Source organism: Caballeronia sp. GAFFF1, assembly GCF_023630705.1.
Taxonomy (GTDB): Bacteria; Pseudomonadota; Gammaproteobacteria; order Burkholderiales; family Burkholderiaceae; genus Caballeronia.
This window is the reverse complement of record NZ_JALQEM010000037.1, coordinates 230,687-276,214: the sequence shown is the minus strand read 5'-3', so window position 1 is coordinate 276,214 and position 45,528 is coordinate 230,687. Positions and strand designations below refer to the sequence as shown.

General features: G+C 58.4%; 39 protein-coding genes and 1 pseudogene (1 of these 40 running past the window's edge). 26 read left to right on the top strand and 14 right to left on the bottom strand.

What is annotated here, in order from left to right:
• A partial coding sequence (gene tnpC / locus NCR37_RS23400; RefSeq protein ID WP_250475183.1) for an IS66 family transposase occupies positions 1 to 1,169 on the top strand: 1,169 nt, incomplete at its 5' end.
• Positions 1,170 to 1,180: 11 nt separating this feature from the next.
• On the opposite strand, the gene NCR37_RS23395 is transcribed toward tnpC, so the two are convergent.
• From NCR37_RS23395 to dapA, 3 genes are all read right to left on the bottom strand, one after another.
• Entirely contained in the window at positions 1,181 to 2,071 is an 891-nt protein-coding gene (locus tag NCR37_RS23395; RefSeq protein ID WP_250475182.1) for a LysR family transcriptional regulator, read from the bottom strand.
• A gap of 144 nt (positions 2,072 to 2,215) precedes the next feature.
• A complete protein-coding gene (locus NCR37_RS23390) occupies positions 2,216 to 3,112 on the bottom strand; it encodes a dihydrodipicolinate synthase family protein (RefSeq protein ID WP_284506987.1) in 897 nt (298 codons plus the stop codon).
• Positions 3,113 to 3,290: 178 nt separating this feature from the next.
• A complete protein-coding gene (gene dapA / locus NCR37_RS23385) occupies positions 3,291 to 4,199 on the bottom strand; it encodes a 4-hydroxy-tetrahydrodipicolinate synthase (RefSeq protein WP_250475180.1) in 909 nt (302 codons plus the stop codon).
• 348 nt (positions 4,200 to 4,547) lie between these two features.
• Between dapA and NCR37_RS23380 the strand changes: the two genes are divergently transcribed.
• The 7 genes from NCR37_RS23380 to NCR37_RS23350 all read left to right on the top strand — a co-directional run bounded on the left by NCR37_RS23380 (position 4,548) and on the right by NCR37_RS23350 (position 12,397).
• On the top strand, positions 4,548 to 5,600 hold the full coding sequence (locus NCR37_RS23380) for a homoserine dehydrogenase (protein WP_250475179.1): 1,053 nt from the start codon (positions 4,548 to 4,550) through the stop codon (positions 5,598 to 5,600).
• Positions 5,597 to 7,012, top strand: coding sequence for an aldehyde dehydrogenase family protein (locus NCR37_RS23375; protein WP_250475178.1), 1,416 nt, complete (start codon positions 5,597 to 5,599; stop codon positions 7,010 to 7,012). Before NCR37_RS23380 ends, NCR37_RS23375 begins: the two co-directional genes overlap by 4 nt.
• 320 nt (positions 7,013 to 7,332) lie before the next feature.
• The gene (locus NCR37_RS23370) at positions 7,333 to 7,776 is read left to right on the top strand and encodes an Lrp/AsnC family transcriptional regulator (RefSeq protein WP_250475177.1); all 444 of its coding nucleotides are present in this window, start codon (positions 7,333 to 7,335) and stop codon (positions 7,774 to 7,776) included.
• A 474-nt stretch (positions 7,777 to 8,250) separates the two neighbouring features.
• Positions 8,251 to 9,717: an aspartate ammonia-lyase gene (aspA, locus tag NCR37_RS23365; protein WP_250475176.1), complete on the top strand. Its 1,467-nt coding sequence runs from the start codon at positions 8,251 to 8,253 to the stop codon at positions 9,715 to 9,717.
• A gap of 480 nt (positions 9,718 to 10,197) precedes the next feature.
• A complete protein-coding gene (locus NCR37_RS23360; RefSeq protein ID WP_502800577.1) occupies positions 10,198 to 11,673 on the top strand; it encodes an ISNCY family transposase in 1,476 nt (491 codons plus the stop codon).
• Between the two features lie 170 nt (positions 11,674 to 11,843).
• Positions 11,844 to 12,101 carry a type II toxin-antitoxin system ParD family antitoxin gene (locus tag NCR37_RS23355; RefSeq protein WP_250475175.1) on the top strand — a complete coding sequence of 86 codons (258 nt, stop codon included), beginning with the start codon at positions 11,844 to 11,846 and terminating at the stop codon, positions 12,099 to 12,101.
• Positions 12,098 to 12,397, top strand: a complete 300-nt coding sequence (locus tag NCR37_RS23350; RefSeq protein WP_250475174.1) for a type II toxin-antitoxin system RelE/ParE family toxin — start codon at positions 12,098 to 12,100, stop codon at positions 12,395 to 12,397. Before NCR37_RS23355 ends, NCR37_RS23350 begins: the two co-directional genes overlap by 4 nt.
• Positions 12,398 to 12,950: 553 nt before the next feature.
• Here the strand turns inward: NCR37_RS23350 and NCR37_RS23345 are convergent.
• The 5 genes and pseudogenes from NCR37_RS23345 to kce form a co-directional block, all read right to left on the bottom strand.
• The gene (locus NCR37_RS23345) at positions 12,951 to 13,244 is read right to left on the bottom strand and encodes a type II toxin-antitoxin system RelE/ParE family toxin (RefSeq protein WP_250475173.1); all 294 of its coding nucleotides are present in this window, start codon (positions 13,242 to 13,244) and stop codon (positions 12,951 to 12,953) included.
• A complete protein-coding gene (gene relB, locus NCR37_RS23340) occupies positions 13,241 to 13,462 on the bottom strand; it encodes a type II toxin-antitoxin system RelB family antitoxin (protein ID WP_250475172.1) in 222 nt (73 codons plus the stop codon). Before relB ends, NCR37_RS23345 begins: the two co-directional genes overlap by 4 nt.
• Positions 13,463 to 13,769: 307 nt before the next feature.
• A complete protein-coding gene (locus tag NCR37_RS23335) occupies positions 13,770 to 15,350 on the bottom strand; it encodes an isocitrate lyase (protein ID WP_250475171.1) in 1,581 nt (526 codons plus the stop codon).
• A gap of 833 nt (positions 15,351 to 16,183) precedes the next feature.
• Positions 16,184 to 16,923: pseudogene (locus NCR37_RS23330) on the bottom strand (beta-ketoacyl-ACP reductase).
• A 103-nt stretch (positions 16,924 to 17,026) separates the two neighbouring features.
• Positions 17,027 to 17,965 (bottom strand): 3,5-dioxohexanoate:acetyl-CoA acetone transferase, encoded by a 939-nt coding sequence (gene kce / locus NCR37_RS23325; protein ID WP_250475170.1) that lies wholly within the window; start codon positions 17,963 to 17,965, stop codon positions 17,027 to 17,029.
• 166 nt (positions 17,966 to 18,131) lie between these two features.
• Here kce and NCR37_RS23320 point away from each other — a divergent pair, with 166 nt between their 5' ends.
• The gene (locus tag NCR37_RS23320) at positions 18,132 to 19,169 is read left to right on the top strand and encodes an AraC family transcriptional regulator (protein ID WP_250475169.1); all 1,038 of its coding nucleotides are present in this window, start codon (positions 18,132 to 18,134) and stop codon (positions 19,167 to 19,169) included.
• Positions 19,170 to 19,311: 142 nt separating this feature from the next.
• Here the strand turns inward: NCR37_RS23320 and NCR37_RS23315 are convergent, their stop codons facing one another.
• Both NCR37_RS23315 and NCR37_RS23310 read right to left on the bottom strand, forming a co-directional pair.
• Positions 19,312 to 20,277 (bottom strand): 3-hydroxyacyl-CoA dehydrogenase, encoded by a 966-nt coding sequence (locus tag NCR37_RS23315; RefSeq protein WP_250475168.1) that lies wholly within the window; start codon positions 20,275 to 20,277, stop codon positions 19,312 to 19,314.
• A gap of 731 nt (positions 20,278 to 21,008) precedes the next feature.
• Positions 21,009 to 21,758 (bottom strand): TetR/AcrR family transcriptional regulator, encoded by a 750-nt coding sequence (locus NCR37_RS23310; RefSeq protein ID WP_250475167.1) that lies wholly within the window; start codon positions 21,756 to 21,758, stop codon positions 21,009 to 21,011.
• Positions 21,759 to 22,158: 400 nt separating this feature from the next.
• On the opposite strand from NCR37_RS23310, the gene NCR37_RS23305 reads away from it, so the two are divergent.
• From NCR37_RS23305 to NCR37_RS23270, 8 genes are all read left to right on the top strand, one after another.
• Positions 22,159 to 23,640, top strand: a complete 1,482-nt coding sequence (locus tag NCR37_RS23305; protein ID WP_250475166.1) for a sugar ABC transporter ATP-binding protein — start codon at positions 22,159 to 22,161, stop codon at positions 23,638 to 23,640.
• 127 nt (positions 23,641 to 23,767) lie between these two features.
• Complete coding sequence (locus tag NCR37_RS23300) at positions 23,768 to 24,718, top strand: ABC transporter permease (RefSeq protein ID WP_250475165.1); 951 nt, start codon at positions 23,768 to 23,770, stop codon at positions 24,716 to 24,718.
• Positions 24,719 to 24,828: 110 nt separating this feature from the next.
• Positions 24,829 to 26,016 carry a sugar ABC transporter substrate-binding protein gene (locus NCR37_RS23295; protein WP_250475164.1) on the top strand — a complete coding sequence of 396 codons (1,188 nt, stop codon included), beginning with the start codon at positions 24,829 to 24,831 and terminating at the stop codon, positions 26,014 to 26,016.
• Between the two features lie 196 nt (positions 26,017 to 26,212).
• Positions 26,213 to 27,556 carry an amidohydrolase family protein gene (locus tag NCR37_RS23290; RefSeq protein ID WP_250475163.1) on the top strand — a complete coding sequence of 448 codons (1,344 nt, stop codon included), beginning with the start codon at positions 26,213 to 26,215 and terminating at the stop codon, positions 27,554 to 27,556.
• 604 nt (positions 27,557 to 28,160) lie between these two features.
• Positions 28,161 to 29,327 carry an alpha/beta hydrolase family protein gene (locus NCR37_RS23285; RefSeq protein ID WP_250475162.1) on the top strand — a complete coding sequence of 389 codons (1,167 nt, stop codon included), beginning with the start codon at positions 28,161 to 28,163 and terminating at the stop codon, positions 29,325 to 29,327.
• A 388-nt stretch (positions 29,328 to 29,715) separates the two neighbouring features.
• Positions 29,716 to 30,759 (top strand): SMP-30/gluconolactonase/LRE family protein, encoded by a 1,044-nt coding sequence (locus NCR37_RS23280; protein WP_250475161.1) that lies wholly within the window; start codon positions 29,716 to 29,718, stop codon positions 30,757 to 30,759.
• Positions 30,760 to 31,106: 347 nt separating this feature from the next.
• Entirely contained in the window at positions 31,107 to 32,243 is a 1,137-nt protein-coding gene (locus NCR37_RS23275; protein WP_250475160.1) for a porin, read from the top strand.
• Positions 32,244 to 32,439: 196 nt separating this feature from the next.
• Positions 32,440 to 32,745, top strand: coding sequence for a putative quinol monooxygenase (locus tag NCR37_RS23270; RefSeq protein ID WP_250475159.1), 306 nt, complete (start codon positions 32,440 to 32,442; stop codon positions 32,743 to 32,745).
• A gap of 96 nt (positions 32,746 to 32,841) precedes the next feature.
• On the opposite strand, the gene fabF is transcribed toward NCR37_RS23270, so the two are convergent.
• A complete protein-coding gene (gene fabF, locus NCR37_RS23265; protein WP_250475158.1) occupies positions 32,842 to 34,107 on the bottom strand; it encodes a beta-ketoacyl-ACP synthase II in 1,266 nt (421 codons plus the stop codon).
• Positions 34,108 to 34,197: 90 nt separating this feature from the next.
• On the opposite strand from fabF, the gene NCR37_RS23260 reads away from it, so the two are divergent.
• The 4 genes from NCR37_RS23260 (at position 34,198) to NCR37_RS23245 (ending at position 38,291) form a co-directional block, all read left to right on the top strand.
• Complete coding sequence (locus NCR37_RS23260) at positions 34,198 to 35,319, top strand: AraC family transcriptional regulator (protein ID WP_250475157.1); 1,122 nt, start codon at positions 34,198 to 34,200, stop codon at positions 35,317 to 35,319.
• Between the two features lie 238 nt (positions 35,320 to 35,557).
• Entirely contained in the window at positions 35,558 to 35,890 is a 333-nt protein-coding gene (locus tag NCR37_RS23255; RefSeq protein WP_250475156.1) for a hypothetical protein, read from the top strand.
• Positions 35,891 to 35,999: 109 nt separating this feature from the next.
• Positions 36,000 to 37,802 (top strand): methyl-accepting chemotaxis protein, encoded by a 1,803-nt coding sequence (locus NCR37_RS23250; RefSeq protein WP_250475155.1) that lies wholly within the window; start codon positions 36,000 to 36,002, stop codon positions 37,800 to 37,802.
• Positions 37,803 to 37,979: 177 nt separating this feature from the next.
• A complete protein-coding gene (locus NCR37_RS23245; RefSeq protein ID WP_250475154.1) occupies positions 37,980 to 38,291 on the top strand; it encodes a hypothetical protein in 312 nt (103 codons plus the stop codon).
• Between the two features lie 161 nt (positions 38,292 to 38,452).
• Here NCR37_RS23245 and NCR37_RS23240 read toward each other — a convergent pair whose 3' ends face one another.
• The gene (locus NCR37_RS23240; protein ID WP_250475153.1) at positions 38,453 to 39,052 is read right to left on the bottom strand and encodes an H-NS histone family protein; all 600 of its coding nucleotides are present in this window, start codon (positions 39,050 to 39,052) and stop codon (positions 38,453 to 38,455) included.
• 201 nt (positions 39,053 to 39,253) lie between these two features.
• Here NCR37_RS23240 and NCR37_RS23235 point away from each other — a divergent pair, with 201 nt between their 5' ends.
• The 3 genes from NCR37_RS23235 (at position 39,254) to NCR37_RS23225 (ending at position 41,789) form a co-directional block, all read left to right on the top strand.
• Positions 39,254 to 40,213, top strand: a complete 960-nt coding sequence (locus NCR37_RS23235) for a chemotaxis protein (RefSeq protein ID WP_250475152.1) — start codon at positions 39,254 to 39,256, stop codon at positions 40,211 to 40,213.
• A complete protein-coding gene (locus tag NCR37_RS23230) occupies positions 40,210 to 40,524 on the top strand; it encodes a hypothetical protein (protein ID WP_250475151.1) in 315 nt (104 codons plus the stop codon). The genes NCR37_RS23235 and NCR37_RS23230 overlap by 4 nt, the downstream gene beginning before the upstream one ends.
• A gap of 530 nt (positions 40,525 to 41,054) precedes the next feature.
• A complete protein-coding gene (locus NCR37_RS23225) occupies positions 41,055 to 41,789 on the top strand; it encodes a Crp/Fnr family transcriptional regulator (RefSeq protein ID WP_250475150.1) in 735 nt (244 codons plus the stop codon).
• Between the two features lie 71 nt (positions 41,790 to 41,860).
• Here NCR37_RS23225 and NCR37_RS23220 read toward each other — a convergent pair whose 3' ends face one another.
• Together NCR37_RS23220 and NCR37_RS23215 are read right to left on the bottom strand one after the other, a co-directional pair.
• Positions 41,861 to 42,364, bottom strand: a complete 504-nt coding sequence (locus NCR37_RS23220) for a hypothetical protein (RefSeq protein ID WP_250475149.1) — start codon at positions 42,362 to 42,364, stop codon at positions 41,861 to 41,863.
• Positions 42,365 to 42,526: 162 nt separating this feature from the next.
• The gene (locus NCR37_RS23215) at positions 42,527 to 44,215 is read right to left on the bottom strand and encodes a methyl-accepting chemotaxis protein (protein ID WP_250475148.1); all 1,689 of its coding nucleotides are present in this window, start codon (positions 44,213 to 44,215) and stop codon (positions 42,527 to 42,529) included.
• A 452-nt stretch (positions 44,216 to 44,667) separates the two neighbouring features.
• On the opposite strand from NCR37_RS23215, the gene NCR37_RS23210 reads away from it, so the two are divergent.
• Both NCR37_RS23210 and NCR37_RS23205 read left to right on the top strand, forming a co-directional pair.
• On the top strand, positions 44,668 to 45,126 hold the full coding sequence (locus tag NCR37_RS23210) for a nucleoside 2-deoxyribosyltransferase (RefSeq protein WP_502800576.1): 459 nt from the start codon (positions 44,668 to 44,670) through the stop codon (positions 45,124 to 45,126).
• Between the two features lie 33 nt (positions 45,127 to 45,159).
• Positions 45,160 to 45,528 carry the start of a tyrosine-type recombinase/integrase gene (locus tag NCR37_RS23205; protein WP_250475147.1) on the top strand. Its footprint extends 564 nt past the window's final position, so 369 of the gene's 933 nt are visible here — the first part of the coding sequence; its start codon is at positions 45,160 to 45,162; the stop codon falls past the right edge of the window.

Sequence of the window (45,528 nt, the reverse complement as noted above, 5' to 3'; positions counted from 1 at the left end):
GAATCTTCGCTCGGCTTCACGTGGAAAGTCTGCTCGCTTTGCCGTGGAACGGCTGCTCGGTTTGCGTGGAATACGCAGTGGAGCGGCACATTCGCGGCAAATGGGTATGTCGTAACTGTGAGACGCTCATCCAGGCACCCGTACCCTCGCACGTCATCGATAAGGGCATCCCAACCACCGGACTTCTGGCATCGGTCCTCGTCAACAAATTTGCAGATCACCTGCCCCTATATCGCCAGGAGCAGATCTTTGCGCGTGCGGGCCTGGCGATACCGAGATCTACGCTAGGCGCGTGGGTGGGCATCTGCGGCGCGCAGTTGCAGCCATTGGTCGATGCCCTCCATCGAGAGATCTTGAAGGAAGGCGTGTTGCACGCGGACGAGACCCCGGTGCAAATGCTTAGCCCCGGTAAGGGGAAGACGCATCGGGCTTATTTGTGGGCGTATACGCCTACGCAGTTCAGCAACCTTCGCGCGGTGGTGTACGACTTCGCCGGCAGCCGAGCCGGCGAGCATGCCCGCACCTTCTTGACCGGCTGGCACGGCAAGCTGGTATGTGACGACTACGGCGGTTACAAGGCCTCGTTCCTTCAGGGCGTCACCGAGATTGGCTGCGCAGCTCACGCGAGGCGCAAATTCTTCGAGCTGCACGCCAATCACAGCAGCCAGCTCGCTGGGCAAGCGCTACCATTCTTCACTGAGCTCTATGCCATCGAGCGGGATGCCGCGAATCTCGATGCTGATGCCCGCCACCGGCTTCGGCAGAGCCGGGCCAAGCCAGTAAGCGACGCGCTTTACGAGTGGTTGGCTACGCAGCGCAAACTCGTATCCGACGGCTCCGCCATTGCTAAGGCTTTGGATTACAGCCTAAAGCGCTGGCAAGCGCTCACGCGTTATCTCGAAGACGGGCATGTACCAATCGACAACAATTGGGCTGAAAATCAGATACGTCCATGGGCCATCGGCAGGTCCAACTGGTTGTTCGCAGGGTCGCTGCGCGCTGGCCAACGCGCCGCTGCGATCATGAGCCTCCTCCGATCGGCGCAACTCAACGGGCACGAACCTCATGCATACCTCAAGGACATCCTGACCCGCCTGCCGGCCCACAAAGCAAGCGACATCGCAACCTTGCTGCCGCATAACTGGCAGCCTCTCGCGCCCGTCGAGTAATCCATCGTTCGTCAAGACGGGTTCGCTGGCCGCTTACGGATAAGACTGTTCTCGACGATCTCAGTCGAGAGCAGGTAATAGCCGGAGCCATCCTCGGCGAAGCCCATCGGGGCTGCCAACATACCGCTTTCAATTTCGGCTCGTACGAGTTGCCACGGCCCGATTGCTGCTCCAACGCCGGCCGCCGCAGCCTGTAGACTAAAATAGAAGTGTTCGAACGTCTTCGATGTGCACCCTGTCAAGGAAGCACCTGTCAGCTCGCTCCATGTCTGCCAAGCGTCCAGACGCGTCTTTGTGTGGAGGAGCACCGCGGACTCCCGGATGCTTACGCGGGTCCCTGAAATCTCGAAGAATTCGTCGACCAGGTCCGCTCGGCAGACAGGCCCCACCCTCTCTGGAAAGAGGAAAGTTGCCTGTGCTTCCGCGGGCCACAACACGTCGTTTCTTCGTATCGCCATGTCGATCCCGCTCCCGAGAGCAGCTCCGGATGCGGCGACTAGTCGCAGATCGAGGTGCGGGAAAGCCCCCTGTATCCCGGGCAAGTTCGGGATTAGCCAGCGCATCAACAGCGTCGGCTCGCAAGAAAGAGTGAGGGAGGACCGCCCTGCATGTTCGCGAAGGTCACGGCACGCGGAGCCAATCAAGTCAAAACCTTGGCGAACGGCGTAGAACAGTTTCTTCCCTTCGGGCGTGAGGAAGACACCTCTGTTGCGCCGCTCGAACAAACTTACGCCAAGCTCCACCTCGAGAAGGCGAATCGCACGACTAACGGCTCCATGCGTTAGATGAAGTGATAGAGCGGCGCGACTAAAGCTTTCTTCGCGGGCGGCCGCTTCGAAACATCGAAGGGCTTGAAGCGAAGGTACGATCCGCGGTGTATGTTGGAAGGGGGCTTCGTTCAACTTGATAGTGGTCGGAGTCGTCGAAGGCTTGGTTTAATGTTCCCATTAAGGCGAATTGCCGAGCGGCATAGTTCTCCTTGAGCGAGTCGGCTTATTGGCTTGCCCGTGAATCGGATGACATTTTCCCCTCAACCTTGCGAGGTGTTATTCTCGCAACTCCAGTTGTCGAAGTATTTCACGAAGCTCCCTAGCAGCGCCTGTGTCCAGGCCACGCATTGGTAGCGGGAGATTGGGCTCGGAAGCCAACCCCAGTAACACAGCCGCAGTTGCAACGACTCTGATGCTGCCGTTGAATCGTCGAAACATTTCCCACAATGGCTCAAGTCGCGCGGAAAGCTGAGAAGCTAACTCGGAATTACCCGAGAGCGCAGCGCTAGTAAGCGACATACAAGTCTTGGGGAACAGTCCGGCCAAGACGGAATACCATCCATCGCATCCGGCGTTCAACCCTGCAGCCGCGTGAGCGTCTCCACTCACCCCAATGCTCACGCTCTGGGGAATTCGTTCTCGCAGGGCATAGACACGGTCCTTTGCGTCAGCAGGGTTGCCGGGAACACCTGGGATCTTAATAGAAAGCACACGTGGTAGTTGCGCAATGCGACCATGCAGTTCGTCGCTGAAGCTGAAGTTTGTTGTCCCTGGATTGTCGTAAACGCATAGCGGCACGGAAAGCGATCGTGTCACCGCCTCATACAAGCCGTAGACCTCATCATCTGTGAGCTTCTGATATGAGACCGGCGCCAGGAGAACACCGCCCGCGCCGGCCCGCTGAGCGTCTTCCGCTAGCTGTATGACATCTCGTGTACGCAGCGCACCGATTCCAACGATGACCGGGATGCCCTCGGCATTCTGGACGGCAATCTCCGCTACTCGCGCTCGTTCAGCCCGAGTCAGATAGGCGTAACTTCCTGTCGATCCCAGCGCGCCGATGCAGTTTACCCGTGCAGCCGCGAGCCGTCGTACCAGCCGGACGAATGCCGCCTCGTCGATGCTGTCTTCGTTCATAGGAGTCAACGGAAAGGCAGCTAGACCACGAAACATAACTTCTCCTCTTCATGCCAGCATAGCGCCTCACAGCGATACTGACGTTGTATCTTCGCCGCCGTCTCTTGAATCGCTGCGTCAGCCGGCAGACCGGCGGTGTCGCCGTCAAATGGAGAAACGCGACAGGAGAGAAAGCCGAAAGTCGCGGAAAAGCTTTCGCTACGGCAACGTCGAATCAGTCGGCCAATAAGCCGGCTTCCTCGAGGGCATAGCGCAAGCCATCACGGTTCTGCTCCTCTAGCGCGGTGAGTGGAAGGCGAATCCCGCCTTGAATATGACCAAGAGCCTGCAGTGCCCACTTAACCGGGATCGGATTTGCCTCGCAGAAAAGTTGCTTGTGCAACGACAAAAGCTTGAGATGGATGGCGCGGGCTTTGACGGTATCTCCTTGCAAGGCGGCTTGACAGAGTTCACTCATGGCCTTAGGAGCGACGTTTGCAGTGACCGAGATGTTGCCGTGACCACCAAGCAACATAAGCGCAACGGCTGTGGCGTCGTCCCCGCTGAAAACCGAGAAGTGAGCTGGGGCGTACTTGATGAGGTGCGCGGCGCGCTCCAAATTTCCCGTGGCCTCCTTAACGCCGATGATCCCGGGCACTTCTGCTAGACGCAGGATCGTTTCATTGCTCATGTCCGCAACGGTCCGCCCAGGCACGTTGTACAGGATCATTGGGAGGTCGACGGCCTCTGCAATCGTGCGGAAATGGCGATACATGCCTTCTTGTGTTGGCTTGTTGTAGTAAGGCACTACTTGCAGCGTCGCATCCGCCCCGACAGACTTTGAGAGAGCTGAGAGTTCAATTGCTTCTGCGGTCGAATTCGCGCCGGCACCTGCGATGATTGGAATCCGTTTCGCGGCATGCTCCACCGCGACTCTGACCATCATCACGTGCTCATCGACCGAAAGCGTCGCCGACTCCCCGCTTGTGCCCACGACGACCAGCCCATTGGATCCTTCGCGAACGTGCCAGTCAATCAACCTCCGAAACGCAGGCAGATCCAGACTACCGTCGCCCAGCATCGGTGTGACGATCGCGGGGATGCTTCCATGTATCCGCTGGGAGACTTTGGGTTTGTGTGTCATGTCTACTCGTTGTCCCTTTCCAATTTCTGAAATCGCATGGCTACGGCTTCACCGACGCGCCGAAACGGTGACCTTGAACAAGAACTGAATTGGCCAAATGGCGCTCCCGGCCGCAATGCAGAGCTGGCGCGCTGCGACTTGATCGTCGCACCGGGCAGATGTTGACGGGCGCCCGCCAGCCCTTTGTGTCAAGACTTTAGGCCACTTCCCAAGATCCGTCCCAGAGTTCGTCAAAAGACTGGAGCCATTGAGCAAAACGCTCGCAATTTCGATCAGATTGCAACATACAAGCAGGCTGCATCCTTCGCTAACATCAACCGTAGATTCGATAACAGCGAGGAGCTAGACGTGAGTGAGTACAAGGTTGCGCTTATTGGTTTTGGAGGAGTCAATCGTGCGCTGGCACAGCTTGCGGCAGAGAACAACCCCCGGTGGAGGCGCGATCTGGGCTTCGAATTACGCATTGTGGGTGTCAGCGACCTCTATCTTGGCTCCGTCATTTCTCAAGCCGGATTGAACCTGGACGAGCTTTGTGCGATCCCTGCTGAGAGCGGGGCGCTTGCTCGGGTACCGGGCGGGTCGTCGAAGCCATTTACCGAGGAGGTCATTACCCAGAGCGGTGCGGACATCGTTGCTGAAGCGACGTTCACCAATCCCGTCGACGGCCAGCCTGCAACGTCCTACTGTGAGCTTGCGCTAAACGCCGGCATCAGCGTAGTAACCACCAATAAGGGTCCCGTTGCGTTCCACGCACCGCGGCTGCGTAGTCGTGCGGCGGAGCGAGGAGTCGAGTTCGAGTTCGAAGGCGCAGTGATGAGTGGCACGCCGGTTATTCGACTCGCGAAAGAGGCGCTGGCCGGCGCTGAAATCCTCGGGTTTGAGGGAATACTTAATGGCACCTCGAACTTCGTCCTTTCGGGCATGGAGATGGGTCTTAGCTTCGATGAAGCGGTGAAGAAGGCGCAACAGCTTGGCTACGCTGAAGCCGACCCGACCGCTGATGTTGAAGGACATGACGTACGACTGAAAGTCGTTATTCTGGCAAACGAACTCCTGGGTGCGAGCCTCAGACCGGCTGACGTGGCCTGCAAGGGCATCACCGGTCTGACCCAGCAATCTATCGACGATGCCACTGTAAACAATGCGCGTTGGAAATTAATCGGAAGCGCCATGAAGTCTCCTGACGGGGTCGTCACCGCAAAGGTCGAACCGCTGCTGGTCCCGCAGAGCAATGCCCTTGCAAGCGTCGGCGACGCGGTTAACGCGATCACCTTTAAGACCCGCATGCTGGGGGACGTCACAGTGCGCGGCCCTGGCGCAGGGCGCGTAGAGACCGCCTACGCTTTGTTGGCCGACATTATCAGCATCCATCGCAAAAAGTTGGCAGGGGAACAGAAATGACCAGCCTCAGATTCCAACCGTCAAGCACGCCAGATTTCATTTCAGTGACCAGTCCGTTTGACGGCGCGGAGGTTGGCACTGTAGTCAACCTCCCGCCTGAAGCCGCCCCAATTCTCGTTCAAACGGCCAAGGAGGGCGCGGAAATGTCACGCGGTCTTCCGCGACATGAGCGAGCTCGGATACTTGAGGCGTGCGCAGGGCTGGTGGAAGGCGATAGAGACGCTTTCGCCACACTGATCGTAGCGGAGTCCGGAAAGACGCTAAGGCAGGCACAAAAGGAAGTGCTGCGGTGTGTGAACACCCTGAAGTTGTCGGCGGATGAAGCGCGTCGCAACGCTGGGGAGGTCATCCCGTTCAGCTCGTACGTCGGCTCTGAGAACCGACAGGGGTGGTTCACGCGTGAACCGCTGGGCATCATCGTCGCAATCACGCCATACAACGACCCGCTGAACTTAGTGGCGCACAAACTGGGGCCGGCAATCGCAGGTGGGAACGCCGTTATCTTGAAGCCCTCAGAGTTGGCTCCGCTGTCAGCGATAAAGCTGGTCAACTATCTTACCGCGGCCGGGATGCCGTCGAACGTCGTTACCGTGGCAACTGGCGGGGCAGCGCTGGCCGAAGCACTCGTCTCGGCTCGCGAAGTGCGAATGATATCTTTCACTGGGGGCTTCGTGACCGGTGAAAAGATCGCGAGGTCGGCAGGACTAAAGAAGCTAGCGATGGACCTTGGCGGAAATGCCCCGGTCATTGTCATGCCAGACTGCGATCTTGAAGATGCGATCGAATCCTGCGTCTCTGGTGCTTACTGGGCTGCCGGGCAGAACTGCATTGGTACGCAACGCATATTGGTCCACGAAGACGTTTATGAAAGCTTTAAGACGGGCTTTGTCTCGGGAACGAGGGCTCTAAAAGTAGGCGATCCCTCGCAACTGTCAACAGACGTTGGGCCGATGATCACGATGCGGTCGGCCGAGAAGGTGAGGAGCATCGTCGTTGATGCGCTAGAGCGGGGCGCTAAGCTCTTGGCCGGCAATGAACTCAAGGGCTCGCTCTATTCGCCGACAGTGCTTGAGGATGTGAGCTTCGAATGTGATCTCTGGAATCAAGAGATATTCGCGCCAGTTGTTGTTCTTCAAAAGGTCACTTCGTTGAATGAGGCCTTGGTTTTGGCCAACGATCCTGACTACATGCTTCACGCCGGAGTCTTCACCAATGACCTGCAAGTCGCCCTCAAGGCTGCGGCGTCTCTAGACGCAGGGGGAGTCATGATCAACGACTCATCGGACTACCGCTTCGATGCCATGCCTTTCGGCGGGTTTAAGTACGGCAGCTTGGGGCGGGAGGGTGTCCGGTTTGCCTACGAGGACATGACCCAGCCGAAGGTCGTCTGCATCCGTAAGGTAACGGCGTAGACGCTTGTACCGTGGAGCAATCGGCAGCCTCCTGCGTCCTGGGGGCTGCTGCTCTGTTGACCTGCGTTCCCCCAGCGCGCGGAGAAATTCGACGTGCGTACGTTGCTTACGGCATCGCTTTGGCACCGGCAGTAGCCCGCAACTCCCACCGGAACGGTCAGTACCACGCCGTGGCTTGTGCTGCGGGTTCGCAGGCAAAAACGGGGAAATGGTTCCAACGTCTCGCGGATACTATATTACACTATCGAAGCAATATACTATCCAATGGTCCCTTGCGCAGGCCGATAACGGCAGGAGCTTAGAGGGGCGCAGGAGCTCCAATGAAACGCGTACTGGACAGAATCGACGAAAAAATCATCGTGCAGCTCACGACGAATGCACGATCGTCGCACAACGAAATCGCGCATTCGGTGAACCTATCAAGGAACGCTGTGCGCCTGCGGATCGAAAGGCTCGAGCGCGACGGATTCATCGGGGGGTACACGTTGAAGCGCCCTGTTTACGAACGCGACGAGGACGTCGTCCGGGCTCTGATATTCGTCTACCGAAAGGATCGAATGCACAGTGTCGATGTACTACAGAAAGTCCGCTCCGTGCCCGAAATAGTCGCTTGCGATGTTATGAGCGGAGAAATGGATTTGGTGCTTCACATTGAGGCATCGAGCGCGTCGCGGGTTCATAGGATATGGCATGACGTTTCGGCGCTGCCTGAAGTTTTGAACACCGTGACCTCGTTCGTTCTCACTCGGGCAAAGGCGTCTTAGAGAAGCAAAAAGGACTTGAATCTACGGGTAGCCGCACAGTTATATGAAGCGGCAATCCGGTTTGGTCGGCCATTCGCAGCTTGCCGATTCAATCGGTGCTAGTGCGCCAGGCTATTATCTGCGCTCATTCGAAACGCGCTTGGGCACTAAAGCGGAGGTTGGCCGTTCGAAACGCAGCACCTGCCGGACGTTGATTCAATGCTGTTTCCTATGCGGTCTCTCCCGGACGGAGCACCTGATAATGATCCGGCAATCAGCGCCTCCCATCTTTAGTCATGACGAGCAAGCTGGTAATGAACGAAAGTCACGTTGCAGCGTGTAAAGATGACGAGGCAACTACCATCAGTACATGCCATTCAGCGAAAACAAACGCCGTTGTCCGCCCCCACATCTCGATATGACTTGTAGCTATGCGGACAGGAAAAAGTGCTGTTTTCTTATGCTGTTGAATTGGCGCGCGTATGAGAGGAATGAATGAAAAGCGCAGGATTTCGGTTCGAGCATGATCTCCTCGGAACGCGGAACGTACCGTGCGAGGTGTATTACGGCGTTCACACATTGCGAGCAAAAGAGAATTTCCAGATCTCTGGAGTGACGGTATCCGCGTTTCCTGAGCTTATAGTCGCGCTTGCATCAGTTAAGCAAGCGGCTGCCGAAGCAAACGCCGAACTTGGACTACTCCAACCTGCGCTCAGGAACGCCATCGTCTCTGCCTGCGTGGAGGTCCGCGAAGGCCGGCTGCATGAGCATTTCGTAGTCGACGTTGTTCAGGGGGGGGCCGGCACCTCCACCAACATGAACGCGAATGAGGTCATCTGCAATCGAGCGCTTGAACTGATGGGGTTCGCTAAGGGCGACTATGAGCACCTGCATCCGAACGAGCATGTCAACATGGCGCAAAGCACGAATGACGTTTATCCAACAGCACTGCGAATTGCAACATATTTCGCTATCGAGCACCTTGTGGAAGCTATGACATCGCTACGGACGGCATTCGCCCGCAAGGCAGTGGAGTTCTCGGGCTTTCTTAAGGTCGGCAGGACGCAGCTTCAAGACGCGGTGCCTATGACTCTTGGTCAAGAATTCTCTACTTACGCTGTTATGGTGGACGAAGACATCGCGCGGCTTCGAGAAGCCTCCTCGCTCATAACAGAGATAAACTTGGGTGCAACTGCTATTGGAACAGGAATCACGGCCCATCCATGTTACGCAGCAAAAGCAGTGCAGGCGCTGGCGCGCATAACCGGCGTTCCATTAGTGGCCGCGCCGAATTTGGTTGAGGCGACCCAAGATTGTGGGGCGTTCGTGCAGATATCGGGCATACTCAAACGCATAGCGGTCAAACTCTCAAAAACCTGTAACGACTTGCGGTTGCTGTCGAGCGGCCCGCGTGCAGGTCTGAACGAGATCAACCTTCCCGCAATGCAAGCTGGTTCGTCTATTATGCCGGGGAAGGTAAATCCAGTCATCCCAGAGGTGGTCAATCAAGTAGCATTTGAAGTATTTGGAAACGACATGACGGTGACGTTTGCGGCAGAAGCTGGGCAGCTTCAGCTTAATGCTTTCGAGCCGATTATCGCAAGCGCACTTTTCCGGAGCTTCAAGCATCTGACGGCGGCCTGCACAACGCTTGCCAATAAATGCATCAATGGAATAACAGCGAATGCTGACCATCTTCGGGAAACGATGGACAGGTCGCTCGCTCTCGCGACTGCACTCAACCCATATATCGGTTACAAGAACGCGACGTCCGTTGCAGCGGAGGCACACGCCAAAAATCTGAGCATCCGAGATGTCGTAGTGCAGCGACGACTGATGAGCGAGGCGGAATTGAGCCAGGCACTTCGCCCCGAAGCCCTTATCCAACCGAGTGCCCATGGCTGGCCAATTGCGTCTACAGAGCCTGCGCAGTCCGAACAGCCGGATGGTCCGAATTACTAGGATAGAGGAACGGAGGTCGCGGCCGCGCGACATCTGTTGAAGGGGTGCAACGAGGCGCTTGCCTCACTTGAAGCGCGAGCGGCTCTTAAGCAATCCATCGTGGGCGGTCGACTTGCGGTACAGCTGTAAGCGTCGACCCGCTTGCCGGCTTCCGAAGCGGCTCGCGCACTCAGCGGGTTATTTTACTGGTTTCAGTGGGGGCAAATCCTTGGGAGAAGGCGCCTCTAACGACTCGAGAACATCGCGGCTTCCGTGGACGCATAGTCGGCCAGCACTATGGCTGTCACAATGGCTCGGTCAAAGTCGCTCCAAAACCGAGAAGCGCTCGTTTGTGCATCCAATAGTGATCGGCGTAGTTGACATAATGAACATTATCGGCATTTATCGTGTAGGTCCCAAGTTCAGATGTCGTGTTTCTGCTAAGTAGAGATGTCGCATTTTGCCGTAGGTTCGTGGCCAAGCGTTTCTGGAGCGCGGACCATGAACACGACTGGGACCATCACGATGTCGATGCGCGAACTGGACCGTCTCAAGGTGATTCAGGCCGTTGCCGAGCACCGGCTCAAGCCAGGGCGTGCCGCCGAACGGCTGGACTTGAGTGTGCGGCAGGTCGAGCGGCTGGTGCTGCGCTATGGCGCTGACGGCGCACGCGGTCTAGTATCGGGTAAGCGCGGGCGCGCGAGTAATCATCGGCTGCCTCATGGTGTGGCGCAGCGCGCGATCACCTTGATCCGCGAGCGTTATACGGACTTCGGCCCGACGCTGGCGTGCGAGAAGTTACGGGAATGCCACGGCATCGAACTGGCCGTCGAGACGATCCGCTCCCTGATGACCGCGGCGGGCCTTTGGGTGCCTCGCAAACAGCGCCCGCCGCGGATTCACCAGCCGCGCAACCGCCGCGCGTGTCTTGGCGAGTTGATCCAGATTGATGGCAGCGATCACCGCTGGTTCGAGGATCGTGCGCCGGCGTGCACGCTGCTGGTATTCATCGACGATGCGACGGGCCGGCTGATGACGCTGCACTTTACTGCGACCGAGTCGACCTTCAGCTATTTCGAGGCGCTATCGAAGTATCTGCACGCACATGGCAAGCCAATCGCGTTCTATAGCGACAAGGCCAGCGTCTTCTACGTCAAGAACCGCTCACAGACCGCTGGCAAGGGCGTGACGCAGTTCGGGCGGGCCTTGTACGAACTGAACATCGACGCGTTCTGCGCGAATACGAGTCAGGCCAAGGGGCGCGTTGAGCGCGCCAATTTGACCTTGCAGGACCGGCTGGTCAAGGAATTGCGCTTGCGCGGGATCAGCACCTGGGAAGCGGCCAACGCTTATGCGCCCTGCTTCATTGCTGATTTCAATCAACGCTTCGGCAAGCCGCCACGCAGCAACCACGATGCCCATCGGCCGCTGCGCGCCGACGACGATTTGACGCAACTGCTGGCGCATCGCGTCTGGCGTAAGGTCACACACGCGCTGACGGTGCAATACGACCGCGTAATGTATCTGCTGGAAGACACGCCTGCCAATCGCCTATTGATTCACCAGCAAGTCGAGGTGGTCGAGTATCCGAGTGGCTGCGTCGAGGTTCAGGCTGGCGGCGAGGTGCTTTCTTGCGGCACTTACGACCGTATTGCGAGAATTGATCAGGGTGCGGAAGTCGACAACAAGCGCTTGGCGCACGCACTCGAAGCTGCACGGTTGATGCAAGCTAAACGAGACGATCGTCGGTCGTGCGATGCACCGTCACGCACGCATCGCGGCGAACAGGTTCGCGCCAAGAAGGCGCTTGAAGGACTGAAGAAGCAACGCGCGCTGAGCATCGCAGACCTGAACGAAGCGATTCTCGAAGTCAGCGCAAAAACAATCAGGAAACGGGGGCCGGCTGCGCCGCCCCAACCCCACAACCTCAAGGCAAGCAAGCAAAGCATCTATTCGAAACCCGACATCTCTACTTAGCAGCAACCCCGACATTTGAACTTAGCGGCAACATATCGAGGCGCATACTTATGCTTGTGACGCTGATCGGTTTCCCGTGAAACAATCACGGATGACTCCATTCCGGCATTGCGCTTGATAATAGTTGATAAGCGGTATAATATCGCGATGTCGACCGGAGGACCGAAACCATGATTAGCGCGGACTTGGGACAGCAGCTCGAGGGATACATTACAAAGCTCGTCGAGACGGGCCGCTATGGCTCAAAAAGCGAAGTGTTGCGCGAGGGGGTGCGACTCATTCAGGACCGGGAGACACAGTTAGCCGCTTTGGACACCGTCATCGAACGCGGAATTGCTGATTCAGACGCGGGCCGAGGCAAGCCCGCCGATGAAGTATTCGACCGGCTCGAAGCAAAGTATAAGGCGATGGCCAATCGAAACGCATGATCGTCCGCATCCTGCCTGACGCCGAGGCGGAACTAGAAGCGATCGGCGATTACATCGCCCGCGACAATCCGCAGCGCGCCTTGAGCTTCGTTCGCGAACTGCGTGACAAGTGCATGAGCCTGGCAGACATGCCACGCGCCTACCCGCTGGTGCCGCGCTATGAGGATCGCGGTGTCCGGCAACGGGTCCACGGTAGCTACCAAATCTTCTATCGGGTCACCGGATACCCTGAGCGCATCGACGTAATCCACGTTATAAACAGCGCGCGGGACATTGCCGCGATCCTTTTCCCATAGCCCCCGTCGGGGAGCGCGAAGCGGGGTAGGCGCGTATGTCAGGCGCCACTGAAAGCGGATGGCGTTCTAAGCATCGCTGCTATTGACGATCGAGTGCGCTAGTTCGTCGTCGACGACTAACGGTGAGACGCGGACGGTCACAGGAAGGACTCGACTCACCGGGGGCGTCGCCTCGTTGCCACGGTCGTCGTCCTCGAGAGATCACAGGCGCATCATTGTCGCCGCAGCCAGTACACAACGAAGGCACGCAGCGCCGCGAAGTCATTGCGGGTGTCCGGCGCCCCGCTCTTAGCGAAGGTCTGCGGCATCTTGGCGGACGCACTTTTTCGTCGTAAGGACGCCCGCCTGGTCCCGACGTAGACGCCCTACCCCTCCTTCACCCAGTTACCGCAATGGTGATAATACGAATTATCACCATTGAATACAGCGAGAGGGCGCCGATTTGCAGTTCGGGCGGGCGATTTCACAAAGGACGCATCGGCAATTCGGCGGCTCGGCCGCAGACGAACTGCTGCCATGCGGCGGACGCCCCGGAAGTTCCAAAACGGCGGACTCAATCCGCGGTCGGAGGGTACAGCTTTCGGGCGTGAGTAAAGTCCACGACTTCGATACAGCCGTCGGAGACCTGATAGATCGCGATGTAGTTCGGGTGGGAGACGATTTCGTAGGTGCCGGGAACGCGCCCGGGTGTCCCGGAAAGCGGAAAATAGGAAACGGGACGGAGGGAATTCTCGACGGCGTCAAACAGCCTGAGCGCCGCTGCCGGGCTGCGCTCGGCGATGTACCGTATGTAGCCGAGGAAGACTTCGCGTGCTTCGTCGGCCCAGACGATCTGTAGTGGAGTCAACGGCGGTGCTTCTCCTGCTCGGCTTCAATGATCGCGCGTGCCTCGTCCATCACCTTGTCGTGCGGCACTCTCGGCTTGGTGCTGCTGCGGGCACGCGCGACCCGCTCGCGTAGCGCTCGGTCAAACGCTTCCGATTCTTCGGCGGTATCGTGCTCGTGGACATATGGATCGAGCTGGGTTCCCATATCAATCACCGGTTCCAATTGTTCCGTGATCATACTCCGCCTCGGGAGGCTGCGAGTATGTGCGTCAGTACGACGTCTTGTCTAATGATTCGTGTTGGCCCGCGATCGCCCGCCGCCGACGGCCCCTTGCCCGAAACGGCTGCGCTCTCCGCCGAGGCGTCGTCCAAGCATTAGCGCAGGTTCTGGCCCGACTGCCCTTACGCGGCGCTCGTCCGCCGCTTCGCTTCGTTTGGCACCCTCCGGATACAAGTGCGCAGGCCTCTCCAACGTCAATCTCGGTGCCGAATAGACGAAACGCCGACCCATATAGGTCGGCGTTTCTATCGGGCGCCCAAGACTTTCAGAACTGATTCATGGTGTTGTCTTTGCCTGCCGCTTTCAACGCCGCTTCGCCGCTGAAATACTCTTTGTGGTCATCACCGATGTCCGAGCCCGACATGTTCTGGTGCTTCACGCAGGCGATGCCTTCTCGGATTTCCTTACGCTGCACGCCGGCCACGTAGCCGAGCATCCCTTGGTCGCCAAAGTATTCCTTGGCCAGGTTGTCGGTCGACAATGCGGCAGTGTGGTATGTCGGCAGCGTAATGAGGTGGTGGAAGATGCCTGCTTCGCGCGACGCATCGGCTTGGAACGTCCGGATCTTCTCGTCAGCAAGCGTCGCAAGTTCGGTCTGGTCGTACTCAGCGCTCATCAGCTGTGCGCGGTCGTATTTCGACACGTCCTTGCCCGCCGCCTTCATTGCGTCATACGCCTGCTGGCGGAAGTTGAGGGTCCAGTTGAACGACGGGCTATTGTTGTACACCAGCTTCGCATTCGGAATAATCTTGCGGATCTCGCTGACCATGCCGCCGATCTGGGCGATGTGCGGCTTTTCGGTTTCAATCCACAGCAGATCGGCGCCGTTCTGCAGCGCGGTGACGCAATCCAGTACACAGCGCGCTTCGCCCGTGCCTGGGCGGAACTGGAACAGGTTGCTCGGAAGGCGCTTCGGACGCAGCAGCTTGCCGTCGCGCTTGATGATTACGTCACCGTTGCCCAGTTGGTCGGCCGACAATTCTTCGCAATCAAGGAACGAGTTGTATTGGTCGCCAAGGTCGCCCGGGGCGTTAGTCACAGCAATCTGCTTCGTCAGGCCAGCACCCAGCGAGTCGGTGCGCGCAACGATGACGCCGTCGTCCACGCCCAGTTCAAGAAATGCGTAGCGAATGGCGCGGATCTTAGCCAAGAAGTCTTCGTGTGGCACGGTGACCTTGCCATCCTGGTGACCGCATTGCTTTTCGTCGGACACCTGGTTCTCGATCTGGATGCAACACGCGCCCGCCTCGATGAACTGCTTGGCCAGCAGGTACGTCGCTTCGGCGTTGCCGAAGCCAGCGTCGATGTCGGCAATGATAGGCACGACGTGCGTGACGTGGTTGTCGATCTTCTTTTGAATTGCGGTCTTCGCGGCGCCTTCAGCAGCGTCGAGCTGACGGAAGAGGCCTCCGAGTTCGCGCGCGTCAGCTTGACGGAGGAATGTGTACAGCTCGCGGATCAGACCGCTGACGGAGGTCTTTTCGTGCATCGACTGGTCAGGTAGCGGGCCAAACTCGGAGCGCAGCGCCGCAACCATCCAGCCCGACAGATAGAGGTAGCGTCGCTCGGTGCTATCGAAATGCTTTTTGATCGAGATCATCTTCTGCTGACCGATGAAGCCGTGCCAGCAGCCCAGCGACTGAGTGTACTTCGAGGAGTCGGCGTCGTACGCAGCCATGTCGGCGCGCATGATCTTGGCCGTGTACTTGGCGATGTCAATGCCCGTCTTAAACCTATTCTGAGCGCGCATGCGAGCTGCGTACTCAGGATTGATTGCATCCCACGCGCTGCCGTGGATCTCTTTTAAGCCAGCAACTGCCTTGATGTCGTCTTGGTACTGCGGCATGTGAAGCTCCTAAGTTGAGTGTCGACGAAATGATTTAGTTGTGCGCTAAGCGGAGTTGACAACATGACCAATAGTACCGGTGCCGGACGAGTTTTTAAACGAGTCTTATATAAGACATAAGACGTATAATCGTCTTTGAAATCAAGCGGGTAGCGTTGGCCTTGTCGTAATGCGGTACGGGATTCCAACACTCGCAAGATCCATTTCGACGAAATCCCAGGGACGTTGCACATTGCGAGAAGCCCTTTCGCGCGTCCGGAGTGAGCAAGAACGCGCTAATCACGGCAAGGCGGCTTGACAACGACTCCGAAGGTGCCAACGCCTGGCATGATCAGCAGTCAAATCGCTTTGTGACCGGCTCATAAAGACAACGAGCTTCGCAACACAAGGTGACCGGCATGTTGATGCATGATAAGGAGGTCAAACTGACGGAACCGCGGACAGGGGTAAGTGGACGGGCGTCCTGTTGCAACGCCAATACCATGCGCTTGCTACGAACGAGAAGCCGAGGGGACTGTAAGCACTACCCGAGCAGCCATCCCTACATGTGAAAAAAGGGCCGGCGGTTGAGCCGGCCCGAAGATTCTGACATGCGAGATCGCTGTCAGAACCTGAGAGACCGCGAGCGTTGCACGCCGTGTCGTTTACCAGCATCAGCGCTTGTTGCGTTCCATTGGTTAGCTTGACGACTTTCGGACGTTGAGAGCAGGCAAAGACCTGGAAATCGTCGAATCGACGCGTTGCCGACAAATGACCTTTGTTGCTCACCGCCTTGCAGTGACCGCGCGCACTTTCGACGCGGCTGTTACATGTCTATACGCTCATAGCGGATGTCAGAGCGTCATGCCGCCCGAAGCTTCAATGACCGCGCCGTTGATGTAAGCCGCTTCGTCGCTCGCTAGAAATGCGTAGACATTTGCAATTTCCTCCGGCTTGCCGAGGCGTCCCAGTGGTACCTGGGCGCGCATCTTTGCGAGCACCTCTTCTGGAACCGTGGCGAGGATCGGCGTGTCGACAAAACCCGGGGCAACTGCGTTCACGCGAACGCCCTTTGGACCTAGTTCGCGGCTCCACGTCTTTGTGAATCCGATCACACCGAACTTCGCGGCGGCGTAATTGGTCTGGCCGAAGTTGCCGTAGATGCCGACAACCGAACTCGCATTCAGGATGACGCCAGAATGTTGCGCGACCATGTAGTCCGCCACCGCCTGCGACGCGTGGAATACGGCGCGCAGGTTAACATCGATGACCGCATCGAACTGCTCGAGAGTCATCTTCTGCAGGCGCGCATCGCGCGTGATCCCGGCGTTGTGACGAGCACGTCAATCCGTCCGTACCGCTCGCGCACCGTCGCCACCATCTCGTCAACGCTCGCCCGATCCGCCATGTCCAGGCTGAACCCACTTGCCTGCCCGCCCGCTTCGCGGCAGGCATCAGCGACGCTAGTGACGGCATCTCGGTTGACATCGCACGCGGCGACTATGGCGCCTTCGCGGGCGAACTTCATAGCTGTCGCCGCGCCGATGCCTTGTCCTGCTCCTGTGATAATCGCAACTTTTCCCTGTAACCGCATCGTCTCGACTCCTTTTTGTTCGTACGTTCATCAGTGGACGACCGCTGACGTCGACCGCCGGCCTCGGCTATCGTGCTTAGGTCTGCTCGGTGTCAGTGTTAGCTCATGGCGAGACCTTGTCCCGGCCCTTCAAACCGAGCATCTCCCGCGCATCGTCGGGCGTCGCGATTTCGAACGACAGGTCTTCAAGGATGCGCCGGATCTTGCGCACCTGCTGCGCGTTCGACTCCGCCTTTACGCCCTTCGCGATATACACGCTGTCCTCCAGTCCCACGCGCACGTTGCCGCCCATAATCGCGCCCATCGTCACGAGCGACATTTGGTGACGCCCTGCGCCGAGCACGGAGAACTGGTAGTTTTCGCGCCCAAAGAGCCGGTCAGCCGTCGAGCGCATGACGGTCATGTTCTCGGGGTCTGCGCCCATGCCTCCGAGTATTCCGAAAACCGACTGAATAAAGAACGGCGGCTTTACGAGCCCTTCATCAACGAAATGCGCAAGGCTGTATAGATGCCCAAGGTCATAGCACTCGAATTCGAAGCGTGTGCCCCTTCCCCCGAGTTCCAGCATGATGTGCTTGATATCCTTGAAGGTGTTTCGGAAGATCATATCCTCCATGCCTTCAACGTAGTCCTTCTCCCAGTCATAGCGCCACGATGTAATCTTCGACGCAAGCGGATGAATCGAGAAGTTCATCGAACCCATGTTGAGCGAGCACATTTCCGGCGCCGCCAGTAGCGGATACGCCAGACGTTCGCTGAGCGTCATGCGCGTGCTGCCGCCCGTCGTGATGTTAATCACCGAATCGGTCACCGCCGCGATCTGCGGGACGAACTGGCGAAACACGTCGGGGTTTGGCGTGGGGCGTCCGTCCTTCGGATCGCGCGCGTGAAGATGGATGATGGCCGCGCCGGCTTTGGCCGCTTCAATGGCCTGCGTGCAAATATCAGACGGAGTGAGTGGCAGATGCTCGGACATCGACGGCACGTGCGTCGCGCCTGTGACCGCGCACGTAATGATGACCTTGCGGCGTTTGCTGTTCATTAGGCGTCCCTCCTATCTCTATCTTTCGAGCCCCGGCATTCATTGCGCGCGGCATCTTGTAAAGGCGATGTTAGTTGGATAGCATCAAGCGGGAAAGGTCCGTTTCGGACGCGCGGAAGTCCGCCGAGGACAACCGGAAATTCCGCAAGAGCAGAACGGAGATGCCGTGATAACTACGCGACCGCCGTACAACGAGCGCATCTACGCGCCGTACAAGATCGCCGCGCTTGTGGAGGTGCTATCAGAGCAAGGCGTTCCGCCCGTCGACATATTGCGCGGGACCAACTTGCATGCCGACCAGATTTACGATGCCGGAGTGCTGGCATCGATCGCGCAATATGCGACGGTATGTAGGAACGCAGTTTCGTTTTCGGGCGAGCCGGATACACCGTTTAAAGTCGGCATGCGGCTGCATCTCTCCGCTTACGGCATGTACGGATACGCGCTGATGTCGTGCCTCTCGCTGCGCGAATACTTCGAGCTTGGCGTGAGGTACCACCGTCTGGCGACGCCTACGGTGGCGATTCGATGGGTCGAATATCCAGATAAGGTTGTATGGACGTTCCCCGATTTGTTTGTTTCCAGCCCGTCGCGCGAGCTGCGCGAGTTCATGATCGAACAGCAGTACATGCAGCATGTCACCCATCTACAGGACGTAGCCGGAAGCCGCTGCCCGCCAGTCAAGGCGTGCTTCTCGTACCCTGCCCCCGCCCATGCTGACTTGTACTTCAAGTATCTGGAATGCCAATGCTTTTTCGATCAGCCGGAATGTGAACTGATCTACGACAGCGCCATTCTCGAGCGCAAGCCGCAACTTGCGCACAAGCTCACGGCCACCCTATTGCGTGATACGTGCGATCGGTTGATCGGGCAGGCGAAAACGTCGTCGGGGGTTGCGGGGGAGGTCTATCAGATACTGATGAGTACGCCTAGCAACTTCGCTGGGATGGAAGCTGTAGCGCGGAGGCTGAACATAACGACGAGAACTCTGCGCCGGCGCCTGGAAAGCGAAGGCACGTCGTTCCTCACAATCGTCGATGACGCGCGCAGCTCGCTCGCGCTCGAATATCTGAAGGCTACGAAAATGAGCACCGACGACGTGGCGACGCTGCTCGGCTTTAGCGATGCCGCGAACTTTCGGCGCGCGCTAAAGCGCTGGACCGGCAAAGGCCCGAGAGAACTGCGGCGTAAGTGCGCGTGGTGAGATGCGTTCAAGTGAACGCATCCGTTCGCGCGGGTCCCGGCGCCACGTCGGTGCCATGCCCCAAATGCACCGTACAAATGCGCGCAAGCGCTTTTCTGGCGACGCGTCTAACGTCCAGTTCAGTGGCTAAGAGGGCGCGCCACTACGCAGTTGAGTCACCGCCGTTCCGACTTATTGCATCCAACGCACGTCTATGCGCCAACAATGCCATCAGCCGACGGTCGCGCCAGCGGCTGCGTTCTTCGATGAGATCGCGTGCCAGCACCTCGCGGCGCTCGGCATCGACTTTGCTTAGCGTTTCGGCGTTCCAGTCAAACGGCACGCGCGTCACCGAGATCGTGCGGTACGTCGCGCCGTAACGCGACGCGTAATCGGCGACTCCGCCGGGCGCGTTCAGGTCGATCGTTTCGAACGGTCCCATAAACGACCATCGCATCGCAAGGCCGTCGCGCATCACCGTATCAAGATCGGCGGCGCTTGCATAGCCGTGTTCGTAAAGGCTTAAGGCTTCGTCAAGCACGGCGCCTTGCAGGCGGTTGAGCAAGAAGCCCGAAATCTCGCGATTGACGACCACAGGCTTTTGTCCCGCTTCCTCGTATACCGCGCGGGCACGCTGCAACGTTTCGTCAAGCGTCCAGGGCGCACCGCACAGCTCTACAAGCGGGACCAGCGACGGGGGATTCACAGGATGCGCCACGAGACAGCGGGAGCGGCCAAGAAGTCCTTCGGTGAAAGTCGATACTGGCAGGCCCGAAGTCGAACTCGCGAGTAACGCGTCGGGCTTGGTGAGGGCGTCGAGCTCTGCGAAGAGAGCGTGCTTTGCCTGGACCAGCTCGGCGATGTTCTCCTGCACGAGGTCCGCATCCGCGACGGCCTCGGCGAGGGTATCGCAGGCCCTGATTCGCGCGACGATTGAATCCACCGATTCGTCGATCAGCCCGAACGACGCCAGATCGGCCACGCTCTCACAAATGGCGGGGAGCGCACCGGCCAGCATGTCAGGTGCAGCATCGTGGATCCTGACTTGGGCGCCGCTTCTGGCAAACACGATGGCCCACGCCCGGCCGATACGGCCTGAACCAATCACCGCGACCGTTCTAGCTTGCATTCGATTCATCCTCGATGGTTTATCAACGTCATTACACGCGGCCCAGTTTTGCTTGTCGGTCCCGCTCCTGATTACATCAGTCACCCACTCGGGCTGTTGTCGCAGTTTCGTGCGCCTTGTCGCTCAACGCCAGACGAAGTGTCGGATCGCTGTGATGACGCTCCGCGCGTCTGGCAACCAGCCTGAAAGAGAGAATGAGACGGAGATATGCGCGTCGGACGCGAGGTCAGACAACAGCACCGGTCGCCTAGGATGGAAGTCGACTGCGTGCGGCGTATCAACCACTCCCTGCTTCATTGCGTCTGCCCCTCGTCAGACGTCCGGCCTAGTGGTAGTTTCGTCAGCGGCGGACAGGACACCCACCGTGTGCACTCGTCTCCTGTCGCCAGCGGGAGCATCCTTAGCGCACGCGAACCATCTGAGAATCGAATGAATTCCGCTTCCGACCCGTCGCTGCGACCACCGGCGATCCGGCTAAACCGGCTAAAGCTGAATTCCAGGTCGCCCTCGCGCAATACCGCTAGACACCGATCGATTGTCGAATCAGTGTCCGCAGCAAGCCGGTTCAGCAGGATCATCGCAATGTCGGCGTCGTATGTCATGCTAGCCTTGGTTGTATCTCAGCGGACGCGAAGACGGGAGCATGCAACGAGACTTACCATCTTGGGTCTGAGAAGGGTAGGTCACCAGCCCGAAGCGCTCGTCGTGAACCTAGTGGGGGTTGCGACGCGCTAGGTCCGTTTCGTGCCCCTCTTGCGAGAATCTGATTTCGGGGCAGTTGAAGCAGCGTCACGTCTAGCAACGGCCATGAACCCCCCCTCCAGAAATTGGCACAGGTTGTCGGTGAGCGACCCGATCCTTCGGGAGTCAAAGCGGCCCATCGAAAGGGTTTCGATCCTGTCAGGCCTCGCGCAGACGGTGACCATCGCTCCAAGCAGGAAGAAGAACGCCTGGTGCAGGCTGTTACTGGAAAGTTCAGGCAAGCTCCGCTGGATTTCGCCGACATATTCACGAGCCACGGTATTAAAGTGCTTGTCAGTGAGCTCGCTCCATTCAGCGTTAGTAGAAACGGCGGCGATCAGTCGGGTGTAATTGCGCCATCCCTCCTCTTCATGCGCCGCTCGGTCCATGATAGTCGCCACGAAGCTCTCAATGAGCTGTCGCAGCGCTATCGGTCGTCCCCCGCTTGACGCTCGCAGGTCCTCTAGCCGCTCCATTCGATCGTTGTTCAACACGCTCGCGCGTCGCGCAAGCACGTGATCCAGCAATTCAGTCTTCGTACCGAAGTGGTACCCGATAAGGGCAAACTGGCATTCGACGAGGTTAGCGATATCCCTGATCGAAGTTGCGTGGAATCCTTTGTCAGCGAACAGCTGCTCAGCGCAATCCAGAATGCGCTGCCGGGTTACCTCACTTTCCGCTCGGCGTTGGGGGGTACGTGGGCGGGCTTCGGTGGTCATGTTGGTTGCGGAAGTAGTCATTGTCTCCATCGTATCCCCTTTATGCTCCAAAACCCGCACTCGTCCGGAAAGCCGTTGACAACGAATCTTATACATACGTATAGTCAATTGCAAGAGGAGACGTTCCGGTAATTGAGCGTGCAGTGCTTGCCGGAATCAGGACGCATCAACGCGAGCCTTCGCAAGGATCTGCGCCTGTATTAGTCATAGAAATTTACCCAAACGTGAACGCACTCGTGACGCAATTCCCGCATTGGCAGGAGGCGGCGATCATTCTATGAACCGCGGAATCCGGAACTTTTCAACAGCCGTCGAAAGGCGTCATGCTAAAGGGGCGCAAAACATGACTGCGATACAGCACGCCAGATCGGCGCTTCGAACCGCTTACAAGGGCCCGCGGAGCAGGGTTCAAATCTCGGAGTTGTCGAAGACGTTCCCTGGAACGCGCGCGCTTGATAACGTAAGTCTCGACATCCGTGCGGGAGAGATTCATGCGCTCGTCGGCGGCAACGGCTCCGGTAAGTCCACGCTTATTAAGATATTGAGCGGAGTCTACAAGGGAGACCCCGGCGGAAGCTTGCGCATCGACGATCTCGAGATAAGGGCGGAGGAGACCAGTCCGGCACTTGCCAGGAAGGGCAACGTGCACGTTGTTCACCAAGATCTTGGGGTATTCCTGGATATGTCGGTGTCAGAGAACCTGGCACTGGGTTCTCACTACGAGCGCGGTTGGTCTCAAGGGATCGATTGGCGCGCACTCAAAAAGCGCTCGGTATCACTGATCCGCAAATTTGAGATCAATGCTGCTCCCGACGCGGAGCTCAGATCACTAGGGCCTGCTGTTCGAACGCAAGTCGCAATCGCTCGTGCGCTTCAAGGGCAAGCGGACTCGAGCAGCGGGCTGCTGATCCTCGATGAACCGACTGCCTCCCTCCCCGCTCACGAGGTCGAGGCGCTCCTCGCTCAACTGAAGCGATATGCGGCGCAGGGTCAAGCCATCCTTTATGTCAGTCATCGGTTGGACGAGATCCTGGCAATTGCCGACCGAGTGTCCGCACTTCGTGACGGAAAGCTAGTTGGCACATACGACGCGTCGGCAATCAGCGAGAAGTTTCTGATCGAACTGATAGTTGGCGACAAGGTGCAATCAGCGGCTAGAGCGCCATCCCAGGATCGTCGATCGAATGTGCGATTCGAAGCGAAGGACCTGGCGGTCGGCCCCCTCAGAGGTGTCGCGTTCGATGTTCACGAAGGTGAAATAGTCGGAGTCGCTGGACTACTAGGTTCCGGTCGAACGGAACTTCTTCGATCGATTTTCGGCGACCTTCCGCTCAGCGAAGGTGAGATGCGTTTGGACGGAAGCGCCCATCGACCAGTATCGCCCTCTGCAGCCATTCAGGCGGGAGTGATATATGTCCCGGAGGACCGTGTCAACGACGCGGCGTTCATGGACCAAACAATAGCCAGCAATATCGCGATGCCGGCGTTGCATCGATACTTCAACGGCGGGCGGATCAAGCAGGATCAGATAGACCGGGACGCTAGTGAAGATATTAAGGAGTTTCTCGTCAAAGCGAATGATGGGAAGGCGCTCCTCTCGACCCTATCGGGCGGAAACCAACAGAAGGTAGTAATGGCAAGGTGGCTCCGCCTCCGACCTCGACTCATGCTGCTCGATGAACCGACGCAAGGCGTTGACATTGGAGCGAGAGCTGAAATCTACAAACTGATTCGGGCGGCAACTGATGGCGGCTCAGCCGCCATCGTGGTTGCCTCGGATTTCGAGGAACTGACCGCAGTGTGTGACCGAATCTTGGTGATTCGTGAAGGACGAGTGTTCGCCGAACTGCAGGGTAGCGAAACCACACCGCATGAAGTCGCTCAACTAACGCTCGGCTTGTGAAGGGGGAAATATGGAAGGAACGCGGGTGGCAAAAGGACGAGTCCATCGGTCTCATGACGATGGGGATCGCGTGATCGGAGTCAATAAGGGGCCGGCCCTGCGGCGCCGAAAAAGTTTGGAGGGGGTCATGAGGCGACTCGAGCAATTCGGTCTTCCGTTACTAATGCTGTTGGTCGTAGTCGCTCTTTCTTTCAACGAAACCACGGGCGCCGTTTTCAGAAGCCCGGCCAATATTAACAACTTGCTCGGCAATCAGTCTGTCACGGCTTTAGTTGCTCTTGCAATGGTCGTGCCGCTGATAGCAAGGTATTTTGACCTATCAGTGAGCGCAATAACAGGGGTATCGAACATTGCCGTTGCTTCAGCGCTCAGTTCTTTTCACTTCCCGATTTGGGCTGCTATTCTGGTGGGGATTGCAGCGGGAGCGATCATCGGGTTCGTCAACGGTTTCCTGGTGGCCAAGGTCCGGCTAAACGGTTTCGTCGTTACCCTTGGCACGTATTCCGTTCTACTTGGCCTTGTTACCTGGTACACGGATGGACGCCCAATCACTGCTGGCATTCCGCCTCGCTTTGCGCAGTGGAGCTCAGAGGCATTCATTGGCCTTCCGCGACCATTCATTATCTTGGTCGTCATAGCATTAACGGTTTGGTACCTCCTCACGCAATTGCCGTTCGGGAGAAGACTAGAAGCGATCGGTTCTAACGAAAGCGCAGCGCGTTTGGTTGGCATTTCCACCACCAGAACAGTATGGCTTGCATTCGTAATCTCCGGGGTGCTTGCGGGGGCTGGCGGCGCCCTGCAGACATCGCGCGGGGGCGCAGGTGACCCCTCCGTTGGGACTGCCTTCCTCTTTCCGGCGCTGACTGCGGTGTTTCTGGGTGCGACGATGATCAAGCCGGGAAAGTACAACGTGTGGGGCACGGTGATCGGAATCTTCTTTGTCGCCACCAGCGTAAGCGGATTGACCCTCCTCGGCGCAGACGTCTGGGTGCAGCCAGTGTTTAACGGGGCATGTTTGGTCGCTGCTGTTACCCTCTCGACGATTATCGCGCGCACTCGTGACGCGTCTGCTTGACGTCAAGAAAACAGAGTATTGGCAGGCAGTGAAGCGAATTTTATGCCGTGACCAACGCACGGCGAGAAGGTCGGGCTTATCAAGCGATAACATAAAATCAGGAGACGGAAGTGAAAGTTAATCGACGCGGAAGCACTGCTGCACGAGTAGTAAGGATTGCAGACGGAGCACTGATTGCCGCCATTTCGACGGCATCGTTCGCTGCTACAACCGGTGCTGATCCCGCACATATTTATGCGCCCGGCATTCCAACGCTCGCGCAGCTTTATGAGGCGAGCGAATATCCACCTCCAGCCAACGGACCGAAGCTGCCGCCAAACAAGAGTGTGATCTTTCTGTCATGCGGTCAGTTGGCCGTTGGTTGCGCGGGTCCGGCCGTTGCAATGGAGAAAATCGCAAAGCGGATATCGTGGAAGTACAAGATTATCGACGGTGCATTCGGTGTAAATGACGGTTACAACTCGGGAATGCGCCAAGCGATCGCCCTGAAGCCCGACGCGATCGTTGTGCACGGGATCGCCTGTACGCAGATAACGCAACCTCTGAAGGAGGCAAAGGCTGCGGGCATTCCGGTTGTTAACCTGCAAGGTGCTGATTGTGACGACCCGAAGACGCAAGGGGGCCCGTCAGAATCATTATTCGTTAATGTGCAGTTCAACAAAGATTTCAAAACGGCCGCCGACTTTTTCTATCAAGCGGGATTCACACAAGCGTCGTACGTCATCGACGCGACGCAAGGTCACGCACGAGTCGTCCGCGACAAGTACACCGGTAGTTTGCAGGGCTTCTATCAGGCTGCCGGGCAGGACGCTGCATTCGCTAAGTGTAGCGACTGCAAGGTAGTTGGGACCGTTGAGTGGGGTCCGACAGATGGCGGCGCAGGCGGAGTCTTGAACCAAAAATTCAGAACTCTTCTCATCAGGTTCCCAGACGCTAACGCAGCAGTCTTCTCGTATGACAGCGTGGCGACAACTTTCGGACTAGCGAAGGCAATCGCAGATGCGGGTCGACAACGATCAATGATTGTTGTCGCTGGAGAAGGCTACGCGCCAGCCCAACAAATGATCCGCGAGGGGGCAGTGACGGCGGACGTCGGCCAAAGCTCGGAGTGGATGGCATGGGCCGCGATCGACACGATGAACCGGTTCTTCAATAAGTCGCCGATAGTCCCCGAGGGCATCGGGTATCGGGTCATCGACGCGAATCATAACCTGTCGCGTGAGGGCCAGGACTATTCGCCACCGAACCCGCCGATCGATCTGCAAGGGACTTACTTGAGGAGCTGGGGCGTTAAATGATGGCTACCAGGTAAGAGACGACTGTTGGGGATTCGCCAGCTTGCCCTTCAGTGTTACCGCGCGTTTGGAGAGTCTCGTCACCTGTACCGAGCGACCGACGTTCGCATTGCATATACGGCGGGCGTCTCGCCGTGCGGCGCAGTTCCACCTATCCATCGCACGTTCGAGGCGGTTTTAGTTTTCGTGAGGTTTTACCATGACCGATAGGATTGTTGTACGCGGAGGTTTCGTCCTCAGCATGAGTTCAGGGCCCAACGACGGGCGACTCGACGTTCTCATCGAGGGCGGACGCATCTCGGCAATCGATACGTGTATTCCGTCGGATGGCGCGACCGTGATAAACGCCGAAGGCTGCATCGTGATGCCTGGGCTAATCGACGCGCATCGGCACCTGTGGTACACCGCATTGCGTGCAGAGACGATGGACCACACGATCAGCGACCTCGCGAAGGGGCTTTGGCCCGGCGTCGGCGGGAACATTACGCCTGACGACATCTATTCGGCGACACGTGCTGGGATCGTCGATGCTCTCAACATGGGCATCACAACGGTGATGGACTATTGCCACGCTGTCAATACGGATGAGCATGCTGAACGAGCCATCGACGCTCACCTTGGACTCCCGGGTCGAGCACTGTTTGCATATGGCCCCTCCATCGCCCAGAAGATGAAGGAGTTCTCTGGAGAGACGCCCGTTACAGCTTGGTCGCACGCCGTGGAAGTGCAAAAACGACTTGGCGAATGCACGCGTATGTCCCTCGCACTCGCTGTGCAAGGGCCGTTTGCATCCGGGCGAAGTGGCTTTGAGCATGATCTAGGGACCGCGCGTGACATGGGCGTACCGATCACTGCGCATATTGCGTCGGTTGCGGGCGGACCGACTGATGGGGAAATACGCTCGCTTGACGAATGGGGCCTACTTGGGCCCGATATGCAGTTCATTCACTGTACCGGATCTTCAGACCACGAGTTCGCAAGGTTACGTGAGTGCGGAGTTCAGGTCGCTGTTTCACCAATGGCCGAGCTCTTCTTAGGGATGGGAGTGCCTCCACTGACACGTATGCGTCGGGCGGGACTGACGCCTGCCATAAGCGCCGATGCAGTCATCGGTTCGTCCGGTGACCTTTTTGAGGAGGCACGCGCAGGTCTGATGGCGGCCCGCGGCGCGGCAATCAGCGAGGTGATCAGTCGTGGCTCCCCCGTTTCGAACAAGGATCAACTTGAGATGACCACAATGGATGCAGTCGCATCCATTACATCGCGGGCTGCGGCAGCCGTCTTCATGTCCGACAGCATTGGCACCCTGGAGGTAGGGAAAAAGGCCGATCTGATTGCAGTTTCGCATCGCGGCTTCGAACCGGCTACTGCTGAAGAGGCGGCATCCCTGCTGGTAGGGACGTGTGCGGCGTCGGACGTAAATGCGGTAGTGGTCGATGGCGTAGTGGTCAAGGAGCACGGAAGGCTAGTCGACATTGACACTCAATCGATCCGCGACGAATTGGCCAAGACCCGACGAAAGATGAAATCATACTTTTCGTGAATCCGGGTATCGCCGCGCTTAGCGGACGGCGAGCAGTGTCGGCGCGATGGTCGCAATTTTGGCGGGCGCACAGCCTACGGCCGGTTGTCGAGTCCGAGCTTCGTTCGCCGCACGCCGGCCACGGATCGACTTCCGTTTATGCAGAAATCAGTGCTTAGGTTGGTACTTCTGGCTACTGCCGAGCGGCACGCACTCTTGTGGTAACAGGAGCTTGAACCGATCGGAGGGAATCCTGAGAGGGCTCAGGTGCCCCACTACCGCCGGCCTGAGCGAAACCGCGCGGGTGGGAATACGGTGCCCGTTCATAGATGAGGGTCAATGATCTTCGTCCGCTCCTGCGGCAGAGTTTATCGAACGGGTGATAACGGTTTTTTGTTCGGCGCTGCTGGTCAGTTCTCGCAACCCTAACTGAATGCGCCGTCGCTTTTCAGGCGCGTCGGCCTCTCCATACAATGCGCTCGGCAATCCTACGCATGCTCCAAAACCCTGACGCAACTTGAAAGCCGTTGACGTTGAAGCTTATACATACGTATAGTCAAACAAACTCGTAGGCGCGGTAACGCCGCACCGTTCATGCAACAACAGCCCGAAACGGAGGCTCACAATGTTTGAGTATTTCGACGACGTCTATTCATGGAATCTCGCCACCACCATGGTCCTCAACTCGGGCGGCGAGATCTCCGAGGTGCACGACGCGCTGTCCCCGGTCAAGCGTTCGCTGGCGGAAGGATCTGAACAAGCGAACGAAGCGTTTTGCCAAGCATGGCGCAGTGCAGCGGAGAGGGTAGAACGGCTCGCGGAGGCTGATGTGGCCAACGGGAATCTCCGAGCGGCCGGCGGAAAGTACGCCAGAGCCGCCGGTTATTACTTCGCCGCCGAACGGCAGATGTCCGCTGACGATCCGGATCGGACGGCGCTGTATCGAATCATGCTCAGGTCGTTCTCGAAGTACGTTGAATTGCGGCGCGAACCGTGCGAACGGGTCGAAATACCCTACGAGAATGGGGCGACCCTTCCAGCACTCTACGTCCGGGGCAAGGGAACAGCCGAAAAGAAGCCCTGTATGGTCCATTTTGACGGTCTGGACGTGAACAAGGAGTGGATCTACCTGACCGGTTTGCCTCAGGAGCTGGCGGAGCGCGGCGTATCGACCCTCATTGTTGATCATCCGGGTGTTGGAGAGGCGCTGCGCATGCGCGAACTGAAAGGCATGGTTGAGACGGAGCGTGCCGCGTCCCGTTGCGTCGACTGGCTCCAGACGCAACCCGACGTCGACCCGGACCGTATTGGGATGATGGCGCTTAGCCTCGGAGGTTACTACGCGATGCGATCAGTTGCATTCGAGCCTCGATTCGCCTGCGGCGTCGCATGGGGCGCTATGTACGATTTCGGGGCGGTGAGTCGAGGGCTGGTCGCCGACGGGACTCACAAATCCGTGCGTAATATCCTGCATCACCTGCTATGGCTCACAGGTACCGAAAGCCAGGAAGAAGCGCTGGCGATCACGAGCCGGATGACACTGAACGGAATCCTCGATCGAATCCATTGCCCAATCCTGATCGTGCATGGCGAGAACGACCGGCAGGTGCCACTTGATGCCGCGAAGCGTGTTGTGGCCGAAGCAGTCAACAGCCCCAATAAAGAACTAAAAGTCCACACGATTGCCGAAGGCGGAAGCGAACATTGCAGCGTCGACAACGTGAGCATCACAACAGACTACATGGCGCACTGGATCGCACGTACCCTTGGTGCCCCTAAAGAGCTGGCGTAGCGGAAGCGCACTTGGATGCTCCTCGAGCATAAGTTGCTCGATACGATCAACGGCACGTCTCCGCAGATCTTCCGGTGACGTGCATGTTGGCATGGGGACAAGTCTTCTCCGATCGTCGTAGCTAGCCGCAAGAAGTGAAACCGCGAACCGATGTTGATAACCATCCGGTAATAGCGTGCGATGCCGTCCTTCGTCGCGTCGTGTGACGTAAGCAGTCCTTATGACGCGACTCCGCGAGAAAAGCGCTAGAGCCAGACTGTGGGGACCGAGTGGCCCCATCCACCAACCGGGAGTCTCCGGTCGTTTGGCCGAACTAGTCCTATAAACATCAGGACCAGGTTTCATGCGTTTAACGTCCAGCGCGTCAACTCTGAAAGTGAGCCGAATAATGAACGCAACAAATCCAATCGATGAGTTCACCGTCGATCGCGAAAGTATCGGCTATGTCGGTCGCGACCTACAGCGGCCCGAATGCATCTTGGCCGAACGCGACGGGACGCTCTGGGCAGCCGACGCCCGTGGTGGCGTGACCCGTATCGCTGCCGACGGCACGCAGGAGTTCATTGGCCAGCGCGAAAGCGCCCAGTTCTCGATGCAGCAGTCGCCTGATTGCGCTTCTCTGGAGGCGAAGTTCACGCAGGGCACCCTTCCCAATGGACTCGCGTTCGCCGCCAACGGTGACATTGTGATCGCCAACTTCGGCACCGACGTCCTCGAGATCATGACAAGAGGCGGCGAGACTCGCACGCTGTATGACACGATCGATGGGCTGCCTATCGGTAAGGTGAACTTCGTGCTTCGCGACTCAAAGAACAGGCTCTGGGTGACTATATCCACCCGGACTAATCCGTGGACCAAAGCGGCTGCTTCACGCGTGAGCGATGGGTATGTCGCGGTTGTCGAGGGAAGTCGGATACGCGTGGTAGCGGAAGGTCTCTATTTCACCAACGAGCTGCGTCTCGATGCGAGCGAGCAATGGCTCTATGTTGTTGAAACAACGGGCCCTCACATTTCGAGAATGCGCCTGGACGAATCAGACCCGTCGGAAGTTCGTCTTGTCGACCGTGAGATATTTGGACCGTCGCATCTCGGAGGAATGCCGGACGGAATTGCCTTTGATGTCTACGGCAATTTGTGGTGCACCTTGGTCATGGTAGATCAGTTGATCGCGTTGACACCCAATGGAGAGAAGAAGGTCCTCTTGGACGACGGCAACGACACGGCGAGTGCGTTGCTGTTGAAGCGCATGGCATCTGGCACGCTGCAACCGCAAGACATGCACAACGCGCACGGAACCATTGCGCCTTGGATGGCAAGCATTACGTTTGGGGGCGCCGATCTCAAGACGGTGTACATCGGCAGCCTGAAGGGTACGCGCATCCCCTATTTCAGGTCTCCGGTGGCGGGACTGCCGTTGGTTCATTGGCGTTAAAGACTTATGCGCCGCGCAAGATGCTTAGGTGGCAGAGCAGGTTCAGAGTGGGCGAGGCCACGTATAGAGCGGGCGATCGACTCTACGGCTCTTAGCACCGCTTGTTTCTTAGGCCATGACTACCGGTGGCGATGCCTTCCCCTTCTCGCCCGGTGATCGAGCGGGAGCACGAAGCGGAGGAACGCGAAGGCGTAGCTCGCCGTGATGCAAAACGATACGCCGGTTAAGTAGCCTGCGTTTTGGGCCCTGGTGCAGCAGAGCAGGTGATGGACCGTTTGGTAACCAATCACCGTACAGCCAGCATCTTTGTCAGTCCTACCACTATTAACAACACGTTTGGAGACGTCATGAAAAAGCTTGGACTCGTATGTTTTCTGGCGCTTAGTGCTGGCTCGAAAGTCTTCGCTCAAAGCAGCGTCACGTTATACGGAGTTATTGATGAGGGTGTTGGTTTTACCAATAACGCCGGAGGGCATCAGGCGTGGCAGATGCAAAGCGGCTATGTGTACGGAAGCCGGTGGGGCCTGAAAGGCTCAGAAGATTTGGGCGCTGGGCTCAAAGCACTTTTCACACTGGAAAATGGGTTCGATGTGAACTCTGGAGCGGCCGCTCAGTCGGGAAGAATGTTTGGACGGCAAGCTTATGTCGGCGTGGCTAGCGATCAATTGGGGACGGTTACTTTAGGCCGCCAGTACGATTCAGTCGTCGACTATCTGGCGCCGCTTACAGCGAATGGTGGATATGCCGGGTGGCCGTTTTCCCACCCATTCGACAATGACAACACTGACAATTCTTTCCGGTTGAACAATGCGGCGAAATACACAAGCAATAATTATGGCGGCCTTCGCTTCGGCGGTGCCTATGCGTTCAGCAACCAGGCGGGCGGTTTTTCAAACAATCGCGCATATAGCGCGGGAGTAAGTTTTTCAGGCGGAAGTCTCTCAGCCGCCGCCGCGTACCTTCAAGCTAACAATCCCGGAGCATCAAGTGCCGGCGGGTTGGCGACTGACGATACCAACTTTGTAGCAAGCCGGCAACGTGTTTGGGGCGCAGGTTTGTCCTATACGTTGGGCCAGGCGAAGGCAGGGTTTGTGTATTCTCATACTACGCTTGATAGCCCTTCCGCATCAGTCTATCTCGGACGGCTGCCGGTTGGCCTTACCTCCGGCAAGTTCGACAACTTCGAGGTCAATGCAACCTATCAGTTCTCGCCTTCCCTATCGGCGCTCGCCATGTACACGTACACCAAGGGAACTTTCGATGCCAATGCACAGCAGGTGAAACGGAACTGGCACCAAGGCGGCTTGATGGTTGACTATTTCGTCTCGAAGCGAACAGATGTGTATGCGCAAGCGGTCTATCAGCAGACAACCGGGGGATCGACCGGAACGGTTCTGGACGACGCATACATCGCGGGGGCGGCCGGCTTCTCCTCAAGCAACAAACAGATATTGGCGCGCGTAGGTATCAAACACGCCTTCTAGTGCCATAGCGCTGCGCGCATACATCACAGTTTCACTGCTACCTTCACTAAAGCCTGCGGTGGGAAACGCGGTGGTGAGACGTGCGCGCGCAAGGGGTGTTTTGTTGATCAATGCGGCAAAAGCCTTGTGCTCGCCTTAACATTGCCATCCGGAGTTAACTGCAGCGTGCCGAAAACATCGGACCAAAGGAGACTGTATGGCCTTGGAAGACCAGCCAGCGTACATCATTAAAATGCGCGCGAGGCCCGGACTTGGAGACAAGCTATTCAAGCTTGCCGCGATCGGAATGGAAAAGTCCGGAGCTTCGGACCGTTACATCATTCTCCGGGAGGACGGCGACCCTGACGTATTGTGGAACGTCGAGATCTTTAGGTCCGACGCAGACAAGGACGGCTACGAGAATAGCTCTCTGGCCGACGAGCTTCGAGACGAAATTCTGGACCTGCTAGTAGAACCGCCAATTCGTATAGCGGCCCATCCGTATGCGGTTGCGCCAAAGTGAAGCCTGGGCGACGGGTTGCCAGTAGCCCGCATTCGCCGAGAAAACAATGCGCTCATTCGGTCGACACTCCACTCGGCGCTTACCCAGGGAACAGCCTCAAAGCCGTCCAAATAACAGGCTGGCGTTTACGCCGCCAAAGCCGAAGCTATTCGAAAGAGCAAAGTCGATCGCTACTTCGCGAGCGGTGCCACTGACGATATCGACGCCCGTCGAGGCGGGATCGGGCCGGGTCAGGTTTAGTGTGGGCGGCGCAATCTGGTCGCGAAGAGCGAGTACCGTGAAGATTGCTTGGACGCCACCAGCGGCTCCTAGCAGATGTCCGGTCGATCCTTTAGTGGCAGACACCGCGGGGCTACGAGTTCCGAAGACTGCTCGAATGGCTGCGAGCTCGCTAGCGTCGCCAACTGGCGTTGACGTGGCATGAGCGTTCAAGTGTCCAATCTGGTTCGGCGTAACGTTCGCCTGCTGCATCGCCAACTCCATGGCGCGTCGTCCTCCAGACCCGTCGCTAGGCGGGGACGTGAGGTGGTACGCGTCGGCGGTCGTCCCGTATCCCAAAAGTTCTGCGAGCGGCTCCGCACCGCGGCGCAACGCGTGTTCGAGTTCCTCGATGACTAGCATGCCGGCTCCTTCGCCCATGACAAATCCGTCTCGGTCGAGATCGAAAGGCCGAGATGCCTCGGTGGGACGCTCATTGAACCCGGTAGACATCGACCGTGCGGCGGCGAATGCCCCGAAGCTTACACGATCGATGCTGGCCTCTGCCCCTCCGCACACAGCTATGTCTGCTTCGCCAGCACGAATCGACCGGCAAGCGTCGCCAATAGCCTGAGCGCCGGCGGCGCACGCGGTGACAGGCGCGCCTAGTGGGCCTCGGAAGCCATGACGGATAGAGATGTGTCCCGCTGCCATATTCGCGAGAAAGTTCGGAACGGTAAAAGGAGATAGCCGTCTGGGACCACGCCCGTCAGTGGTCCTGACTGCGTCGACGATCGTTCCGAATCCGCCCACCCCCGAACCCGCAAATGTTGCAGTCCTTTCTCGTGCGTCATCCGAATCGGGGTGCCACCGCGCCTGGGTCAGAGCCTCCTGCGCTGCACAGAGGGCAAGCATACTGAACCGGTCCATCTTTTTCTGGTCCTTAGGCTCAGCAACTCGGGCGGCATCGAATCCGCTCGGGCAATCTGGCGTCCAGCTCGGTACGACGCCGGCGACCTTGGACGGGATCCCATCGATCACGGCTTCCGGCAGCGCAATGATCCCTGAGTGCCCATGCACGAGATGGCGCCATACGGCTTCCACTCCACATCCTAGGGGTGACACGACGCCCATACCTGTCACGACGACTCGCCTATTAGCCATTGCGGTTCCCTTTCCGTACAACCTTCCACGATGTGATTGACAAATGACGCCATCCAACGAGGCGCCCGACCGCGAGCAACGCCAGTTCTCGTGCTGATTATCGCGGGATACGCGTGGGAAAAGCTGACCGTCCGCGCCAAGCGATGTGCAAACTGCGCCATAATGTGCAACATGAAAGCGAAATGGCAAAGCGCCCTGACTCTCTCAGCGCACTTCCTGCACGAGATGCTCCGCGCTGTCCGCACTTACCACGGCGACAAGGCTGCGGCGCAGGTCCTCGCGAGTGCCGCGATCCCGCAGGCGTTGGTGCAACAGCCGGATGCGCGGCTGACGCGTCAGCAATACGCTGTGCTGTATAGGGCAATCGCGGCAAGGCTCGATGACGAGATGCTCGGGTTGTGGTCTCGTCCAATCCGTATCGGTACGCTGAAGTACCTAATGCTCAGTCTGTTGGACGCACCAACCGTACTGGTAGCCCTATATCGTTATGTCCGCTTCTGGAACCTGTTACTAGATGATTACCGGCTGCAGATCTCGACTAAGAACGATCTCGTGAGGCTTGCGCTCATCGGAAGAGCCCCTGGTACCGAGGTCGTGCCGCTCGGGCACGAGTTGATGATGAAACTGGTCCACGGCATAGCATCTTGGCTGGTCGGCAGAGAAATCACCCTGAATCGAGTTGAGTTTAGTTTCGCTAAGCCGAAGTACGCAGAGGACTATGCGATCCTCTATCCGTGCGACGTACGGTTCGATGCTGGCATAACGTGCGTCTATTTCAGCTACCAGGACTGCGCGGGAACATTTAAGCGGGAAAAACACGAGTTATGGGCGTTCCTAAAGCGCGCGCCGGAGGATTGGACGTTCGGTGCACTTCATAGAGTATCGATCGCGGCCCGAACACGCGAACATTTGGCGGGGAAGATGGCGCAGCCAACAACGATAACGGAAGTGGCCCGTGCGTTTCACACCTCCGTCCGTACGCTAAACCGCCGATTCGCTAACGAAGGAACCCATTTTCAGGCGGTCAAAGATGGGTTGCGGCGGGATATCGCTGTCCATCGGCTGACGAATTCGAACACAAGTGTCGAAGCGCTCGCTTCCGATCTCGGCTTCTCCGATGCTACGTCATTCTGCCGCGCGTTCAAGCAGTGGACCGGCAGCAGCCCTCTAGACTATCGAAGGCTCACCCGTGAGGGCGACAATGATGGTTGAAATGCAACACAGGCCCTAATGGCAGCCTTCGAGCGAACGATTTCTGCGAGCTCGGCGTCTATTGGGCGTCTCGTGGTTGCCGACATTCGCGAAGTCCGGTCGACCGCCCGTTGAAAGACGCGACGCCCGCAAGCGGGAAGAACACAAGAAATAGACTTGCATGCCGTTAACCACGTTAGAGTTGGTGTCGGCAGTCCGTTGACCGCCACCATGCAATCTCATACGGCGAAGAAAAGTCGTGCTGAAGCCGCTAGTCAATGTTTTCGTTATCGGCAAGACCTTGATTCAAGCCAAGGAAACAATGGTGAACTTCGCGATAGAAAAAGCGAAGTCGGAAGGAACGAACGTTGTTGCAGCCGAGCGAAAGGCGCATCTGCGTTTCTCGAATACGCCAAAAACCAATTGGCGCAACCGGCCAACAAGCGCCGTCCCGGCTCGTAGGCTAAAAGACCGGTGCTCGCGCGGACAGCGGCGAAGCCGGGCGGGTGAACTGTACTGCGGTCACAGCATCGCGGACGAGGTCAGTCGCGAGCGGTTTCTCGCCGCCTTAACACTGACGCGACCGACGTGATGGGCGGATCGTGCCCCAAATTTTGATCGAGCCTAAATTTTAACAAGGGATCAAGAGCGTGCACACCAAGTCGTTAACTGAGCCATAGCGAATTTTTTCCACGGCTCACATGTTCTCTTCTATTCGCGGTCGCGTCCTCGCCGCTTCTGTCGCCATCGTCGTTGGCGGACTTGTCGTCAATACCGGCGTCAACTACGGCGTCGCTCATCGCTACAACAGCGAATCCATCGAAAACAGCCTCAGCGCGGTACTAACCGGTCACGAAGCCGGTATCGAGGAATGGGTCACGTCGAAAACGCAGATGATCGTTTCGGTCGAAGACGCGGCGCTTGGTGCCGAGCCCGTACCATTCCTCAAACAGGTTGCCGCCGCCGGCGGTTTCACGAACGTGTATGTCGGGTACGCGGATAAAACGGCGAAGTTCTCCGACCCGACCGGTATTCCATCGGATTACGATCCTACCGGACGACCGTGGTACAAGCAGGCTGTTGAGGCTGGAATGCCCGTCGTGACGCCACCTTACGTCGATGTGGGCACCGGCAAGCTCGTGGTCGCCTTTGCCGCGCCGATCGTCCGGGACGGCACGGTCAAAGGCGTCGTATCGGGTGACGTGGCGATGGACAGCGTCGTTGCGAACGTCAAGTCGATTCATCCGACGCCCGCAAGCTTCGGCATGTTGGTGGATCGCAGCGGCAATATTGTTGCCGCCGCTGATGCGAAGCTGACACTGAAGCCGTTGACCGACGTCTCCAGCGAACTGACGACGAGCGCTATCACCGCTGCCTCGCAGGAGCAATCGCCTGCCATCGAGGCCACGGTCGGTGGTGCAACCAAGCTGGTACGGGCTCGCGCAGTGCCGGGAACGAATTGGCTGACACTTGTCGCGCTCGACAAGTCGGAAGCGACCGCCGGGATGCGTTCGCTGCTGACTGGATCGGTCATCTCGCTCGCAGTGCTCGCCGCGATCGCCGCCGCAATTATTGGCGCCGTCACCGGGGTGGCCTTTAAAGGACTTGCGAAAGTGCGCGACGCTATGGAAGGCATCGGCTCGGGCAGCGGAGACCTTACCCAGCGCCTGCCCGCGACCGGCAACGACGAAGTCGCCCAGATCGCTCGCTCTTTCAACGCGTTCGTCGGCAAGATCAACAGCGTGATGGTGCAAATCCGCGATACGAGCGAGGCGGTGCGCCATGCCGCCAACGAGATCGCCTCGGGCAACCACGATTTGTCACGTCGAACTGAAGCGGCAGCGGCAAGCCTCGAGGAGACTGCCGCGTCTATGGAAGAGATCACGTCCACAGTGACTCAATCCGCCAGTGCGGCTCGGCAGGCTGACCAAACCGCGACGACCGCAGCGAGCGCCGCATCACGTGGCGGCTCCGTTGTCTCCGACGTTGTTTCGACGATGCATGAAATCGAAGGTGCGTCTGGCAAGATCGCTGACATCATTGGCGTGATTGAGGGGATCGCCTTCCAGACCAATATCCTCGCGCTTAACGCTGCCGTGGAAGCCGCACGTGCAGGCGAGGATGGGCGTGGATTTGCTGTTGTCGCGGGCGAGGTGCGAACGCTCGCTCAGCGCAGTGCCCAGGCAGCGAAGGAGATCAAAGAGTTGATCGATTCGAGCGTGACGAGCGTGTCGACCGGCGCGTCGCTGGTTCAGCAGGCAGGCGAGACGATGACGGATATCGTAGGGCGGGTTTCGAGCGTCACCACGATCATCGGCGAAATAACGAACGCGGCTGACGAACAGACGCGCGGCATCCAGGAAATCAACCGTGCGGTGGCGCAGCTCGACGAGATGGTGCAGCAAAACGCGGCGCTGGTTGAACAGTCGGCGGCCGCAGCTTCCGCGCTTCAGACGCAGGCCAACGAACTCGCAAGCGCCGTTGGTCAGTTTCGCGTAGCGTAAGGTCGGCCGTAGGCGCTCCTGTCACGAGACGTGGCGACCGGGCACGAAGGCAACGACCTTCCACTTGCCCGGTCACGAACGTCACGCGTCTGCCGCCTTGACTTCTGCCAGCGGGCAGTAGCCTGAGGGGAACTGGTCAAGCAATCCTGCTTGGCCGAAACTTCAGGATTCAACCACATGGCATTCAGCATCGACGCTTCGAGCATCGTCTTTAAAGAAACACACCGCGGCATTAACGCAACTGCTGTCATCCTTACTAGCGACGGCAAGCGCGTCGGCGAGATCCACGATGTAGCTGAGAAGATCGTCGCCGACGTCGAATTCACCGGCGCGGACGCGCGCGCTGCATTCGCTGTAGAGGCACGACGCCTTCATCCTGTGGTTCTCGGGCGCGCAGATCACCGAGACGATGTTTTCATCTCGGAGTACGCACGCATCCTTCTCGCTGACGCCGAGAACGTGCTTTTGTCACGACTCTCGACCGACTAGGTTTTGGCCTGACGCATTGGCGCAATCTCCGGCGGCCCACCTCAGAAACGGCTGCGCGCAACGATGGCCGTCTTCAAGACCAGCAGGTAAGCACGCGTTGGCGACCGGTCCGCTGACGGCTTGGCCTTCTCTAGAGAAAAAAGACTCCCCACCCTGCGCGACTATGTCCGCTTCGCGCGGGGCGCCTTTGCCGCGTGGGGCGTCTTTGCGGCCTTGCTTGAGCGCGCCGGCGTGGCGCTCGTTTTTGACTTCGGCTTCTTAGTGCCAGCCGCTTTGGTATCAGCAGTGGAGATCAGAAACTTGGTCCTGTCCTTCACCGATGCCAACCATCCCGGCGCCTTGTCGCGGCCGCTCCACTCTGCTCCCGATTTGGGATCTCGGTACTTCGCCGGTTGCGGACCGCGGGGGTAGTTTCCCGTGCGCTTGCCCGAGTCCCTATCGTTAGGCTCAACTGCCGCAGAGACGAGGAATTTCGCACGATTCTTAGCGTTTGCTATCCATGCCGGCGCTCGGCCTCGACCGCTCCACGTTGCGCCCGTCTTCGGATCGCGATATTTGCCGGTCGCAGCTAGCGCAGCGTTGGCCGAGTCCTTTCCTGCGCCAGCTCTACCTCGATCAGTCAGGTCGTCGATTGTCAGGCCGTGCTCTTTCATGAGCGAATGAATTTTTGCGACGGCAGCAATGGCCTGCTTCTTTTGAACCGCGTCTGCTCGAGCCTGCAATTTCCTAATCCTTTCTTCAATGTTTGAGAGGGTCGTCATTTTCTCGCCTGGGTTATCTGACGTCCCGCACTATGCCACGGTTCTTGCGGGCGACGGCCCGCGTGTGCGGCTCTATCGGTACATATTCCTCTATGCAGGCTTCGTAAGCTGCCGTTGTTGCGTATACCCGCATCAATATCGGCGGGCAACATGCCGATAGAGGAGTACTGAAAAAACCTTCCGATGACTGAGGCGCAGCGAATGACCAACAACGACCACGATATTGAGCAGCGAGTAAGGCTTGCGGGCAACAACATGTTCGAGCTGCTGCTCTTTCGCTTGGGAAGCGCCCCGCGAACCGGAGAGCGTGAGCTTTACGGCATCAACGTATTCAAGATCCGCGAGATTGTTGAGATGCCGACTTTGACCGAGCTCGCCGGTTCATCGGAAAAGGTGCTTGGTGTAGTTGATGTGCGCGGCGAGATCATCCCGGTCATCGATCTGGCGGCCGTCACCGGCTGCGTCACTCGCGGCAAAAGCAGGATCCTCCTGGTAACCGAGTTCGCGCGCACGACGCAAGGCTTCGCTGTTGAGGAGGTTGATGACATTGTTCGCTTGGACTGGAGCCGCGTGCTTTCGGCAGAGGGTCATTCCACGGGCCGAGCAGTGACTAGCATCGCTCGTCTGGACGCGCAGGCCGGCGGGCGGCTCGCTCAGGTGCTCGACGTCGAACAGATTCTGCGCGACGTCCTTCCTTCGAGCGAGCCGGAGATCACCGTGGACAACACCGGACGTCTTGCCCTTCCGCGCGGCGCGAAAGTGCTGGCCGCAGACGACTCCGGCGTCGCGCGCGCGCTGATCGAAGAGAGCCTGAACGCGATGGGCGTTCCATTCATCATGGCGAAAACAGGAAAAGAGGCGTGGGAAGTGCTCGAACGGGCCGGTGAGAAGGCCGCTCAAGAAGGCCGCAAAGTCACCGACGACATTGCGCTCGTGCTCACAGATCTCGAAATGCCCGAGATGGATGGCTTCACGCTTACGCGAAAGATCAAAGCAGCCGCCGACCTTCAAAGGATCCCCGTCGTAATTCATTCGTCGCTTTCGGGCTCGGCGAACGAACAGCACGTGCGAAAGGTCGGTGCAAACGCGTACGTCGCAAAGTTTGTCGCGTCGGAACTCGCGGAGGTGATGCGCAATGCCATGGCCGAGGCAGCTGTATGAACCAGGCGCCCGATCCGAAAGCGTCGCGACGATTCCCCTACAGCATCGGAACGAGCGCGGTGTGGCAGATAGATGCAGCCAGGAAGATAACGCTCTTTCTGGTTGACGCGTCGATGCCGCTGTACAACGTGGTGATCGGCGACGTGCGCTTCTTCGCCAATGCGGAGCAGGCGCTGGCGTTTGCACAGCAGCTCGAAGCCGCACCGGACGAGCGCCCTTCCCGGCCGCCTTGGACTTGGGTGTTCGACAGTGGCTTCGAGAAGTCGATCGATGGTTCACCGAACAAGACGTGGCGCCTGCAGGTAGGGTGAAGGGCGGCAATTGGACCGGTAGCAAATGGCAACAATCGCGCAAAAGTGCAACGTTTCTCGCTAACGCGTGGACTGGCTGCGAGCCAGCGGCCGTAACGACAGCGGGCGACCTCGACTCAATCTTGAAACAATTTTAAGAGGCGACTTAACTTCCCACGCAACAACGGCTCGACGCGTTTCATCGGGCTTTTTGGCCGTCGCAAACGTTAAAAAGTTTTCCGAAAGTAACGGTCTTAGGTCCGCTCGGCGATCATGGGTAAGCTACCGCCTCCTCATGAATGAATCAAATAGACGTCGCAGCCTCGCGGCGTTCTCACCCAGTAGCGCCCTTTCCCCTGCTGGTATGAGCTTTACCGCGCCATGGCACGGGTCTCGCTTATCTACGACGAAGCACATTGAGAATGGCCTGTTCATCAGCAGACAGCGCCACGGTGCTACGGGGTCGGCCGCAAGACTTCGGCTGATCGGATTACCGATCAGAACACGAAACGCGGCCGCAGCAAACTACAGCGCGACAAGACGAGAGACCAATGCTGACATTCAAGTCCGACCTTCACGGCAATCATTTGCTGGGCGCCCTTCCCTCGAACGAATGGGAGTCCGTCGCAGCCGACCTTGAACTGGTTCAACTGCGCGCAGGGCAGCTTCTGTGCGACTCGGGCAAACGCATTCACCACGTGTACTTCCCGACGACGGCAGTCATCACGCTGTTGCACACGATGGAAGACGGCGGCAGCGTCGAGGTGGCGGCAATCGGACGCGAAGGTATGACTGGCGTGCCGGTGTTGACCGGCGGGGATACCATGCCCACTCGCGTGCAGGTCCAGGTAGCGGGCTCGGCGTATCGCATGACCGCCAGTGCTCTGAAGGCGCACTTCGCCCGCTCGGACCTGCTCCGGCGCATTACGCTTCTTTACATGCAAGCGCTGCTCACCCAAGTCGCTCGAACCGCCGCGTGCAATCGTCATCACGCGTTGAGCAAGCAAGTGTGCCGGTGGCTCCTGCTTCAAGCGGACCGTGTACGGTCCGACGAGATGCGGGTGACGCAGCAATCGATCGCTGACATGCTCGGTGTGCGTCGCGAAGGGGTAACCGAAGCGGTTGGCAAGCTGCACGAGGCCGGAGTTCTTCACAACACGCGCGGGTGCATCAGGCTGCTTGACCGGGCGGCACTCGAAGCACGCTCGTGCGAATGCTACGGCATCGTCAAGCGCGAGTTCGATCGGATGCTGCCGGGGACGCGTCAGGCGGATGCATTTGCGTAGCCTAACTAGGCGCGATTATGAGACGGCGCGATCGGGTGTCGCGCCTTGCCTCACGCTAGTGACGCAGCTCTTTAGTGCAGCGCTCCACGGTTGAGCGCAATCTCTCGCGTCACCTCGTGCGGCAGGTCTTCCCTTAAGTCGTCGACGGCATCGACGAACGCCTCGTAGAGTTCGGCCAGTTCAGGAAATTCGTCTTGAAGAGTCGCCATGCCGCGTTCGCGCTCATCGATCAGCGCGGAGACATTAGCAGGTCGGAGCGCTGCGTGTAGTTCATCGGCCGGAAAGCCGAAATACTTCTCGGCAGCATCGATTGCATGCTCAAGGGCAAACTCAACCGTGCCGTGACGACCGCGAAGGCCGGGCACCGAGTAACCCAATAGCAGGGTGTCGCCGCGTGTTTCCGTCGCAAGCAGCGTAGCGATATCTCCTTTCACCGATCGAGGGTCGGCCACGACCTTGCCGAACATGCGACGCGCCTCTGCCTCGCTGACGTCTCTGCTCATTAGCTCAATGCAACCGCCGTACACGTCGATCTGTAATTGAACGTAGATTGTCGTTTCTTCGCCTATCGTCATTGCTTGTGAAGCTCGCTGTTTCTTCGATCCGTTGAAGGCTGATGCGCCCGCCTTCGCGTGATAAAGGCGCGGCGGCCAGGATGTTTAGCCGTTGACGCGCCTCTGGTGCGCGTGCCTGCGCACCAAGGCGCAGGCTCCCTAGCGGTGCGGAGACCTCCGACCTCAGAAGGTCGACCACTCACCGTCAGCCGCCGCGCTGGCTACAACCGGCGCAGGGGCCGCCGGCTTTACCGCGCGGGCGGTCGCCGACGTTCGTTTTGCGGGCGACGGTCGAGTCGTCTGGCCTTCGTAACTTTTCTTCGTTGGGACGACGGGAGTCTGCGCCGTACGGAACACTGCAACGGCCGCGGTTAGTTGTTTCGCTTGGTCCTCCATCGAACCGGCCGCCGCCGCTGCTTCCTCAACGAGCGCCGCGTTTTGCTGCGTGACCTCGTCCATCTGAGAGATGGCCTGGTTCACTTGCTCGATGCCGCGGCTTTGTTCGTTGGAGGCGGACGCGATTTCGCCCATGATGTCGTTGACTCTCTGTATCGCCGTACCAACCCGTTTCATCGTCTCACTGGCCTGTGCGACGAGCACGGTTCCCTCATGTACGCGACTGCCAGACGTCTCAATAAGGTCCTTGATTTCTTTGGCGGCGGTCGACGAACGCTGTGCGAGGTTCCGGACTTCGCTCGCAACGACGGCGAAGCCGCGGCCCTGCTCACCTGCGCGTGCGGCTTCCACTGCCGCGTTGAGTGCGAGGATGTTGGTCTGGAATGCGATACCTTCGATCATCCCGATAATTTCGGTGATCTTGCCCGAGCTCTGCTCGATCGAATCCATCGTCTCGATGACTTGACCAATGATTGCGCTTCCCTCGTTCGCCACGGCGTTCGCGTTCTCAGCCAACCCGCTCGCTTGCTGAGCGTTTTCGGAGTTCTGCTTAACGGTCGCGGTGAGCTCTTCCATGCTCGCCGCGGTTTCTTGCAGCGACGCAGCCTGCTGCTCCGTGCGGCTGGACAGGTCGGTGTTGCCGGCCGCAATCTCAACGGCACCGCCCGTGACGGCCTCCGAGCTTGTACGGATCGTGGTCACCATATCTTGCAGACCGCGACGCATGTGCTCCACTGCCGCAAGAAGGCTGCGGTCATCACCGTCCTTGAGCACCGTCGGGGAACTGAGGTCGCCGGCTGCAATTTCTCGAACGACGCGCGCTGCAAACTGCGGTTCGCCGCCGAGCTCTCCCGTGACGTTCCTAATCGTCTTCCACGCCAATGCTGCAATGGCCGCAAGTGCCAGCGCAATTAAGCCGCTGATCTGCAGCGTCGTGTGAAGGAACGTTGCACTGATATCGTCGGTGAAAAATCCCGTGCCGATCCACCAGCCCCAAGGTTTGAACTCGACGATGCCGTTCATCTTGCCCGTCATCACGCCGGTCGATGGGTGGGCCGTCACCACCATCATGACAGGGATGTGCTCCTTATCGAGCATCTCGCGATATAGCTCCGTGTCAGGCCGTCCGTCTGGCGCCTTGCCGAGGAAGACTTTGCCGATGTTTTCCTGCTTCCGATGCACAAGCGAAGTGCCGTCCTGCAGGCGGGCCCAGTAGTAGCTCTGATCGGAATAGTTCATCCTGTTCAAGGCGGTCTTCGTCGCGGTCTGCGCTTGCTCGGTGGTCATCGCACCGGCTACTTCCTGCTGGTGGTAATACTCCGCGAGGTGCTCAGCCATCTTCAACATATTGACGATCTGAGCACGCTTGTCTTCGAGCATGGCGCGACGCACGCTGTAGACGCTATACCCTCCTATCGCAATCAACGCGATAAGGGCGGTAATGGCAAGCAGTGCGAGCCGGGTAGAAACTTTCATCCTGGATTCCAAGGCATGGTTGCGGTCGCCGCGACGCGCGGCGCTCAAGTTTCTAACGGCAGGTCCGCCGGCTACTTGACTAGGGGAACACCCCACGGTCCTTGACTACTCCCTTTTGCGCGAGAACTCTCGCTGCCGAAGGGCTGCGGGCGAAGTTTGGCGTTGTAGCGCCGTTTCTCGGGTGGTTTGCTACTATGCGAGAGTCGCAACTGAGCCAGTTTGACTTGACTGCGCAAGGTTATTGGTAAGCTCATACGCGGGCCAATCATCCTGACGTCCGATGCAGAAAAGAAGTCCAACGAAGTCGCAGCGGGATCTGATGGAATTGCTGGACCAGGGTTTGCCGATCGACCAAATCGCGTCGACCCTCGGCAAAAGCGTTCTTGGCTGTAAAGCGGCAACTCAATCGCATCAAACGCCGAGTCCGAGAGGGCAAATTCGACCCCGCCCCGTTGCCCATCGAGCGCGCTGCGAAGGAGCCCCGCGTCTACCTCGCTGGCTTCGATGTCTTCCGGCAGGACGCGAAAGCGCACGGCGAACACCTCAAGCAGCTCTGCCGCGATCGCGGCTTCGTTGGGCTTTATCCGCTTGATGGCCAGTTGCCCTCCTGCCTCCAAGGCGAGGAAGCAGCCCGATCGATCTATAGCGCGAACGTTGACCTGATCCGCTCTGCCGACGTCGTCATGGCGAACCTGGATGGTTTTCGAGGCCCGGGCGAGCCGGACAGCGGGACGGCGTTTGAGGTCGGGTTTGCGGTGGCGCTTGCAAAGCCGGTATGGGGATATCGGTCCAACGCCGAGACGCTCGCCGAGCGCATCGAGGCGACGTCCGTGAGCAGTGCCGGAGGCGTGTGCCCAGCCGGCTATCTTGCTTGGCGGCTGGGGGTTGGCGAAGCGGTAGCTTCGCTGTAGGTTTCGGTGTGGCGAATCTCAGTATATCGATTTATGACCAACGTTCAGTGGCTGTCCGATCCAGAAGAAGCCTACGCGCAATGGCAACGCGAAGAAGCGACCGGTGCTGATCGTCGTGCGTTCGCCGATCAGTCAATCGTCCAGCACCGCTCGATGTTCTCGCGGTTCAACGACTACCTCATCGCACATCGGCAGAGCGTCGCGACCTTCGGCGCCGACCACCTCGAGGGCTTCTTCACAGACCTTGCGCGGAATTGCGCGCCCGGCACAACCACGAGGCTGCGCTACCTGAAGTTGATCGACCGCTTCACCCGGCACTTGGTGAACATGGAGCTACGCGCGGATAACCCAGCCGCCGCGATGCTCAACAACGAAAGCTGGCCAGAGGACGAGCCGACGCCT

What these genes read in the sequence shown, in the direction of transcription:
- NCR37_RS23370 (WP_250475177.1), top strand. Translation starts at nt 7,333, where the DNA reads ATGAAACGCGTACTGGACAGAATCGACGAAAAAATCATCGTGCAGCTC.
- NCR37_RS23335 (WP_250475171.1), bottom strand. Translation starts at nt 15,350, where the DNA reads ATGCCGCAGTACCAAGACGACATCAAGGCAGTTGCTGGCTTAAAAGAG.
- NCR37_RS23215 (WP_250475148.1), bottom strand. Translation starts at nt 44,215, where the DNA reads ATGAAAGTTTCTACCCGGCTCGCACTGCTTGCCATTACCGCCCTTATC.
- fabF (WP_250475158.1), bottom strand. Translation starts at nt 34,107, where the DNA reads ATGGCTAATAGGCGAGTCGTCGTGACAGGTATGGGCGTCGTGTCACCC.
- NCR37_RS23285 (WP_250475162.1), top strand. Translation starts at nt 28,161, where the DNA reads ATGTTTGAGTATTTCGACGACGTCTATTCATGGAATCTCGCCACCACC.
- NCR37_RS23375 (WP_250475178.1), top strand. Translation starts at nt 5,597, where the DNA reads ATGACCAGCCTCAGATTCCAACCGTCAAGCACGCCAGATTTCATTTCA.
- NCR37_RS23230 (WP_250475151.1), top strand. Translation starts at nt 40,210, where the DNA reads ATGAACCAGGCGCCCGATCCGAAAGCGTCGCGACGATTCCCCTACAGC.
- NCR37_RS23235 (WP_250475152.1), top strand. Translation starts at nt 39,254, where the DNA reads ATGACCAACAACGACCACGATATTGAGCAGCGAGTAAGGCTTGCGGGC.
- aspA (WP_250475176.1), top strand. Translation starts at nt 8,251, where the DNA reads ATGAAAAGCGCAGGATTTCGGTTCGAGCATGATCTCCTCGGAACGCGG.
- NCR37_RS23355 (WP_250475175.1), top strand. Translation starts at nt 11,844, where the DNA reads ATGATTAGCGCGGACTTGGGACAGCAGCTCGAGGGATACATTACAAAG.
- NCR37_RS23360 (WP_502800577.1), top strand. Translation starts at nt 10,198, where the DNA reads ATGAACACGACTGGGACCATCACGATGTCGATGCGCGAACTGGACCGT.
- NCR37_RS23225 (WP_250475150.1), top strand. Translation starts at nt 41,055, where the DNA reads ATGCTGACATTCAAGTCCGACCTTCACGGCAATCATTTGCTGGGCGCC.
- NCR37_RS23350 (WP_250475174.1), top strand. Translation starts at nt 12,098, where the DNA reads ATGATCGTCCGCATCCTGCCTGACGCCGAGGCGGAACTAGAAGCGATC.
- NCR37_RS23250 (WP_250475155.1), top strand. Translation starts at nt 36,000, where the DNA reads ATGTTCTCTTCTATTCGCGGTCGCGTCCTCGCCGCTTCTGTCGCCATC.
- NCR37_RS23310 (WP_250475167.1), bottom strand. Translation starts at nt 21,758, where the DNA reads ATGACTACTTCCGCAACCAACATGACCACCGAAGCCCGCCCACGTACC.
- NCR37_RS23290 (WP_250475163.1), top strand. Translation starts at nt 26,213, where the DNA reads ATGACCGATAGGATTGTTGTACGCGGAGGTTTCGTCCTCAGCATGAGT.
- NCR37_RS23280 (WP_250475161.1), top strand. Translation starts at nt 29,716, where the DNA reads ATGAACGCAACAAATCCAATCGATGAGTTCACCGTCGATCGCGAAAGT.
- NCR37_RS23315 (WP_250475168.1), bottom strand. Translation starts at nt 20,277, where the DNA reads ATGCAAGCTAGAACGGTCGCGGTGATTGGTTCAGGCCGTATCGGCCGG.
- NCR37_RS23390 (WP_284506987.1), bottom strand. Translation starts at nt 3,112, where the DNA reads ATGTTTCGTGGTCTAGCTGCCTTTCCGTTGACTCCTATGAACGAAGAC.
- NCR37_RS23300 (WP_250475165.1), top strand. Translation starts at nt 23,768, where the DNA reads ATGAGGCGACTCGAGCAATTCGGTCTTCCGTTACTAATGCTGTTGGTC.
- NCR37_RS23240 (WP_250475153.1), bottom strand. Translation starts at nt 39,052, where the DNA reads ATGACGACCCTCTCAAACATTGAAGAAAGGATTAGGAAATTGCAGGCT.
- relB (WP_250475172.1), bottom strand. Translation starts at nt 13,462, where the DNA reads ATGATCACGGAACAATTGGAACCGGTGATTGATATGGGAACCCAGCTC.
- NCR37_RS23270 (WP_250475159.1), top strand. Translation starts at nt 32,440, where the DNA reads ATGGCCTTGGAAGACCAGCCAGCGTACATCATTAAAATGCGCGCGAGG.
- kce (WP_250475170.1), bottom strand. Translation starts at nt 17,965, where the DNA reads ATGAACAGCAAACGCCGCAAGGTCATCATTACGTGCGCGGTCACAGGC.
- NCR37_RS23245 (WP_250475154.1), top strand. Translation starts at nt 37,980, where the DNA reads ATGGCATTCAGCATCGACGCTTCGAGCATCGTCTTTAAAGAAACACAC.
- NCR37_RS23220 (WP_250475149.1), bottom strand. Translation starts at nt 42,364, where the DNA reads ATGACGATAGGCGAAGAAACGACAATCTACGTTCAATTACAGATCGAC.
- NCR37_RS23275 (WP_250475160.1), top strand. Translation starts at nt 31,107, where the DNA reads ATGAAAAAGCTTGGACTCGTATGTTTTCTGGCGCTTAGTGCTGGCTCG.
- dapA (WP_250475180.1), bottom strand. Translation starts at nt 4,199, where the DNA reads ATGACACACAAACCCAAAGTCTCCCAGCGGATACATGGAAGCATCCCC.